A 57,671-nucleotide genomic window follows, 5' to 3' on the forward strand; every position below is an offset into this window, starting at 1 on the left:
GCGGGGAGCACCCGAGGTCTCGACGGGATCGCGCTCAACCCGACAGGACAACAGGACGGGCAACTGTGCTGCCGTCAGGGCGGGTTGTTCAGGTAGCGCCGTAAACGCCGGGATGTCATGCGCGGGGCGGGGGCCCCGAGGGGAGGAACAGCGCGGCACGGGGGGCGGGGGCGTCTCCCGGGCGAGAAGACAGTGTTGGGCGAACTCTGTCGAACCACTGGCGACCTGGGGGGTCCCGTGCAACAGGGGGAATTAGTAGACCCGTTTTCGTCGGCGCGCGGGCGTCTGGCGAACGGGGCGATGTCCCGGCCCGCGAGCGACTGGGAGCAGCGCTACCGCCGCTCCGTGATCATCAGCGACACCGTGGCCACCGCCTTCGTGGTGGCGTCGATAGGCAACTTCTTCGGGGCCCGGGACGCGGCCAACTGGCACGAGAAGTGGGGAATCCTCGCCTTCTGCACCGAGCTGCTGGTGCTGGGGGCACTCGCGGTGAGCAGGGCGTGGTCCCCGGCCGTGCTCGGTCAGGGTGCCGAGGAGTTCCGCAGGCTCGGACGCTCCATGTTCACGGCGACCGTCGTGCTCGCGCTCGGCGGGATCGCCCTCACCTCGCGCAACATCAAGCTCTGGATCTTCGTCGCGATCCCCGCGATCGCCCTCGTCACCATGACGACGCGCTATCTGCTCCGCCTTTCGCTGCACAAGCAGCGCAAGGAAGGGAGGTGTCTCAGACCGGTGCTCGCCGCCGGGAGCCCGGCCACCGTACGCGACCTGATCACCCGTACCCGCAAGTTCCCGCACCTCGGCTGGCGCGTGGACGGAGTGTGCACGACGGACGGTCGCGGAATCGACGGCGACCAGCTCGACGGAGTGCCGGTCGTCGGCCGGCTGACGGACGTCGCCAAGTACGTCGAGCACGACGGCTACCGTGTCGTCGCGGTCACACCGGACCCGCACTGGACACCGGACCGGCTGCAGCGGCTGGCCTGGAACCTGGAGGGCAGCGACGCCGAAATGGTCGTGGCCCCCGTGCTGATGGAGGTGGCCGGCCCGCGGCTGCACGTCGACGCCGTGCTCGGGATACCGCTGCTGCGGGTCAGCATGCCGACCTTCACCGGGGGGCGCCGGGCGATCAAGGTGGTCGTCGACCGGGTGGGCGCGGCGTTCCTGCTGCTGCTGTTCGCGCCGCTGATGGCACTCGTCGGGCTGCTCGTGGTGGCGGACAGCCGGGGCGGGGTCTTCTACCGCCAGCGCAGGGTCGGCAAGGGCGGCCGCGAGTTCACCATCCTCAAGTTCCGCACCATGGTCGTCGGGGCGCACAAGGCACGCGCCGAGCTGGCCGACCGCAACGAGGGTGCGGGGCTGCTGTTCAAGCTCCGCCGGGATCCGCGGGTGACCCGGGTGGGAGCGGTGCTGCGCCGGTACTCGCTCGACGAGCTCCCGCAGCTCTTCAACGTGCTCACCGGATCGATGTCGCTCGTCGGGCCGCGGCCGCCGCTGCCGGAGGAGTCCGCCGCGTACGGCCCGGACATCCGGCGGCGGCTGCTGGTCAAGCCCGGACTCACCGGACTGTGGCAGATAAGCGGACGCAGCGACCTGCCGTGGGAGGAGGCGGTCCGCCTCGACCTGCGGTACGTGGAGGACTGGTCGCTGGCCCTGGACACGGTGATCTTGTGGAAGACGCTGCGGGCGGTGCTCTACGGCCAGGGGGCCTACTGATGCGCGGGGACAGCCGTCCGGCCGGCGCGGGGACAGCAGGCCACAAGGGCCTGCCTGGGGGGAGGAACGGGACATGAGAGTCAGCGTTTTCGGGCTCGGCTACGTGGGCTGTGTGTCGGCCGCGTGCCTGGCCGCCATGGGCCACGAGGTCATCGGGGTGGACGTGAACCAGGTGAAGGTCGACCTGGTCAACGACGGCAAGGCCCCGGTGGTCGAGGAGCGGATCGGCGAGCTCATCGCCGACGTCGTACGGACCGGGGCGTTACGCGCCACGGTCGACGTCCGTGAGGCGATCATGGACAGCGAGGTGTCGCTGGTCTGCGTGGGCACTCCGTCGGAGCCCAACGGCAGCCTGTGCACCACCTACTTGGAGCGGGTCACCGAGCAGATCGGCGCGGCGCTGGCCGAACGGGGCGGGCGGCACACCGTCGTGTTCCGCAGCACCATGCTCCCGGGCACCTGCCTGAACCTGCTGGTGCCGATCCTGGAGAAGTCCGTCGGCGGTACGGCCGGCGTGGACATCGGGGTCGCGGTCAACCCGGAGTTCCTGCGCGAGGGCACCAGCGTGAAGGACTTCTTCGACCCGCCCAAGACCGTCGTCGGCGAGCTCGACACGGCGAGCGGCGACGTGGTGCTGGCGCTGTACGACGGCCTGCCCGGCGAGGTGTTCCGGGTGCCGATCCCGACGGCCGAGGCGATCAAGTACGCGGACAACGCCTTCCACGGCCTGAAGATCGGCTTCGCGAACGAACTGGGCGCGGTGTGCCAGGCGCTCGGGGTGGACTCGCACCAGGTGATGGACGTGTTCCTGGCCGACCGCAAGCTGAACATAAGCCCCGCCTATCTGCGGCCCGGCTTCGCCTTCGGCGGGTCCTGCCTGCCCAAGGACCTGCGCAGCCTGGTCCACGCGGCACAGCGGGCCGACGTCTCGGTGCCCATCCTCTCCCATGTGCTGCCCTCCAACTCCGACCATCTGCAACGCGCGGTGGAGCTGGTCGAGCGCACCGGCAAACGCCGGATCGGCATGTTCGGGCTGTCCTTCAAACCCGGCACCGACGACCTCCGCGAGAGCCCGCTGGTCGAGCTGGCGGAGCGGCTCCACGGCAAGGGGTACGACCTGCGGATCCATGACGCCAACGTGAGCCTGTCCCGGCTGCTCGGCGCGAACCGCGAGTACATCGAGACCCGGCTGCCGCACCTCGCGCAGCTGCTCGCCGACTCCGTCGACGAGGTGCTCGAACACGCCGAGGTGTGCCTGGTCGGGACCAAGGACCCGGCCGTCCTCACCGCGCTGCCCCATGGCGGCGGCCCGGTGATCGTCGACCTCATCCACCTCCCCGACGCCGACGCGCGCCGGGCCGAACCGGGGTACATGGGCCTTGCTTGGTAACGCAGTCAGTGGTGACGGGTCGGGCCGGCGTGCGCTGATCCTGGTGGAGAACCTGTCGGTGCCGTTCGACCGGCGGGTGTGGCAGGAGTGCACGACGCTGCGCGACGCGGGCTGGGAGGTGCACGTCATCTGCCCGCGGGGGGAGAAGCGGGACACGGAGCCGGAGGCGTTGATCGACGGGGTGCGGATCCACCGCTACCCGTTGCGCGCGGCCACCGGCGGACCGGCCGGCTACCTGCGGGAGTACGGATCGGCGCTGTGGCACACGGCTCGGCTGGCCCGCAAGGTCGGCCCGGTCCACGTGGTCCACGCCTGCAACCCGCCCGACCTGCTGTTCCTGGCGGCACGGTGGCTCAGGCGGCGTGGCGCGCGGTTCGTCTTCGACCAGCACGACCTGGTGCCCGAGCTGTACCTCTCCCGGTTCGGCCGCGGCAAGGACCTGCTCTACCGCGCCGTGTGCGCGCTGGAACGGCGGACCTACCGGGCCGCCGACATCGTGCTCGCCACGAACGAGAGCTACCGGGACGTCGCGATACGCCGGGGCGGCCGACGCCCCGAGGACGTCTTCGTGGTGCGCAGCGCGCCCCAGACCGACCGGTTCCAACCGGTGCCGCCCGAGCCGGAGTTGAAGCGCGGCAAGCCTCATCTGCTGTGCTACCTGGGCGTCATGGGACCCCAGGACGGTGTCGACTACGCCCTGCGGGCCCTCGCGAAGCTGCGCGACGAGGTGGGGCGGACCGACTGGCACGCGGTGTTCGTCGGCGCGGGCGACGCCTTCGACGCGATGGTGGAACTGTCCCGGCAGCTCGGGCTCACGGACCAGGTGCAGTTCACCGGGCGCGTATCGGACGCCGACCTGGTGCGCTACCTGTCCACCGCTGACGTGTGCCTGTCCCCCGACCCGCGCAATCCGCTCAACGACGTGTCGACGATGAACAAGGTCCTGGAGTACATGGCGATGGGCCGGCCGATCGTCTCGTTCGACCTGAAGGAGGCGCGCGTCTCAGCCGGTGACGCCGCCGTCTACGCGCCCGCCGACGACGAGGCCCAATTCGCCGGCCTCATCGCGGCGCTGCTGGACGACCCGGACCGACGGGTCCGGATGGGCAAGGTCGGCCAGGAGCGGATCACCGGCCGGCTGTCCTGGGAGAACTCGCAGGCGTCACTGCTCGCGGCCTACGCCGCCGCGTGCCGTGACCGCACTCAGGTGTCGGCGGGCGGCCCGGTCCGCACAGGGAAGAGGCAACGGCGTTGAGCGAAGACACGATCCGCCTGGTCACCGTCGGGCGGATACTCCGGCGCAGGTGGCGGCTTCTCGCCGTCCTCGCCGTGGCGGGCGCACTCGTCGGCTACGGCACCTCGCTGGTGTTCCCACCGCGTTACACGGCTTCGGCATCGGTACTGCTGCCGGGGCAGTGGGAGGAGCGCGAGCTGCTGACCCAGGTCGACATCGCCACCAGTTCGACCGTGGTCGACCGCGCGGCAACCGACCTCGGCTGGACCGGCCTCAGCAGCGACGAGCTGCGGGACCGGGTGAGCGCCAAGGCATCCGACGGAAACATCGTCAAGATCTCCGGTACGGCCGACACCCCGAAGCACGCGCAGCAGCTCTCGGACCGGGTCGCCCAGCAGTTCGTCGCGTTCGCCGAGCGGATCGCGGGCGGCGGCACGGACTCCGAGGCGGCCACGGGACCCGAGGCGCTGCGGGAGCAGGTGAAGGAGACCAACCGCCGTATCAGCGACCTCGCCGACGCGGTGGATCCGGGGCGGACCGTGGAGGGCGTGCAGGCCCGCACCATGCTCGAGAAACTGCGCACCTCGCTGGAAGAGGCCATGACGAAGCTCGACGAGGCCGACCCGGCGAACAACAGGACCGGCCTGGTCGTCATGGGCCCGGCCGCCCGGCCGACCGGCGAGGCCCCGCCGACGAGGGTGCAGCTCGTCGTCGCCGGGGCGGTGCTGTTCTTCCTGCTCGCGGTCGTCGGCCATCTCGTCGGCGCCCGGACGAACCGCCGGCTGCGCACCGAGCAGGAGATCGCCGCGACGCTGGGCTCGGCGCTGCTCGGCACCGTCGACGTGCCCGACGACCGGAACACCCGGCGGCCGGAAGGCGCAGGCTCCGCAAGCCGGATCCGAAGGCTCCTCGGCACCGACACCCGATGGGACCTGCCGGCCCCGCGGAGGTCCGGCGACGAGAGCGGCCGGCGGATCCGCTACGGCCGTGTCTGCGCCCGTGTCCGGGAGCTGCTGCCGGCTCCCCGGCTGCTGCTGGTCGTCGTACCGGACGACGACGAGATCGCCCGCCTGGCCGCCGGGCAGCTCGTCGCCGAGGCCAAGGGCGATCCGCTGCTGCGGGTGGTGGAGGTCTCGGTGGACCGGCCGATGGTGCCGGACCGCGACAGCGAGTCCGGTGCCCTGGTGGTGCTCGGCGCGGGCAGCCGGACCGCGGAGGAACTGGCCGGCATCGCCGAGGCGTGCGCGGACGGCCGGCACGAGGTCGTCGGCGTCGTCGTCGCCGACCCGGTGGCGGCCCGCCCCGCGCGATCCGCCGCCCGTCCGCCGGACGACGCCGCCCCGGCGCTCGCGGTGCGCGGCCACGCAACAGGAGGTTCCGCATGACGACTGGCACGACTTCGGAGTCGTCGGCGGCCGGTCCGCTCATCGACCTGCAAGGGCTGGTGGTGGCGGTGCGCAGGCGCCGCCGCCTGTGGTGCACCATGGCGCTCCTCGGCCTGCTGGCCGGGGCGGCGGTGGCGGTCCTGATGCCGCCGCCCCCGAGCGCGGTGACCAAGGTGCTGGTCGCGCACGAGGACGACCAGCCCAACGACACCGGCACGCTGATCCGCACCGACGTGGCGCTGCTGCAGACCACAAGGGTCGCCGACATGGCCCTGCGGTCCCTCGAGTCCTCCGAGAAGACGGAGGACTTCATGCGGGACTACCGGGGTACCGGCCTGACCAACAACCTGCTCCAGATCGATGTGAGCGCGGACAGCGACGCGGAGGCGGTGGCCCGGGCCAAGGCGCTGGCCGAGGCGTTCGTGACGGACCACGTGCGGCGGATGCGGCAGTCCGCGCAGGCCGAGGCCAAGGCCCTCACCGACCAGCGCGACCGCATGCGGGACGAGCTCGACGAGGTCAACAAGGCGATCGGCGACCGCTCCCCGGAGAGCGACCCGAGAGCGTCCGCGAGCATCGAGTCGCTCTTCGCGCGCCGCGCCGAACTCAACTCGCGAATAGCCGACTTCGACCAGCGCGCCGCGGACGCGCGCACCGGCACACCCAAGGTCGTCGCCGGCACGCAGATCGTGGACGCACCGCGCGCGGTGCGGCACTCCCTGCCCAAGGCGGTCGCCACCGACTCCGCGATCGGGATCGTGCTCGGACTCGTCCTCGGGCTCGCGCTGGCCGCGGTCGGCACGGTGGTGGCGGACCGCCCCGTGCTGCGCCGGGACATCGCGGCGAACCTGGGTGCCTCGGTCATCGCGGAGCTGCCCCGCCGCTCGGGCAGGCTGTGGCAGCGCCGCCGGACCCGGGCGGCACGCGAACGGCTCACCGGGACCCTGGCCCGCACGGTACGCGGCTCCACGGAACCGCTGTCGCTGCTGGAACTGGGCTGCGCGCGCGGCACGGGCGTGCTCGCCCTGAACGTCGCGAAGGCACTGGCGGAAGAGGGGCCGGTGGTCGTCGTCGACGGTCTGCCCGGCCCGCAGCTCGCCGGGCGCCGTCCGAAGCCGGGAGATCCCACGGTGGTCAGCGGAGAGCGTGCCGCGGCCGCCTCGCCGCAGGAGCGCCGGATCGGCGTCGGGTCGGTCGCGCCCGGCACGGCGTGGACCGACCTCCAGTACCTCGGCACCCGGACCGTGCTCGTCGTGCGTGCCGGGCACGGCAGCGCCGCATGGCTGCACACCGTGGCGCGGCAGCTCGCGGACCAGCACATTCCGGTGATCGGCGTGGTGCTCATCGACCCGGATCCGCGGGACCGGACCGACGGCACGCTGTGGGACGGGCTGCACATCGCGCTGCGCGGCCGGAACGAGCGGCTCGCCCGGCAGAGCGGTGGGGGTACCTCCCACGCCGTTCAGACGGTGGGAGAGGGCCGGCCGCGGACGGATCGGCAGCCGATGTGGGCGACACGGGTCCCGGACAGCAACCAGGAGGCGCGGTAGTACATGTGTGGCATCGCAGGCACCTACCGGTGGCCGGACGGGAAGGTCGTGACCGACCGGCTCACCGAGACCCTCGCCCACCGCGGACCCGACGGGGCGGGCCGGTACAGCCACCCCGTCGGTGACGGCGAAGTGCACCTCGGACACCGCCGGCTGGCCATCATCGACCTGTCCGGGACCGGCGCCCAGCCGATGGTCTCGGACGGCCTCGTCCTGACGTACAACGGCGAGCTGTACAACGCGCCGGAGCTGCGTGCCGAGCTGGCAGCCGCCGGCGTGCGCTTCCGCGGCACCTCCGACACCGAGGTGCTCCTTGAGGCGTGGCGGCGCTGGGGCACGGACTGTCTGCCCCGGCTGCGCGGCATGTTCGCGTTCGGGATCTTCGACGAACGCACCGGTGAACTGGTGCTCGTCCGCGACCAGTTGGGCATCAAGCCGCTGTTCCTGCTGCGGCGCGGCGCGGGCCTGGTGTTCGCCTCCGAGCTCAAGGCGCTCGCCGCAGCCACCGGCGGAACGCTGGAGGTGGACCATGCGGCGCTGGTGGCCTCGCTCCTCTACTACTGGGTGCCGGACTCACGGTGCGCGTTCCGCGAGGCGGAGAAGCTGCCGCCGGGGAGCTGGCTGCGGTGCCGGCCCGACGGCCGGGTGGAGCGCGGCACGTTCTGGAACCTGAAGGACGTCGCCGCCGAGGGCCGGGAGCGGGCCCGCGGCGGCGAGCTGCCGGACCTGAACGCCGTCGTCGAGGAGTCGACCCGACGCCACCTGCTCTCCGACGTACCCGTGGCGACGTTCCTCTCGGGCGGTCTCGACTCCAGCTACCTGACCGCCCTCGCGGCCCGCCATCAGCCCGGGATCTCCGCCTACACGATCGGCTTCCGTGCCGAGGACGCCAAGTTCGAGGCGATGCCGGACGACCTGCGCTACGCCCGGCAGGTCGCCGAGCGGTTCGGTGTCGACCTGCACGAGATCGAGATCGCGCCGAACGTGCTCGACCTGCTGCCGCAGATGACGTACTCCCTGGACGAGCCGATCGGCGACCCCGCCGCCATCAACACCTTCCTGATCTGCTCGGCCGCCCGCCAGGCCGGGGTCAAGGTGATGCTCTCGGGGATGGGCGCCGACGAGCTGTTCGCCGGGTACCGCAAGCACCTGGCCAACCTGCTCGCGCTGCGCTACCAGCGCGTCCCGCGGCCCCTGCGGCGCGGGGTGTCGGGGCTCGTGGACCGGCTGCCGGTGGCCACGAGCCGCCGGGGGTACCGGTCGGTGCGCTTCGCGAAGCGGTTCCTGTCCTTCGCCGATCTGCCGGAGGAGACCGCGTTCCGGCGCAGCTACACCATGTACGACCAGGACGAGCTGCTCGACCTGGTCGATCCGGACCTGGCCGGGACGGTCGAGGACGTGCTGACCGAGCACGCGGACGTCTACCGGGACAACGACCTCGACGACTTCGTCAACCGCATGTGCCTGACCGACGCCCGGATGTTCCTGCCGGGCCTGAACCTGACGTACACGGACCGCTCCAGCATGGCCGCGTCGACCGAGGTGCGGGTGCCGTACGTGGACGTCGAGGTGGTCAGGGCGGCGTTCGCCTTCCCCGGCGATCGCAAGATCGCCGGGCGGCAGGGCAAGGCCGTCCTCAAGGAGGCGGCCACCTCGATCCTGCCCCGGGAGATCGTGTACCGGCCCAAGGGCCTGTTCAGCGCGCCGCTGCGGGCCTGGATGAGCCGGGATCTGGCACCGCTGGTGCGTGAGGTGATCCACGACGGCGAGCTGGTCAGGTCAGGGCTGCTGCGCCGCGACGCGCTGGCGCGGATGGCCGCCGAGGACGCCGCCGGGCAGCGGGACTTCTCCAAGCATCTGTGGCATGTGCTGACCCTCGAGTACTGGTATCGCGACGCGACCTCTGGGTCCGGCCAGAGCACTCGGTTAACGGCTTAGGAATCAGAGGAGTTCGGGTGAAGCAGGTTGTACAGAACTACAAGAGCGGCGAGCTGGCGGTGCTCGACGTGCCGGTGCCGGGGTGCAAGCCGGGCGGTGTGCTGGTCCGCACCGGGTACTCGCTGATATCCACCGGGACCGAGATGATGAAGGTGTCCGAGGCCGGCATGTCGATGCTGGGCAAGGCCCGCTCCCGCCCGGACCAGGTGGCCAAGGTCATGCAGAGCGTGGCCACCAACGGGGTGCCCGCCACCTACCGCAAGGTGATGGGCAAGCTGGACTCCTACACGCCGCTGGGCTACTCGCTGTGCGGTGTGGTCGAGCAGGTCGGCGCCGGGATCGACGACGTGAAGGTCGGCGACCTCGTGGCCTGCGCCGGCAACGAGCACGCGCTGCACGCCGAGCTGAACTGGGTGCCGAAGAACCTCTACACCCCGGTGCCGGACGGCCTGGCGCCGCGGCACGCGGCCTTCGGCACCGTCGGCTCGATCGCGATGCAGGGCGTCCGCCAGGGCGAGCCGCAGCTCGGCGAAGTGGCCCTGGTCATCGGCCTCGGGCTGATCGGGCAGCTGGTGGTGCAGCTCCTGACGGCCTCGGGGGTCCGTGTCGTCGGCGTCGACCCCGACCCGGCGCGCTGCGAGCTGGCCGAGCGGTTGGGCGCCGCGGCCTGCGGCGATCCCGACTCCGCGGCCGTGGAGGCCGCCGTCGCCGAACTCACCGACGGGCACGGCGTGGACCAGGTGTATCTGGCCGCCGGCGGCGGCAGCAACCAGCCCGTCGAGCTGGCCGCGCGGCTCTGCCGGGACCGCGGCCGGGTCGTCGACATCGGCAAGTGCCGCCTGGACCTGCCGTGGAACGCGTACTACGAGAAGGAGCTCGACGTCCGGTTCTCCCGCAGCTACGGGCCCGGACGCTACGACCCGGAGTACGAGCTTCAGGGGCGGGACTACCCGATCGGTTATGTGCGCTGGACCGAGCGCCGCAACCTCGCCTGCTTCCTCGACCTGGTCGCCCGTGGCCGCGTCGACGTGGAGCCGCTGATCTCGCACATCGCCGACTTCGACGACGCCGTGGAGACGTACCGGAGTCTGCAGGACGGCGACCTGAAGGCCGTGGCCGTGCTGTTCCGCTACCCCGAGCACGTGGATCGTTCGCAGGCCCCGGCCGTGGCGGTGCCCGCGGTGAACGTGAAGCCGAATCCGTCCCGGGCCGTGAGCAGGCCGGTGCGCCTCGCGTTCGTCGGCGCGGGCAACTACGCGACGTCGATGCTGCTGCCGCACCTGGCCCGGCGCGACGGCGTCGAGCTGTCCACGGTCGTCACCACGACGGCGCTGTCCGGGGCCAACGCGCAACGGAAGTTCGGCTTCGCCGAGGCGACCACCGATCTCGACGCGGTGCTCGGCGACACGTCCGTCGACGCGGTGTTCGTGGTCACCCGCCACAGCTCGCACGCCGACCTGACCCGCAAGGCGCTGCTGGCCGGCAAGGCGGTGTTCGTGGAGAAGCCGCTGGCGCTCACCGAGGACGACCTGGCGGGAGTGCTCGCGGCGGTGGAGGAGTCCGGCAACGACCGGCTCCAGGTCGGCTTCAACCGCCGGTTCGCGCCCCTGCTGACCCAGGCGAAGGAGCGGTTCGGCACCCGGACGGGTCCCGCGAGCCTGCGCTACCTGGTCAACGCGGGCCGGCTCCAGGACGGCAGCTGGTACCTCCAGCAGGGCACCGAGGGCTCGCGGTTCGAAGGCGAGGGCGGACACTTCATCGACACGGCGAGCTGGCTCCTGGAAGCCGACCCGGTGTCGGTGTACGCGGTCGCCCCGGCCGGCAACGAGGACCTCCAGGTCGTGCTGCGCTACCCGGACGACTCCACCGCCACCATCAGCTACGTCACCAGCGGCGCGCCCGGCTTCCCCAAGGAGACGCTGGACCTGGTCGCGGACGGCAAGGTGCTGCGGCTCGACGACTTCGTCCGCGCCTCGGTCCACGGCCGCAAGCGGTGGGTCAGTTCGCGGCTGCCCAAGGCCCGGGACAAGGGTCAGAACGCCGAACTGGCCGCGTTCGTCAAGGCCGTGCGGACCGGCGGGCCGATGCCGGTGCCGCTTCAGTCGCTGGTCGCGACCACGTCGGCCACCCTCGCCGTGCAGGCCGGCCTGGCCGCCGGTGCGCCGGTGACGTTGGCGAGGGCCCAGTGAGCATGAGCGCGGGCTGGTACCTGCGGCGCCTGTCCCGGATGGGGCCGCGGGAGATCGGCGGCCGGGCGGGCGACGCGGTGCGCAGACGGCGGTGGCGCTCGTCGCTGCCGGACAGTCCGGGCGTGACCGGCGCCCGGTTCACGGCGGTACTGCCCGCCGGGACGACGGCCGCGGTGCCGCCGGACGCCGCGAAACGTCTCCTCGCCGAGGCGGACCGGCTGATGGCGGGGCACGCCGAGTTCTTCGGGGTGGGCCGCGACGACATGGTCGACCCCGACTGGTGTCACGACCCGAAGACCGGGCGCCGGGCCCCGTGGGGCTACGCCTTCGACGTGCCGTACCGCAGCGAGGACACGGTCGGGGACATCAAGCAGATCTGGGAGCCGTCCCGGCATCAGTACCTCACCGTGCTCGCCGCGGCCTACGCGGTCACCGGGGACGAGCGGTACGCCGAGCGTGTCGCCGAGCATCTGCGGTCGTGGTGGGCGGCGAACACCCCGCTGCGCGGAGTGCACTGGATCAGCGGCATCGAGCTGGGGATACGGCTGCTGTCCTGGGTGTGGATCCGCCGGCTCCTCGACGGCTGGCCGGGCGCGGCCGGGCTGTTCGAGGACGACCCGGTGGCGCTGAACCAGATCTGGCACCACCAGCGCTGGCTGGCCGCCTTCCCCAGCCGGGGGTCGTCGGCGAACAACCACGTCGTCGCCGAGGCCGCCGGGCAGTTCGCCGCGGCCTGCGCGTTCGACTGGTTCCCCTCCTCGGCGCGTTGGCGGGCCGACGCCCTGAGGTCGCTGGAGCGCCATCTGCGCGCCAACACCTTCGGATCCGGCCTCAACCGCGAGCTGGCCACCGAATACCACGGACTGGTGCTGGAGCTCGGCCTGGCCGCGGTCGCCGAGGCCGATGCCGCGGGCGTGCCGGTCCCGGCATCCCTCCGGCTGGTCCTGCTGCGGATGACCGACGCGCTCGCGGCCGTCGTCGACAGCCGGTTGCGGCCCCCGCGCCAGGGCGACGCGGACGACGGTCACGGTCTGATCGTGGACGGCGCGGGCACCGACCGCTGGGCTTCCCTGCTGGCCACCGGCGACGCCGTGTTCGGCCGGCTCGGGTGGTGGCCGGAGCTGACCGGCACCGATGTGCGCACCCCGCTGCTGGCCGCGCTGATACGACCCGATGCCATCGAGGTGACGCGCCCGGCGAGCAGGCCGGCTCATTTCGCCGACGCGGGCATGACCATCCTGCGCGGGCCGGAGGAGATCTGGTGCCGCTGCGACGGGGGCCCGCACGGCTTCCTGTCCATCGCCGCCCACGCCCACGCGGACGCACTGTCCGTGGAGGTCCGGCACGACGGGGTCGACGTACTCGCCGACCCGGGGACGTACTGCTACCACGGGCAGCCCGAGTGGCGGCGGTACTTCCGCTCCACCCTCGGCCACAACACCCTGCAGCTGGACGGCGACGACCAGTCCGTCTCCGGCGGCCCGTTCCTGTGGACCCGGCATGCCCGCAGCCGTGTCCTGGCCGCGGACACGTCCGACGGGAACGTGGCCCGCTGGAGTGCCCAACACGACGGCTATCAGGGCTCCGTACACCGCCGCCGGGTGGAACTGACGGCCGCGAGCCGGGAGTTGAGGATCGTCGACGAGGTGCGGGGCCCGAACCGGTCCGTACGGCTGGCGTTCCACCTCGGCCCGGCGATCACCGCGGACCTGGCGGGCAACCGGGCCGTGCTCACCTGGACCCGGGACGGCGAGGCGCGCTCCGCGGTGCTCGACCTGCCCGGGGAGCTGAGCTGGCGGGCGCATCGCGGCGAGAGCGACCCGCCGCTGGGCTGGTACTCCGCCGGGTTCGGGCGCAAGGAACCCGCCACCACGCTGGTCGGCACCGGCTCCACCGACGGCACGGAGGACTTCGTCACCGTGCTCGGGTTCGGCGGTCAGGGGTGCGCGTGAGGATCATCAGGCGGCACTGGGCGTCGGTGGCGGCACCGGCGGCCCTCGCCCTGCTGGCGGTGACCGGCTGCGACAGCACGTCGGACGCCGGGGCGAAGCCGGCCGCCACGCCGTCGCCCACGCCCGTGGCCCGGGTGTGCGCGCAACCCGCGGCCGGGCCGGCGAAGGCGCCGGCGGGCGCGGTGACCGTCGACCCCGCGGTCGTCGGCGACCTGGCGGCGAAGACCAAGAGCAACCCCCCGAACACCACGTTCTGGCTCCGGCCGGGCAGGCACAGGCTCGACCCGGACCGCTACGCCCAGGTCGTCCCCAAGGAGGGGAACCGCTATGTCGGCGCGCCGGGCGCGGTGCTCGACGGCCGCAAGAAGAACCAGTACGCGTTCGGCGGCGGCGCCCGCCACGTCACCATCAGCCATCTGACGGTGCAGCGCTTCGTCGCGCCGCCGGACGAGGGCGTGGTCAACCACGACTCGGCCGACGGCTGGGTGATCGAGCACGCCACGATCCAGGACAACTCCGGGGCCGGGCTGATGGCCGGCGCCCACCAGCAGGTCCGCGCCAGCTGTCTGCGCGGCAACGGCCAGTACGGCATGAACGCGTACAAGGGCGGCGGCCGTATCAGCGGCCTGGTGGTCGAGGGCAACGAGATCGTCGGCAACAACACCGCCGACTGGGAGCGGCGCAGGGAGGGCTGCGGCTGCACCGGAGGCATCAAGTTCTGGGCCGTCGACGGCGCCGACGTGCGCGGCAACTGGGTGCACGACAACCGCGGAACGGGGCTGTGGGCGGACACCAACAACAACGACTTCCGCATCGAGAACAACGTGCTGGAGGACAACGACGGTGCCGCCCTGATCTACGAGACCAGCTACAACGCGGTCATCCGGGGCAACACGATCCGGCGCAACAACTGGGTCGAGGGCCGCAGGCAGGCCGACCGCGGGGACAACTTCCCCTTCGCGACCGTCTACCTGTCCGAGTCCGGCGGCGAACCACGGATCAAGGCCCGCACCGACAAGATCGAGATCTACCGGAACGTACTGGAGAACAACTGGTCCGGGATCACCCTGTGGGAGAACGCCGACCGGTTCTGCAACAGCCCGGCCAACACCTCTTCCGGTGACTGCACGTTGCTGGTCAAGGACACCGACCGCTGCGTGGAGCCGGCGATCGCCAAGGCACCGCTGTACGCCGACTGCCGGTGGAAGACCCAGCGCGTGGACATCCACGACAACCGCTTCGTGCTGGACAAGTCCGTCGTCAAGTGCACGGCGAAGTGCGACCGCATGGCCGTCCTCGCCAACTACGGCACCTATCCGGACTGGTCGCCGTACCAGGGCGAGCGGGTCTCCGAGGCGATCACCCGCAAGCAGCACAACCGCTGGCACGACAACGTCTACCTCGGACCGTGGACGTTCGTCGCCCACGACCCGAGCCAGGTGCTCGACTTCGGGCGCTGGCAGGCCACGCCGTACCGGCAGGACGAGGGCAGCACTTTCCGCCCACGGGACGGTGGTTGAGATGGGCGCAGTGCACACGCCGAAGATCGTCGGAACGGTCTGGGGGTTGCTGGTCCTCAACACGCTCGGCTCCGCCGGGGCGAAGACCATCGTCCCGCTGCCCCGCTCCCTCATCCAGATGGTCACCATGGGCGCGCTGGTCGTCGCGTTCACGCTGGCGCTCACCGTCAATCTCCGGCTGCGCATCCGGGCCAGTGCGTACGTGTCCCTGCTCACCCTGCTCCTGGTGGCGAGCGTGATCTCCAGCGCCGACCTGGAGTCCGGGTTCGGTGCGCTGTTCCGGTGCGCCCGGCTCGCCCTCTTCGTCGGCACGCTGTGGCTGCTCAGCCGCTGGTGGGACGGCAGCACGACGTTCGTACGGCACCACATCCGGATGTACTTCGCGGTGCTCGGGCTGGTGGCCGCCGGCCTGGTCATCTCACCGGGCGCGGCCCTGCCCGACCTGTACGGCGGGCGGCTGGTCGGCGCGCTGTGGCCGCTCACCCCGCCGCAGATCGGGCAGTACGCCGCGGTGATCATCGGGCTCACCGTGCTGCTCCTGCTGGGCCGCCGCACCGACCGGGCGAGCGCGGCGGTGGTCATCGTGCCCGCGCTCGTCCTGCTCGCGCTGACCCACACCCGCACGGCCACGCTCGGCCTCGTCATCGGGCTGACCTTGGCGATCGGGTCGCTCATCCTGACCAGCGCCGCCGCCCGCCGGTTCTTCACCTGGGCGGTGGTGTGCGCCACGGTGGCCGCGGTGGGGTTCGCCTCCGTGCTGCAGGCGTGGTTCCTGCGCGGGCAGAGCAAGGAGAACTTCTCCAGTCTGACCGGCCGGGCCAAGGTCTGGGACGCCCTGCTGGCCGAACCCCGCACGACCGGGGAGACGTTGTTCGGCATGGGCCTGGGCGACAAGTCGTTCGGCGGGCTGCCGATCGACAACAGCTGGCTCGCCGTCTACCAGGAACAGGGGCTGATCGGCCTCGGTCTGGTGACGGCGATCATCATCGTCCTCGGCGGCATCGCGTTGCTGCGGCCGCCCTCGCTGGAGAGGGCCTGCGCGATCTTCCTGATCAGCTACTGCGCGATGGCGTCGTACACCGAGGCCGGCCTGGGCGACGCCTCGCCGTATCTGCTGCATCTGGCGCTGGCCGCCTCACTGCTCGCGGCGCCCGCCGTGAAGGCACCTGCCGCGGACGCACCTCTCGCGGACGCACCTCTCGCGACACCCGAAGCCCCTCGACGACGCGTCCCGCAATGGGCCCGGCGAACGGAGGTGATCTGAGCATGCACGTTCTCGTGGTGCACAACCGCTACGCCTCGGCACAGCCGAGCGGAGAGAACAAGGTCGTCGACCAGGAGGTGGAACTGCTGCGCACGGCCGGCCACCGGGTCGAGCTGTTCGAGCGGCGCAGCGACGACATCGCCGCCCGTTCCCTGCTCGGCAAGGCCGCGTTACCGTTCCTCGTGCCGTGGAACCCGGCGGTCCGCACCGAGCTGGCTGCCCGGCTCCGGACCGAGCGGCCGGACGTGGTCCACGTCCACAACGTCTTCCCGCTCCTGTCGCCCGCGGTGCTGGCCGCCTGCGCCGACGCCGGCGTGCCCGCGGTCGCCACGCTGCACAACTACACCCAGGTCTGCCCGCCCGGAACGCTCCAGCGGGACGGCCGACCGTGCACCGAGTGCGTCGGTTCCGCGGCGCCGCTGCCCGCCGTCCGGCACGGCTGCTACCGCAACTCGCGCCTTGCGACGGTGCCGCTCGCGGTCAGTCTGTCGGTCAACCGGCGGCGTTGGTGGTCCGGCGTGGAGCGGTTCCTGTGCATCTCCGCGGCGCAGCGCGACGTGCTGGTGCGGTCCGGAATGCCGGCCGAACGGCTGGTGGTGAAGCACAACTTCGTGCCCGACCCGGACGACCGCCGCTCGGGCGCCGGCGAGCACGTGCTCTACCTCGGCCGGCTCGCGCAGGCCAAGGGCGTCCGGCTGCTCATGACCGCGTGGGACGAGGTGGCCGCGGCCGGCGGGGTGGGCGTGCCGCTCGTGATCGCCGGCACGGGACCGCTGGAGCAGGAGGTGACGGCGTGGGCGGCGGGCCGGGACGACGTGCGGTTCGTCGGCCTGTACGACACGGCGGAGTGCCGGAAGGCCATCGCGCGGTCGGTGGCCGTGGTGGCCCCCTCGACGTGGCTGGAGGCGTTCGGCCTGGTGGTGGTCGAGGCGATGGCGGCCGGGGTCCCGGTCGTCGCCGCCGGTCACGGCGCCTTCGTCGAACTCGTCGAGGACGGTGTGACCGGGCTGCTGCACCGGCCGGGCGAGCCCGGCTCGCTCGCGTCCTGCATACGCCGGATCGCGTCCGGAGGGGACCGCAACCAGGAGATGGGCCGGGCGGCCCGACGCCGGTACGAGCGGGGCTTCAGCCCGGCCGTCGGCCTCGAACGCCTGGTGGAGGAGTACCGCACCGCGATCGCGGGACGGTCAGCGCAGGCTCGCGACGGGGACACCCGCGCGAGCAGGGGGGATGGGGACAGTAGATGACACGATGCCGACTCTGCGGCTCGGAAGCGATGGCGAGCGTGGTCGACCTCGGGGCGACGCCACCATGTGAGAGTTTCCTCGCCGCGGACCAACTGGACAAGCCGGAGCCGGCGTACCCGCTGCACCTGCGGGTCTGCACCGACTGCTGGCTGGCACAGATACCTCCGCTGATCACGCCGGAGGAGACGTTCAGCGAGTACGCGTACTTCTCCTCCTTCTCGACCTCATGGGTGGAGCACGCGCGTACGTACGTCGACGGCGCCGTGCGGCGGTTGGGTCTCGGCACCGACTCCTTCGTGGTCGAGGTGGCGAGCAACGACGGGTACCTGCTGAAGCACGTGGTGGACCGCGGGATCCGCTGCCTGGGCATCGAGCCGTCGGTGAACGTCGGCGCGGCCGCCCGGGACGCGGGCGTGCCCACGCTCACGGAGTTCCTGTCCCCCGAGACGGGCTCGGGTGTCCGCGCCGAGCACGGCCCGGCGGATCTGGTCGTGGCCAACAACGTGTACGCGCACATCCCCGACGTGGTCGGGTTCACCCAGGGGCTGCGCGCCCTGGTCGCCGACGACGGCTGGGTCTCCGTCGAGGTGCAGCACCTGCTGACCCTGATCGAGGACAACCAGTACGACACGATCTACCACGAGCACTTCCAGTACTACACGGTCGCCTCCGCGATCCGGGCCCTGGCGAGCGGCGGACTCGCGCTCGTGGACGTCGAGTTGCTGCCCACGCACGGCGGCTCCATCCGGCTGTGGGCCCGGCCCGCCGAGGTGGCCGGCGAGCCGACGCAGCAAGTGACCGACGTGCTGGCCCGGGAGAAGGCCGCCGGGCTCCAGGAGCTGTCCGGATACACCGAGTTCTCCGCCCGGGTGGCCAAGGTGCGCCGGGACCTGTTGAAGTTCCTCATCACAGCGGCCGAGCGCGGCGAGACGGTCGTCGGCTACGGCGCCCCCGGCAAGGGCAACACCCTGCTCAACCACTGCGGCATCCGGCCCGACCTGCTGCCGTACACGGTCGACCGCAACCCCTACAAGCACGGCAGGTACACCCCGGGCACCCGCATCCCGATCCTGGCGCCCGATCAGATCGCCGCCGACCGGCCGGACTACGTCCTGATCCTCCCGTGGAACCTGCGGCCGGAGCTGACCGAGCAACTGTCCTTCGTGGGCGACTGGGGCGGCCGGCTGGTCTTTCCCATCCCGGAACTGAGCATTGTCGAGGTAAAGCGATGAAGGTCGTCCTGTTCTGCGGCGGTTACGGGATGCGGATGCGCAGCGGCGCCGCGGACGACGTGCCCAAGCCGATGGCGATGGTCGGCCCCCGGCCGCTGATCTGGCACGTCATGCGCTACTACGCGCACTTCGGGCACACGGATTTCATCCTGTGCCTCGGGTACGGCGCACACCACATCAAGGACTTCTTCCTCAGCTACGAGGAGACGACGTCCAACGACTTCGTGCTGCGCGGCGGACGGACCGAGCTGCTGTCCACCGACATCTCGGACTGGACGATCACGTTCGCGCAGACCGGCATCGAGTCGCCCATCGGGGAGCGGCTGCGCCGGGTGCGGCACCACCTGGACGGCGACGAGATGTTCCTCGCCAACTACGCCGACGTGCTCACCGACGCCCCGCTGGACGAGATGATCGACCGGTTCGCCGCGCGTGACGCCGGGGCGTCGATGATGGTGGTGCCGCCGCAGTCCTCGTTCCACTGCGTGGAGCTGGGCGAGGACGGTCTGGTGGGGGGCATCACCGCGGTGAGCGACATGCCGCTGTGGGAGAACGGCGGCTACTTCGTGCTCCGCCAGGAGGTCTTCGACCACCTACCGGAGAACGGGGACCTGGTCGCCGACGGCTGCGCCCAGCTGGCCAAGCGCGGACGGCTGGTGGCGCACCAGCACCGCGGTTTCTGGAAGCCGACCGACACCGTCAAGGAGCGGGCCGCGCTGGACGCCGCCTACGCCAGGGGCGACCGTCCGTGGGCCGTGTGGGAGCGGGCCGGCGCCGGAGCGCGGGCGTGATCCGGCTGGGCGCCGGGCGCCTGGAGAGGATCGCCGCCGTCGGCGCGCACTGCGACGACATCGCCATCGGCGCCGGCGGCACCCTGCTGACGATGTGCCTGGCGCAGCCCGGCATCCGCGTCGACGCCCTGGTGCTGTCCGGCGGTGGCAGCGACCGGGAGCAGGAGGAGCGGGCCGCGCTCGCCGCCTTCTGCCCCGGCGCCGACCTGCGGCTGACCGTGCTCAAGCTGCCGGACGGGCGGATGCCCGTGCACTGGGACGAGGCCAAGGCCGCCGTGGAGGAACTGCGCGCGCAGACCGCCCCGGACCTGATCCTGGCCCCGCGCGCCGACGACGCGCACCAGGACCACCGCGGCCTGGCTCAGCTGATACCGACCGCGTTCCGCGACCACACGGTCCTCGGCTACGAGATCGTCAAGTGGGACGGCGACCTCGGCCGTATGGCGGCCTACCAGCCGCTGTCGACGGAGATCGCCGAGGAGAAGGTACGGCTGCTGCAGGAGCACTACGCCTCGCAGCGCCACCGCCCCTGGTACGACCGGGAGGCCTTCCTCGGCCTCGCGCGGATCCGCGGCATCGAATGCCACGAGCGATACGCCGAAGCGTTCGCCGTCACCAAACTCAAGCTCAACCTGGGGGGTTGAACCATGCGCGTACTGCTGACCGGTCACCAGGGATACCTGGGAACCGTCATGGCCCCGGTCCTCGCCGCCGCCGGACACGAGGTCGTCGGCCTCGACGCCGGCCTCTTCGCCGACTGCGTCCTCGGCGAGACCCCGGCGGACCCGCAGGGGCACAAGGTGGACCTGCGCGACGTCACGGCCGAGCACGTGGCCGGCGTCGACGCCGTGATCCACCTGGCCGCGCTCTCCAACGACCCGCTGGGATCGCTGGCGCCGGAGCTGACGTACGACATCAACCACCACGCGTCCGTACGGCTCGCCCGACTCGCCCGCGACGCCGGGGTGGGGCGTTTTCTGTACGCGTCCACCTGCTCGGTCTACGGCGCCGCCGGCGGCGACGAGCTGGTGGCCGAGGACGCCCCGCTGCGCCCGGTGACGCCGTACGCGGAGTCCAAGGTGCGCGTCGAGGACGACCTGCACGCGCTGGCCGACGGCGACTTCACCCCGGTGTACATGCGCAACGCCACCGCCTTCGGCTACTCGCCCCGGCTGCGCGCCGACATCGTGCTGAACAACCTCGTGGGCCACGCGCTGCTTTCCGGCGAGGTGTTGGTTCTCTCCGACGGCACCCCCTGGCGCCCGCTGGTGCACGCCGTCGACATCGCCCGGACCTTCACGGCCGCGCTCACCGCGCCCCGGGAAGCCGTGCACGACCGGGCGTTCAACATCGGCAGCGAGACCAACAACGTCACGGTCGCCGAGATCGCCGAGCAGGTCGCCGAGGCGGTGCCCGGCTCCAAGGTGAACATCACCGGGGAGAACGGCGCCGACCCGCGGTCGTACCGCGTGGACTTCTCCCGCTTCCGCACCGCGATCCCCGGCTTCGACTGCGAGTGGACGGTGAAGCGGGGCGCGCTGGAACTGGCCGACTCCTACCGGAAGTTCGACCTGACCCGGGAGGCCTTCGAGCAGCGCTTCACCCGGCTCGCCGTGCTCCGCTCGGCGTCCGACACCGGCGCCGTCGACGACACCCTGCGGTGGCGCCGATGACCGACGCGGGCGAGGAGATGTACCAGCTGGTGGAGCGGCTGTACCCACTGTGCCGGAGCATCACCGGCGACGGTGTGCGCGCCACCCTGGACATCGTGGGCGAGTACATCCCGCTCCAGACGTACGAGGTGCCGACCGGGACCCAGGTGCTCGACTGGACGGTGCCGCAGGAGTGGAACATCCGGGACGCGTACATCGCCGACGCCGAAGGCAAGCGGGTCGTCGACTTCCGCGAGTCCAGCCTGCACGTGCTCGGCTACAGCGTGCCGGTGTCGGCGACCATGCCGCTGTCCGAGCTGCGCGCGCACCTGCACACGCTTCCGGAACACCCGGCCTGGGTGCCGTACCGCACCAGCTACTACAAACCGGATTGGGGGTTCTGCCTGGCCCAGGAGACCCTGGACGCGCTGCCGGACGGCGAGTACGAGGTGCGCATCGACTCCACCCTCGCCGACGGCCACCTCACCTACGCCGAGTACGTGGTCCCGGGACAGGTCCCCGACGAGGTGATCGTCTCCTGTCACGTCTGCCACCCGTCGCTGGCCAACGACAACCTGGCCGGCATCGCGGTGGCGACGTTCCTGGCCCGGGAGCTGGCGCAGGAGACGCCGTACTACACCTACCGGTTCGTCTACGCGCCCGGCACCATCGGGGCGATCACCTGGCTGGCCCGCAACGCGGAGCGGGTGGACCGCGTCAAGCACGGGCTGGTGCTGGCCTGCGCCGGTGACCCGGGCTCGCTGACGTACAAGCGGAGCAGGCGCGGCGACGCGGAGATCGACCGGGTGATGGGGCATGTGCTGGCCGCATCCGAACGCCCGCACCAGGTCAACGAGTTCACCCCGTACGGCTACGACGAGCGGCAGTACTGCTCGCCCGGGTTCAACCTCGGCGTGGGCTCGCTCAGCCGGACCCCGTACGCCGGCTACCCCGAATACCACACCTCGGCGGACAACCTGGACTTCGTCTCCCCGGAGGCGATGGCGGACACGCTCGCCGTCTGCCGCGAGGCGTTCGGCGTCCTCGACCGCAACCGGAGGTACCTCAACCTCAGCCCCTACGGCGAACCGCAGCTGGGCCGGCGCGGGCTGTACGACGCGCTCGGCGGCCGCAGCGACACCAAGCAGGCCCAGATGGCCATGCTCTGGGTGCTCAGTCTCTCCGACGGCGAGCACAGTCTGCTGGACGTCACCGAGCGGTCCGGGCTGCCGTTCGACACCGTCGCCACCGCGGCCGACGCCCTGCACGGCGCCGGTCTGATCAAGGCATGACGCGGATGACCACCGAGGAGGAGAAGGCGACGGCACCGGCGGGATCCACCCGCCGGGCCTTCGCCGGCCGGCTGTCCTGGGGGCTGGCCGACCAGGCGGCCTCCAGCATCAGCAACTTCGCGGTGGGGATCTACGTGGCCCGCTCGCTGGGGGTGACCGCGTTCGGCGTGTTCAGCCTCGCCTGGGTGACCTACGGCGTGGTGCTCAACGTCTCCCGGGGCCTGGCCACCGACCCGCTCGTGGTGCGCTTCAGCGGCGTGTCGGACTCGGCCTGGCGCGGGGCGGTGGCCCGGTCGTCGGGCACCGCGCTCGGCGTCGGTGCCGCGATCGGCGCGGGGTGTCTGGCCGCCGGCCTCGCCCTCGGCGGCCAGGTCGGGCCGGCGTTCGCCTGTCTCGGTGTCATGCTGCCGGGGCTGCTGCTCCAGGACGCCTGGCGGTACTCGTTCTTCGCCGCGGGCACCGGGAAGAAGGCGTTCGTCAACGACCTCGTGTGGGGTGTCGCGCTCGTCCCGGCCATGGTGCTGGCGGCCCGCGTGGACAGCGTGGCCGCCTTCGTGCTCGCCTGGGGCGCGTCCGCCACGGTGGCCGCGGGATACGGCTACGTCCAGTCCGGCATCCTGCCGCGCACGGCCCGGGCACGCGCGTGGCTCCGCGAGCAGCGCGACCTCGGCTACCGGTACCTGGTCGAGAACGTCAGCCTCAGCGGCGCGAGCCAGTTGCGTGCGTACGGGCTCGGCGCGATCGTCGGCGTCGGCGCGGTGGGCGCGGTCCGGGGCGCCGAGCTGCTGCTCGGCCCGTTCCTCGCCGTGCTGATGGGCCTGTCGCTGGTCACCGTCGCGGAGGCGGCACGGGTCCTGCGGCGGGCCCCGGACCGCCTGGGCCGGTTCTGCCTCCTGCTGGGCGGCGGGCAGGCCGTCGCCGCGCTGTGCTGGGGCGGGGCGCTGCTGCTCATGCCGGACCGGCTCGGCGAGCTCGTGCTCGGCGACGTCTGGCACTCCGCCGCGCAGCTCGTCGTGCCGGTCACCCTCGGCGTCGCGGGCGCCGGCCTCGGCACCGGCGCGGCGGCCGGGCTGCGCGCGCTCGCCGCGGCCCGGCGCAGCCTGCGCTGCCAGCTGTTCGCGTCCGCCTGCTACGTGGCGGGCGGCCTCGGCGGCGCGGCCCTCGCCGGCACGGTCGGCTCGGCCTGGGGCGTCGCCACCGCGACCCTCGCCGCCTCCGCCGTGTGGTGGCTCCAGCTGCGCTCCGCCCTGCGCGAGCACCACCAGAACTCCATTCCCGAAGTGAGGACGCCATGACCGCCCGACCCAGGCTGAGCATCGGCCTGCCCGTGTACAACGGCGAGGAGTACCTCGCCGAGTCGCTCGACGCCCTCCTCGGCCAGACCTACGAGGATTTCGAGCTGGTCGTCTCCGACAACGCCTCGACCGACGGGACCGAGGAGATCTGCCGCAAGTACGCCGCGCAGGACTCGCGCATCCGCTACCTGCGGCTGCCCCGGAACGTCGGCGCCGCACCGAACCACAACTACGTGTTCACCCAGTGCCGCGGTGAGTTGTTCAAGTGGGCCTCGCACGACGACCTCTACGCCCGGGACCTGCTGCGCCGCTGTGTACAGGCGCTGGACGAGCGGCCGGAGATCGTCCTCGCGCACTCCGACCAGGCGGTCATCGACGGCGACGGACAGGTGAAGGTCCCCTACGAGTACGGGCTCGCCACCGCCTCGCCCGACGCGCCGGAGCGCTTCCGCAGTTTCCTGTTCGAGCCCGGTGGCGACGACTTCTACGGGGTGATGCGCGCCGACATGCTGCGCCGGGTGCGGCCGCACGACAGTTATCACCACGCGGACCGCACGTTCGTCGCCCAGATCGTCCTCCAGGGGCCCTTCCACCAGGTGCCGGAGCTGCTGTACTTCCGCCGCGACCACCCCACCCGCGCCGAGCGCGCGAACCCGAGCAAGCGTTCCCGGTGCGTCAACCTGGACCCGCGCCGGGCGGGCCCGCTGCACCCGACTCCCCGGCTGCTCGCCGAGTACGTCCTGGGCTTCGTCTCGGCGATCCGGCGGGCTCCGCTGTCCGGGGCGGACCGGCGCGCCTGCTACCGCCACCTGGCCGAGTGGATGACGAGCCGGGTCCGGCCGGGCGCCGGCGAGCGGGTCGAGGACCGTGCCCCGGTCGACCCGGACAGGCTGACCGTCTCCGTCGACGACCTCGTCGCGGGACGTGAGGGGCGGCGGACATGAAACGCCCCGTACGCGTCGGGGTGTTCGGCCTGCTCGGCTCCGGCAACCTCGGCAACGACGGGTCGCTGGAGGCCGTGCTCGGGTACTTGCGCGCCGAGCACCCCGAGGCGTCCGTGGACGCGCTGTGCGGCGGACCCGAGGTCGTCACGGCCCGGTACGGGATTCCCGCGACGCGGCTGCACTGGTACCGCGGGGAGTACCGGACCGCGTCACGTGCGGGCGCGATCGCGGGCAAGGGGCTGGGCAAACTCGTCGACGCCTTCCGTACCGCCGCCTGGGTGCGCCGGCACGACGTGGTGATCGTGCCGGGCATGGGCGTCCTGGAGGCCACGCTGCCGCTGCGGCCCTGGGGCTTCCCGTACGCGCTGTTCCTGCTCTGCGCGTCCGGCCGGCTGTTCGGCACCAAGGTCGCGCTGGTCGGCGTCGGCGCCGGACCCATCGGCAACCGGCTGACCCGGAGCCTGGTGCGCCGGTCGGCGCGGCTGGCCGCCTACCGGTCGTACCGGGACGCCCAGTCCCGTGACGCGCTGCGGGAGATGGGTGTGGACACCGCGCGCGACGAGGTCCACCCGGACCTCGCGTTCGCCCTGCCGGCATCGCGCTCCGGCACACCCCCGGGCCCGCCGGGTGTGGTCTGCGTCGGTGTCATGGACTTCCACGGCGGCGACGACGACCGCGCCCGGGCGGAGGAGATCCACCGGCGCTACCTCGACGGGACGACCCGGTTCGTCCGCGCGCTGGTCGAGGACGGCAGGCCGGTCCGGCTGCTCACCGGCGACGAGTGCGACCGGTCCGTGGTCGCCGCGATCCTCGAAGCGGTGGACTCGCCGCTGGTCACCGCCGCCGAGGCGGCCTCGCTGGCCGACCTGATGAAGGAGACCGCGGCCGCCGACACCGTGGTGGCGACCCGGTACCACAACCTCATCTGCGCACTGAAGGCCGGCACCCCGACGCTCGCGCTGAGCTACGCGGCGAAGAGCGACGCGCTCATGGACCGGATGGGCCTTGCCGCGTACTGCCATCCGGCTCGCGAGGTGGACGCCGACCGGCTGCTGGAGCAGTTCCGGGCGCTGGAGAAGCGATCGGCGGAACTGCGGCGGACTCTGGCCGAGCGCAACCTGGTCGCCACCCGGCAACTCCAGGACCAGTTCACCGCCCTGACGACAACTCTGTTCCCGGCAACCGACCAAGCGCAGGCCCGCACCCGGCAGGAGACTCCATGAAGGCCGTCGAAGTCCCGGCGATCGCCGGCGCGTACCTCTTCGAGCCGACCCCGTACGCCGACGAACGCGGCTTCTTCTGCCGCACCTTCGACGCCGACGTGGTCCGCTCGGTGGGCATCGATCCGGACGCCTTCGTCCAGGACAGCGTGTCCCGCTCGGTCCGGGGTGTGCTGCGCGGCCTGCACCTGCGCTCCGGCGCCGGCGAGGCCAAGCTGGTGCGGTGCTCCTACGGGCAGATCTTCGACGTCGTCGTGGACCTGCGGCCCGAGTCGCCGACCTACCGCAACGTGGCGACCTTCGAGCTGTCCGGCGAGACCCAGACGACCCTGTACATCCCGGCGGGATGCGCGCACGGCTTCCAGGCGCTGACCGGGACCGCCGACACCTCGTACCGGATCGACCGCCCGCACGATCCGGCGGAGGACGTGACGATCGCCTTCGACGACCCGGAACTCGCGATCCGCTGGCCGCTGCCGGCCACATCGATGTCCCAGCGGGACCGGGAGGCGCCCCGCCTCGCCGAGGTCCTGAAGCAGAGAGAGAGCTGAAGTCAGCGTGGACACTGAGGAGTTCTTCCTGCCCCGGTCGCGGGCGGCGAACGAGCGGCTGCACGCCCTGGTCCCCGGGGGTGCGCACACCTACGCCAAGGGCGACGACCAGTACCCCGAGAACCTGGCCCCGGTCATCAGCCACGGCCGCGGCGCCCACGTGTGGGACGTCGACGGCAACCGCTACGTCGAGTACGGCTCCGGCCTGCGGTCGGTCAGCCTCGGTCACGCCCACCCGCGTGTGACCGAGGCGGTGCGACGGGAACTCGACCGCGGCAGCAACTTCGTGCGGCCGTCCGTCATGGAACTCGAAGCCGCGGAACGCTTCCTGGCCACGGTGCCGACCGCCGAGATGGTGAAGTTCACGAAGAACGGCTCCGACGCCACCACCGCCGCGGTGCGCCTCGCCCGCGCCGTCACCGGGCGCCCGCGGGTGGCGATCTGCGGCGACCATCCCTTCTTCTCCGTCGACGACTGGTTCATCGGCACCACACCGATGTCCGCCGGCATCCCGGCGGCGACCACCGAGCTCACCGTGGCTTTCCCGTACGGCGACCTGACCGCCACCGAGGAACTGCTCACCCGGCACCAGGACGAGATCGCCTGCCTGATCCTCGAACCCGCCGGCCACACCGAGCCGCCGCCCGGCTACCTCGCGGGCCTGCGCGAACTGGCCGACCGGCACGGCTGCGTACTGGTCTTCGACGAGATGATCACCGGCTTCCGCTGGTCCGAGGCGGGCGCCCAGGGCCTGTACGGCGTCGTCCCCGACCTCTCCACGTTCGGCAAGGCGCTGGGCAACGGGTTCGCCGTCTCCGCGCTGGCCGGGCGCCGCGAGCTGATGGAACGGGGCGGGCTGCGTCACTCGGGCGACCGGGTGTTCCTGCTGTCGACCACGCACGGTGCCGAGACGCACTCCCTGGCCGCCGCGACGGCCGTGCAGGCCACGTATGCGGAGGAGGGCATCACCGATCAACTGCACGCCCTGGGCGAGCGGTTGGCAGCGGGGGTCCGGGACGCCGCAGCGAGCATGGGCGTCGCCGACCACGTCGTCGTCCGGGGCCGGGCCAGCAACCTGGTCTTCGCCACCCTCGACGAGAAGGGCCGGCCCTCACAGCCGTACCGCACGCTGTTCCTGCGCCAACTCCTCGCGGGCGGGGTGCTGGCTCCGTCGTTCGTGGTGAGCAGCGCGCTCGACGACGCCGACATCGAGCACACCGTCGACGTGGTGGCGCAGGCGTGTGCGGTGTACCGGAAGGCACTCGACGCCGGCGACCCCACGCCGTGGCTGGGCGGACGCCCGGTGAAGCCGGTGTTCCGCCGCCTGGCCTGACGTGTGACGTGACGTCAGCGCAGCTCGCGCCGACCGGCGTCGGTCGCCCTGCCGGCCGGCCGGTCGGCCGTCCGGTCGACCACCCACGCGGTCGCCGGTATCACCGCCAGCGCGGTGCACCAGCCGCCGAGGACGTCGGTCGGGTAGTGCGCGCCCAGGGCGACCTGCGCCCAGCCCATGGCGGCGCCGGCAACCAGCGCCGCTCCGAGCACGGTCAGCGTGCCGGCCGTCCTCCCGAGGCCGAGCCGACCGGTCACGAGCAGCGCCACCACAAGGGCGAGCGAGGTGAGGAAGGCGGTGTGCCCGCTCGGATACGACAGGTTGTCCGCACCGTGGATGGTGCGCCCCACCACCAACTTGAGCAGCGTCGCCGTCACCACGGCGATTCCCGGACCGGCGACGACGAACAGCGCCGACCGAGGGCTGCGCAGCAGCAGGCAGCCCGTCACGACGGCCCCGACCAGCATGGCCGCCCCCACCGGCTCCCCCAGGAAGTCGACGGCCAGAGCGACACCCCGCCACGGCGGACCCACACTGTCCGCCGTCGGATCGACGACCCACCGGTCCACCCGACCCGGCTCGTGGTGCCCGGAGTACGCGACCCCGAGCCCGACGACCACCAGCGCGGCGAGACCGGCGACCAGCCCGAGCCACGCCCGCAGCGACGGCGGTAACGCCGTCGTCCGCCCGCTCACGCGCCCACCGCGCCGGGTCGCCCTGCGGCGCTTCGCCGTGACCGATGGACGGCCTTCCGGGCCTTGACCACTTGAGGCGGGGTGAGAGCACGACGCGTCATAACCCCATCCTGCCGAATCGGTCAGCGGCGGCGCCGGTCGGCCCGCGGTTCGAAGTCGCCGGCGGGCCGGGGTGGCCAAGCAGACGATCCACCGCTGGTGGAAGTCGAAGGTCGGCATCCTCCTGGACACCCTGGCCGACGACGCCCGTGAGGCCCTGGCGTGGGACGAGAGCGGGGCCCGCGCGGAGGAGGACCTCAAGGCCCATCTGCGATGCACAGCGCGTTCCACTCCACAGCGACCCGGAAACAGGTCGAACGGGGTGTTGCATCCGGAGTAACGGCAGGTCAGGAGCCCTTTGCCGTCGGTTCGAGGATCGCCACGCACTCCACATGGTGCGTCATCGGGAAGATATCGTCCGGACGAGACACAGAAAAGACCAGTTCAGAGCAGGGTTCTCGGCTCGGTGTTCCGCTTGCGGGCGCCCAGAGCGTCAAACGAGCGTCATGACCCGATGAAGGCTCGCGCCCCATGACCAGCACCGCTTCTCCGGCCGCCATAATGGCGTCATGCCCTCCAGCTCACAGCACGCCGCCCCCAGGCCGAGCGACCCCTCAGACGCGGTCGCCGAGGACCTCGCGCTGTACCGGGAGAAGTTCCGGCGGCGTCTGCCGGAGTCGCTGGCCGAGCTGCACGGGCCGACCCACGGTGTCGTGGATCTGCCGCTGCACATGGCCTGGTCCGGCATGACCTCATACGACCTGGGCAAGCCGCGTCAGCGAATGGGCCTGTACCGCACCGTCCTGCATGAGGGCCTCCACGACGACCTGCCCCGCTACCTCAATCAGGATCTGCTCCTGCAGCTGTGGCCGGTGCTGCGCACCCTCGTCGGCCGTACCGTGCGCGCCGTATGGGAAGACGCCTTCCCTCAGCTCGCCTGCCGCGGCCGGGCAACCGCGTGACGGACATGCCGGAGCTGCACACGCGGCTCCTGGCGGATGTGATCGCGCTCGGCTCGCCGTACCCACTGGTCCTCACCGGTGGATACGCCGTGCGGGCCCACCACCTCGTGAACCGGCCCAGCCAGGACCTCGACGTCGCCACCGAGAACCCGGCGCCCATGGCCGACATCGCCGCCACGCTCCGCGCCGGCCTGGAAGCCCGCGGCTGGAAGGTGCATGCGCTGGAGACTGCCCCGCTATCCGCCCGCTTCACCGTGTCCGACCCGGCCACCGGGCAGGAATGCGAGGTCGACATCCTCAAGGAGATCTTCTGGCGACCCGTCGCCCAGAGCCCGTACGGACCCGTCCTCGCGGAGGAGGACGTGATCGGGACCAAGGTCCGCGCCCTCGCCGACCGCGGAGCGCCCCGCGACCTGATCGACGTGTTCGCGGCCTCCCGCCGCTGGAGCAATGGCGAACTCGAGGAGTTCGGCCGCCGCCATGCCCGCGGCCGCTTCGAGCGCGACGACCTGCAGGCGAACCTCATGGGCGCCGAGTGGACCGACGACGAAGCCTTCGCCGCCTACGACCTCGATGACGCCACCATCACCGCGCTTCGGGCTTGGGCTGTGGAGTGGGCCGACGACCTCGCGGCTCGCCTCCTCGAAGAGACCGATGATCCGCAAATCTACTGATCACGTCCGGATGAGGGCTCACGGTGAGAACACGATGTGTTCCTCCGACGCCTTGGCGAGAGCTTCGAAAGTGGGCACGGCGTCCGTTCCCAGAGGAGGGATCTCGCTCCAGGCGTCGAATGTGGCCGCCTGTCCGCTCCCGTCCTTCGAGAGGTTCAGGTACTTGTTCTTCCAGTAGTCCCGGTCCTGAGGCAGGGCTTCAGCGGTGGCGGCATCGTCTCGAGCCTTGTCGCGTTCCCCCACGCAGCTCCGTGCCGTGTCCTCCCAGGATGTGGCGTCCTCTTCGAGCTGCCGGACACGTGGTCCCCACCTGATCTGACGGGGAGAACGAGATGGCCGTTGACACCCACCCGGCTACTGACTTCCGACCCCCGGGAACTGAGCTGCCCGGTGTGATCCCGAGATACCGAGATCACCCCGGATGTCTCAGTAACGCCCAGACCCCCGAAGCGAGCGTCAGTCGAGCGTCAAGATTCCTCGAAAGGAACCCATGATTGCGCCGCCAAAACGACCGTCTACCTCAATGCGTCGCAGGTCAGGAAAACCTTCAAGGGTCGATCCATCCATTCGACCCGCTGCATGGCGAGGAACAGGTCGGCCGCCCCGCCTGCGCCACAAAGCCGCAGGTCAAGTGTCCTTTCTGGCAGGCTCAAGGATAGCCACAGACTCCACGTTCGACGTCATCAGAATCACGTCACGGGCGGCGTGACGAGTCGGCTCCCGACGGTGCCGTCGGGAGCTGGCGTGATCCGACAAGAAACGCCCGCATCGGCGCCGTACGGTTTCAATATGCACACAGAACCTGCCCTGACCGGTATTCCCGTGGACACGACTGCCCCCGTCCTGGTGACCGGCGCAACGGGATACGTCGCCGGATGGATCGTCAAGGGGCTCCTCGACGCAGGTGTCACGGTGCGAGCCGCGGTGCGCGATCCGCGCAACACCGCCAAGATCCAGCACCTCGTGGACTTCGCTGAGAAGTCCCCCGGCGCCATCGAGTTCTTCGCCGCGGACCTGCTCACCGAGGGCTCCTACACCGAGGCGATGGCGGGCTGCCGCATCGTCTTCCACACCGCGTCGCCGTTCACCACCCAGGTCGACGATCCGCAGCGGGAGCTGGTGGACCCGGCCGTACAGGGCACGCGCAGTGTCCTGGAGAGCGCCGACGCGACCCCCTCGGTGCAGCGCGTCGTGCTGACCTCGTCCTGCGCCGCGATCTACACCGACGCCGCCGACTGCGCGGCCGCCCAGAACGGACGGCTCACCGAGGACGTCTGGAACACGACCGCCTCGCTGGACTATCAGCCCTACAGCTACTCCAAGCTGCTGGCTGAGAAGGCCGCCTGGGAGATCGCCGGCTCGCAGAGTCGCTGGCGGCTCGTGGTCGTCAACCCTTCCCTGGTCATCGGGCCAGCGGTCAACGCCCAGCCCACGTCCGAGAGCTTCTCGATCGTCCGGCAGCTGGGCGACGGCACCTTGCGCTGGGGCGCCCCCCGGGCCGGGCTGGGCGTGGTCGACGTACGGGACCTGGCCCGCGCTCACCTCGCGGCGGCGTACCTTCCCGACGCCCACGGCCGCCATATCGTCTCCGGACACGACACGAACGTCCTCGAACTGGGCCGGGCGCTGCTGCCCCGCTTCGGGGACCGCTTCCCCCTCCCCCGGCGCGCGCTGCCCAAGCCCCTGGTCTGGCTGGCGGCACCGAGCGCGGGGCTCACCCGCACCTTCGTCAGCAGGAACGTCGGCGTGGAATGGCACGCGGACAACGGCAAGAGCCGCCGGGAGCTGGGCATGGTCTACCGGCCGCTCCAGGAGTCGATGGAGGACATGTTCGAGCAGCTCGTCGAGCGGGGAGCGGTCGCCGCCCGCGCATGACGACATGACGACCTACTCGCTCGCACCTGGATGGCCCCGGGTCCTGGCCGCTCTCGGCCTGGACCCGGAGGCCGTAGCGCGGCACGCCCGCCTGCCCGCGGACCTGCAGCGGTACCCCGGGGCGCGGATCGGCGCCGAGGACTTCTTCGCGCTGTGGGAGGCGGCCGAAGCCCTGTACCAGGGGCCCGACCTCGCGGTGGCGATCGCCTCGGCGGTGTCGGCCGATCATTTCGAAGCCGCCGTCTTCGCCGGGCTGGCCAGCCGTGACCTGGCGCAGGCGGCGGAACGCATCGCCCTCTACAAGCGCCTCATCTACCCGGTGACCCTGGACGTACGGACCGACACGGGCCTTCGGATCGCTCTGCGTCCACGAGCCCCTTTCACACCGCCCGCGGTGCTGGAGCGGTTCGAGCTGCTCTTCTGGGTGGCCTTCGCGCGGCTGGCCACCAGAGCCCGGATCCGGCCCGTGCGGATCACGGTCCCCAACCCGCCCGACGATCAGACTGCCGTGGCGGACTTCCTCGACGGTGCCGTCCTCGCCCAGGGGCGCGCCGCGGTGGTCTTCTCCCCGTCCGACATGCACCGGCCGTTCGACACCGACGTGCACGCCGGTATGTGGGAGCACCTGGAATCCGATCTGCGTTGGCGCCTGCACGATCTCGAGCAGTCCGCGACCTGGGCGGACCGCACGCAAGAGGCTCTGCTCACCTGTCTGCCGGCCGGGCGGCGCACGCTCGCCGAAGTGGCTCTGCAACTGGCGACGAGCCCGCGCACCCTGCAGCGCCGCCTGGAGGCGGAGGGCACGTCCTTCCAGGAGGTGCTCGCACAGACCCGGGAACGACTGGCCCGGGCGTACCTGCGGCGTTCCACTCTCTCCAGCACCGAGATCGCGTTCCTCATCGGATACGGCGAACTGACGTCCTTCCACCGCGCCCTGCGGCAGTGGACGGGCGAGACACCACGCAGCCTGCGCTCCGTATGAGGGGGCTGCGGTCCGAGGTCTTCCGTCAGCGATCGGTGCCGGCCTGCGACGGCTCAGTCCCGTCCAGGAGTGGAACGCCCGGTAGAAGGAATTGGGGTCCGCGTAGTCGAGCAGGAAGGCGATGTCACGGACCGCCATGCCCGAGTCCCGCAGGTGGTGGCGCGCCAGGGACTCCCGGGTGTCGCTGAGGATGTCCTGGTAGGTGACACCTTCGGCACACAGGTGCCGTTGCAGGGTGCGCGGGCTGACCCTGAGATGCCGCGCCACGACGGCCATGCCGAAGTTCCCGGTCGGCAGGAGTGCGAGCAGCGTCGCCCGGACGCGTTCCGCCACGGAGCATCCGGCCTGGAGCTCGGAGAGCCGTCGGCGCAGTTCCGGCTCGAAGGCGGTCCACATGCGCCGGTCGGCTGTGAGGAAGGGTCGAGCCGCATCCTCGGGACCGAACGCCAGTTCCTGCCGGACGAGGTCACCCGGCCCGCCTCCAGGACGTAGTAGTGCTGTGCGGCCCGCATGGCGTAGCCGACGTGTTGTTCGACGAGGAGTACGGACAGGCCGTCGCGCCGGGTCGGGGCGAGGATCGTCTCCTCGTTCTCGGCGACGACCGAGGGCTGGATGGCCTCGGTGGGTTCGTCCAGGAGGAGCAGCTTCGGGCGGGTGATCAGGGCGCGGGCGATGGCGAGTTGCTGCCGCTGCCCCGCGGAGAGCAGACCGGCACGGCGCCCCGACAGCTCCCGCAGGACCGGAAAGAGGGCCAGCGCGTCGGCGACGGCCTCCTTGCCGTCGGTCCGGTTGTCCGCGACGAGTTGGAGGTTCTCGGCCGTCTTCAGATGCGGGAATGACTGCTGTCCTTGTGGAACGTAGGCCATGCTGCGGGCCACTCGCTGCTGCGGGGCGAGGCGGGTGATGTCCTCACCGTCGAGCAGGGCGGTGCCGCTCCTGGGTTTGATCAGGCCCATGACGGTGCGCAGCAGAGCGCTCCCCCGCCCCGGCGCCGTTGTGGCCGAGGACGGTGACGACGCCGTCCTTCTGGACCGGGACCGTCACGCCGTGCAACACCGTGGTGCGGTCGTAGCCGGCATGAACGGAACTGATCTCCAGCATGGTCACGACTCCTCGGCGACGGCCACGGGCGTGGCTGCGGGGGTCGGATGCGGGCTCCCCTGTCGTCGGCTCCGAGGAGCGGCCCAGGTAGACCTCCTGGACCTCCGTCCCTCCGGCAGCACCTCAGCACCCGGACCAATGGAACCCGGCTCCACCCCGAGGCAACACTCGGACCTTCGGCCTGCACGCCCTCAGCCCACGGCATACAAACGGTCCACCGACTCCGTCGGCGGACCGTCATGAAACCTCGAGGCCAACGCGCTGCTCGTCGGGTTGCGTCCGACAAGTCGACTGACCCGCGCCATCTGATCCGGGACGACCACCTCACGCTCCGTCAGAAGCAGCGTCGAACGAGCGTCAAGACATCTCCCGAACCCATTCATCAGGGAGTAGAGGCAGAGCGTCCTCGACCACGCCCCGCTACGAAACCGCACGTGAGACACGTGGCGGGAACCTGCAGCACGCTCCACGCGGTGGACCGAAGGAAACATGTCGGCACGACCCGCCCGCAACCCAGCGAATCAGAGAATCAGCCGGTCAGACGCCCTTTGCTGCGGGCTCAAGAACAGCCACGCACTCCACATGGTGCGTCATCGGAAACAGATCGAACGCCCGCAGAGTCCGCACCCGGTACCCCCCGTCCCGGAAGTACCCCAAGTCCCGTGCCAGCGCCGCCGGATCGCACGCCACGTATGCGATCCTCCGGGCGCCCAGCGAAGCGAGGTGCTCGACCGTCCTGCGGCCAGCTCCCGCCCGGGGCGGGTCCAGGACGATCAGGTCGACCTCGGAGATGCCCGTGCGCGGCAGGACCGACTCGACCTTGCCCTGCTCGATGCGGACGCGCTCGAAGTCGGCCAGATTGTGCCGGGCGTCCTCCACCGCGCGCTTGCCGGACTCGATGCCGAGGACCGCGCCCTTGTCGCCGAGGCGGTCGGCCAGGGCGCCGGCGAAGAGCCCGACGCCGCAGTACAGGTCCAGCGCCATCTCGCCCTTGCGTGGCAGCAGGCCCTGCATGACCGCCGTCACCAGGGTGTCCGCGGCCTTCGGGTGGACCTGCCAGAAGCCGCCGCTGCCGACCCGGTGGGTGCGGCCGTCCGCGCGCTCGCGGACGAAGGGGCGGCCGTGGACGCGGTGGATGCCGCCGTCCTTCTCGCCGACCCGCATCACCGACACCGGGCGGTCCAGTTCGACGATCGGAAGGCGCGCCCCCGGCTTCGGCGTCAGGATCACCTGCCGGTCCTGCGAACCGGTCGCCGCGATGGCCTCCACCGAGGCCATGCCCGTCCAGTCCCGCTTCTCGATGCCCAGTTCGCTGACGCCCTCGGCGGCGATCATGCAGTGGTCGACCGGCTCCACCTCGTGCGAGCGGTGCCGGCGCAGTCCGGCGTGGCCGTCGGCGTCGACGGCGTACTGCACGCGTGTGCGCCACTGCGGCACCTGCCCTGCGGGCAGCTTGTCGCCCTCGGCCGGCATCACCGTGCCGTCCCAGCCGACGTCCTCCGGCGTCAGGCCCGCGAGCCGCTGCAGCTGCTCGGCGACGACCTCGCCCTTCAGCCGGCGCTGCGCCCCCGGCTTCGCGTGCTGCCAGTCGCAGCCTCCGCAGCGACCGGGGCCGGCGAAGGGACAGGGCGCCTCGATGCGGTCCTTGGAGGCCGTGAGGATCTCGACGGCGTCCGCGCGCAGGAAGCGGTCGCCCTCCTCGCCCTCGGTCACCCGGGCCACGACCCGCTCGCCGGGCAGGGTGTGCCGGACGAACAGCACCTGGCCGGCGTCGGTGCGGGCGATGCAGTGCCCGCCGTGGGCGACGGGGCCGATCTCGACCTCGTATTCCTCCCCCACCAGCGACTTCTTCTCTTCTGCCTGCATGGTGGGGTGACTCCAGATCGAGAGGGGGGCACGGCCCTCTCCAGAGGTCTCCTGAGGGCCTGACAACAGCCCACCAGTCTACGTGCTCCCGGCCCCCGTCAGTTCCGGGCTTCGGTCTCCTTGGCCCGCTCCTGCGCCGGCCCCCGTCGCACCGCACCCGGCGCGTTCCACTCCCCGCGCTTGCGGGCACGGACCTTCGCGGCTTCGGAGGACTGGAGCTGGTAGGGCACCGAGGTGACCATGATGCCCGGCGTGAACAGCAGCCGGCCCTTCAGCCGCAGTGCGCTCTGGTTGTGCAGCAGGTGCTCGTACCAGTGGCCGACGACGTACTCGGGGATGATCACGGACACCGCGTCGCGCGGCGACTCCTTGCGCAGCCCCTTCACGTACTCGATGATCGGGCGCGTGATCTCGCGGTAGGGCGAGTCGAGGACCTTCAGCGGTACGTCGATGCCGCGCCGCTCCCACTCCTCGCGCAGCGCCTTGGTCTCCGCCGGGTCGACGTTGACGCTGAGCGCCTCCAGCGTGTCCGAGCGCAGCAGCTTGGCGTAGGCCAGGGCGCGCAGGGCGGGCCGGTGGATCTTGGAGACCAGGACGACGGAGTGCACCCGGGAGGGGCGGACGCTGTCGTCGCTGGGGCCCTCGGGGGCGGAGAGTTCCTCGGAGACGTGGTCGTAGTGGCGGCGGATGGCCGTCATCGTCACGTAGAAGATCACCATGCCGAGCAGGGCGACCCAGGCGCCGTGCGTGAACTTGGTGACCAGGACGACGACCAGGACGAGCCCGGTGAAGAAGGCGCCGAAGGTGTTGATCGCGCGGGAGCGGACCATGTGGCGGCGCTTGGCCTGGTCCTTCTCCGTGGCCAGCAGGCGGTTCCAGTGCCGGACCATGCCGATCTGGCTGAGCGTGAAGGACACGAACACGCCGACGATGTACAGCTGGATCAGACGCGTGGAGTCGGCGCCGTAGACCCACACCAGCAGCGCGGCCGCGCCCGCCAGCAGCACGATGCCGTTGGAGAAGGCGAGCCGGTCGCCGCGGGTGTGCAGCTGGCGCGGCAGATAGCGGTCCTGGGCGAGGATCGAGCCGAGCACCGGGAAGCCGTTGTAGGCGGTGTTGGCCGCGAGGAAGAGCACCAGCGCGGTGGCCGCGGCGAGCACGACGAAGAAGAAGCTGCCCTTGCCGAAGACGGCCTCGGCGACCTGGGTGATGACGGGGTTCTGGACGTAGCCGGAGCCGACCGCGACACCGTCCTTGACCAGGTCGACGGCCGGGTTCTCGGCCATGCGGACCTTGGTCGCCATGGCGAGCCCGATGATGCCGCAGAACATGGTGACGGCCAGCAGGCCCATCATCGCCAGCGTGGTCGCGGCGTTCTTCGACTTGGGCTTGCGGAAGGCCGGGACGCCGTTGGAGATCGCCTCGACGCCGGTGAGCGCGGCACAGCCGGAGGAGAACGCGCGCAGCAGCAGGAAGACCATCGCGAAGCCGGCGAGGCCCTCGTGCTCGGGTTTGATCTCGTACGACGCCGTGGGTGCCCGCATGGTGTCGTCCAGGACCAGCCCGCGGAACGCGCCCCAGGCGATCATGGTGAAGACGCCCGCGACGAAGACGTACGTCGGGATCGCGAAGAGGCTGCCCGACTCCCGGACGCCGCGCAGGTTCATCACCGTCAGCAGCAGGATCACCGCGACCGCGCACTCGACCTTGTGCTCGACGACGAACGGGATCGCGGAGCCCAGGTTCTCGATGCCGGAGGAGATGGACACGGCGACGGTCAGGACGTAGTCGACCAGGAGCGCGCTGGCCACCGTCAGGCCCGCCTTGGGGCCGAGGTTGGTGGTCGCCACCTCGTAGTCGCCGCCGCCGCTCGGGTAGGCGTGCACGTTCTGCCGGTAGGAGGCAACCACGGTGAACATCAGCACGACGACCGCGAGCGCGATCCAGGGGCTGAAGTGGTAGGCCGACACGCCCGCGATGGAGAGGACCAGCAGCACTTCACCGGGCGCGTACGCCACGGAGGACAGCGGGTCGGAGGCGAAGACGGGCAGCGCGATGCGCTTCGGCAGGAGCGTTTCCGCCAGCCGGTCACTGCGCAGTGCGCGCCCGATCAGAATCCGCTTGGGCACGTCGGTCAGTTTGGACACAACAGAGAATCGTAGGCCCCCGGCCTGGGGCGGAGCACATCCGGGTGAAATCGCGCACGGCGCGGGGGTGAATTCCGGGCCGGGCACGCGCCGGGCACGGAGCCGGATGACGTCCGCGTGCCTCCATGACCTGCGTCGGTACGCTCATCACATCCGGGAGACCTCATGTCGCAGACGACCGCTCAGCTCGTCGGAGCTCTCGTCTCGCTCGCCGGACTCGGCGTCCTGGCACTGGCCAGCCTCCGCAGCTTCAACCGCCGCTGAGGACAGCGGCGGACGCCCGGGTGGGCCTGTCGGAGGGGACGGTTACGGTGGGACCGAGGCACGCGCGCGTCCACGATCCGTACCGCGAGGGATCATTCAGGCCATTGCCCGGCATGATGTTGCCCAGCGGTCCGCGACCGGCCCGCGCCCGTTGCCCGGCGAACCGAGAGAAGGTTATGAGCACCACGTTCACGCAAGTCAGACGCCTCACGAGGAGTGCGGGGTAAGCGCCGTGCACATCGTCATCATGGGTTGCGGAAGGGTGGGTTCCGCTCTGGCCCAGACCCTGGAGCAACAAGGGCACACGGTCGCTGTGATCGACCAGGACCCCACCGCGTTCCGCCGGCTGGGCCCCGGGTTCGGCGGCCGCCGCGTCACCGGTGTCGGCTTCGACCAGGACACCCTGCGCGAGGCCGGGATCGAGGAGGCGGGCGCCTTCGCCGCCGTCTCCAGCGGCGACAACTCCAACATCATCTCCGCCCGGGTCGCCCGCGAGATGTTCGGCGTGGAGAACGTCGCGGCCCGGATCTACGACCCCCGCCGTGCCGAGGTCTACCAGCGCCTGGGCATCCCCACCGTGGCCACGGTCCGCTGGACGGCGGACCAGATGCTGCGCCGCCTGCTGCCCTCGGGCGCCGAGCCGCTGTGGCGTGACCCCACCGGCGGTGTCCAGCTCGCCGAGGTGCACGCCTCCGCGGACTGGGTGGGCCACAAGATCAGCCGGCTCCAGGAGGAGACGGGCGTCCGCGTGGCGTTCCTGACCCGCCTCGGCGAGGCGATCCTGCCCTCCTCGCAGACGGTGCTGCAGGAGGGCGACCTGGTGCACGTGATGATGCGCACCGACGAGGTCGACAAGGTCGAGGCGGCGTTCGCCAAGGGTCCCGAAGAGGAGGGCGGTCACTGATGAGGGTCGCCATTGCCGGTGCCGGCGCGGTGGGCCGCTCGATCGCGGGCGAGCTGCTGGAGAACGGCCACGAGATCCTGCTGATCGACAAGGCGCCGACCGCGATCTCGGTCGAGCGGGTCCCGCAGGCGGAGTGGCTGCTGGCCGACGCCTGCGAGATCACGTCGCTGGACGAGGCGGCGCTCCAGCGCTGCAACGTGGTGATCGCGGCCACGGGTGACGACAAGGTCAACCTGGTCGTGTCCCTGCTGGCGAAGACGGAGTACGGCGTTCCGCGCGTCGTCGCCCGGGTGAACAACCCGAAGAACGAGTGGCTGTTCAACGAGTCGTGGGGCGTGGATGTGGCCGTGTCCACGCCGCGTCTGATGTCCGCCCTGGTCGAGGAGGCGGTGAGCGTCGGCGACCTGGTCCGGCTGCTCCGCTTCAGCCACGGCGACGCGAACCTCGTCGAGCTGACCCTTCCCGAGGAGTCGGCGCTGGCCGGCACCCAGGTCGGCGACGTCGAGTGGCCGCAGGACACGTCCCTGGTGACGATCATCCGCGGCACCCGCGTCCTCACCCCGTCCCGCGAGGACTCCCTGGAGGCCGGCGACGAGCTGCTCTTCGTGGCCGCCCAGGCCCGTGAGGAGCAGCTGGAGGACCTGCTGTCGGTCCGCCGCGAGGACACGGCGGGCTAGCCGCTTCGCGTGAGGGATCAGGAAGGGCGCCCCGAAGTCTCGGGGCGCCCTTCCTGCCAGCCCGTCCGGCGTTTGCGGGCGAGGCCGTTCAGGCCGAAGCGGGGGCCTGGGGGCGGTAGCCCCCGGCGACCCGCACACCGGCGCCGAGCACCTACTCGGCCCGCCCGGCGGCGGCCTCCCGCTCGGCCTTCTCGGCCGCCTCCATCTCCGCGAACACGTCGATCGGCGCCGGAGCCTTCGCCAGGAACACCCAGGTCAGCCACACGGCCAGCAGGAACGGCGGGATCTTCAGGGCGACCAGCACCCAGCCGAACTGGGTCGTGTCGGCCCACCAGTACAGCGGGAAGAGGACCGCGCACTTGGCGAGCAGGATCAGACCCCAGGCGTAACTTGCCTTGGCGTACGCCTTCTTGCGGCCGGGGTTGCGGGTGCGCCAGGAGAGGTTCTCCTTGAACACCGGACCGAGGATCAGGCCGATCAGCGGCACACCGCACAGGGTCGTGATGATGTACGCGAGCGCCAGCCCCAGCGTGTAGAGCATGCCGGGCAGGTAGAAGTCCTTGGCGTTGCCGGTCATCATCGCGAACACGACACCGAAGGCGACGCCGAAGACGCCGCTGAAGGCGTGCTTGATGGTGTCCCGCATCACCAGGCGCACGACCACGAGCACCACGGACACCGCGAGCGCGGCGATGGCCGACAGGTGCAGGTCCTTGTTGATCGTGTAGATGGTGACGAAGAGCAGGCCGGGCAGGACCGTCTCGATCATGCCGCGCATGCCGCCGAAAGCCTCGAACAGCGCGGCCTCGGTCACCGCCCGGGAGTCGTGCTCGGCGTCTGCGGTGGTGTCTTCGGTCGGCTTGTCGAGCGACGTCACCGGCTACTCCCGTCCGAGGGGTCTCAGTTCGTATTTCGGGTTGAACAGCACACGGCGGCCCCGGCTCATGGAGATCCGGCCGGATGCGATCAGCCGGCGCCCGGGCTCTATGCCCACTATGGAGCGCCTGCCGAGCCACACCACGTCCAGGGCGGCGGAGCCGTCGAACAGCTCGGCCTCCAGGGCCGGGACTCCCGCGCGCGGCCGCAGCGTGACCGTGCGCAAGGTACCAGTAACCGTCACTATCTGTCGGTCACGGCAGTCACCGATCTTGGTGCAGCCGGTGGTCTCGGCGTCCTCGCGCAGCTCCTCGGACTCCAGGTCCTCCTGCGACGAGGAGAGCCGGTCGAGCATGCGCCTGAACCGGCCCACCGACTTTTCCGAACGAGGAACAGCACTCATGTCCTGAAGCCTACCGGGGTGCGCCGACACCTACGTACCCCTGGTGCCACGGCCCGAACCCGCCCCGTCCCGACCTGCGGACGAGGCCCACGGCTCACTTCTCGAAGCGGTACCCCATCCCGGGCTCGGTGACGAAGTGCTTGGGGTGCGAGGGGTCCGCCTCCAGCTTTCGGCGCAACTGGGCCATGTACACCCGCAGATAGTTCGTCTCCGTCCCGTACGACGGCCCCCACACCTCCTGGAGCAGCTGTTTCTGGCTCACCAGCCGCCCCGTGTTGCGCACCAGCACCTCCAGCAGATGCCACTCCGTGGGGGTGAGCCGTACGTCCTTCCCGCCCCGGTTGACCTTCTTCGCGGCCAGGTCGACGGTGAACTGCTCGGTCTCCACCATCACGTCGTCCTCGCCGCCCCCGGTGGGCTCGGCCCGGCGGACGGCGGCCCGCAGCCGGGCCAGCAGCTCGTCCATGCCGAAGGGCTTGGTGACGTAGTCGTCGGCGCCCGCGTCGAGAGCCTCCACCTTCTCGTCGGAGGAGTGCCGGGCGGACAGCACCAGGATGGGCACCCGGGTCCAGCCGCGCAGTCCACGGATCACCTCGACGCCGTCCATGTCGGGCAGACCGAGGTCGAGGACGACCACGTCGGGGTGGCGGGTGGCGGCGAGTTCGAGGGCGGTGGCCCCGTCGTGGGCGGCGTCGACCTCGTACTTGCGGGCCTTGAGGTTGATCACGAGGGCGCGCACGATCTGCGGCTCGTCGTCGATCACCAGCACCCGGGTCATGTGGTCTGCCTTTCGGGTCGTACGGAGTGAACGGGCTCGTCGGAGCGGGGGTGCCCCGCGCTGTGCGAGGCGCGAGGGTGCCCCGTGGCGTGAGAGGGCTCTCCGGGGCCGGGCGGTTCCCCGGTCCGAGCTCCCGCCGCCCTGAGGGTCAGCACCATGGAGAGGCCGCCGCCGGGCGTGTCCTCCGCGTTGAGGGTGCCGCCCATGGCCTCGGCGAAGCCGCGGGCGACGGCGAGGCCGAGCCCGACTCCGGCTCCCCGCGGGGCGTCGCCGTAGCGCTGGAAGGGGGCGAAGATGCGTTCCTTAGCCTCGTCGGGGACGCCGGGCCCGCGGTCGACCACCCGGACCTCGACCCGGTCGGCGATGGCACTCGCGGACACCAGGACCCTGCTGTCGTCCGAGCTGTACTTGACGGCGTTCTCGACCAGGTTGGCCACCGACCGCTCCAGCAGCCCGGGGTCCACGGCGACCATCGGCAGCGTCTCCGGGATGTCCAGGTCGACGCTGCCCTCGGGCACCCCGCCCAGCGCCATCGGCACCACCTCGTCCAGGTCGATCTCGCGGATCAGCGGGGTGACGGTGCCGGTCTGGAGGCGGGACATGTCGAGCAGGTTCCCGACCAGGTGGTCGAGCCGGTCGGCGCCCTCCTCGATGCCTTCGAGCAGCTCGGCCTCGTCCTCCTCGGACCAGGCGACGTCGTCGGAGCGCAGGGAGGAGACGGCGGCCTTGATGCCCGCGAGGGGCGTACGCAGGTCGTGGCTGACCGCTGCCAGCAGTGCCGTACGGATCCGGTTGCCCTCGGCCAGGTCCTTGGCCTGGTCCGCCTCGCGCTGGAGGCGCTGGCGGTCCAGCACGACCGCGGCCTGGGCGGCGAAGGCGGCGAGGACGCGACGGTCCTCGGCGGGCAGCACCCGGCCGGTCAGCGCGAGCGCCATGTGGTCGCCGACCGGCACGTCGACGTCGGCGCCCTCGGGCCGCACCGGTGCCGCCCCTGCGCCGACCCGGCCCGCGCAGGTCCACGGCTCGACGTCGCTCTCCCGCTCCAGCAGGGCCGCCGACTCCATGCCGAAGGTCTCGCGGACCCGCTCCAGCAGCTCCGTCAGACCGGTCTCGCCGCGCAGCACGTTGCCGGCGAGGAAGGACAGGATCTCCGACTCGGCGCGCAGCCGGGACGCCTGATGGGTGCGGCGGGCCGCCAGGTCGACCACGGAGGCGACGGCCACCGCCACGAAGACGAAGATCACCAACGCGAGCAGGTTCTTCGGATCGGCGATCGTGATGCGGTGCAGGGGCGGGGTGAAGAACCAGTTCAGCAGCAACGAGCCGACCGCGGCCGAGGCGAGTGCGGGGTAGAGCCCGCCGAGCAGGGCCGCCGCCACGGTCAGGGTCAGGAACAGCAGCATGTCGTTCGCGAGCCCGAGGGTGGCGTCGACGTGGGTCAGCAGCAGGGTGAGCAGGAGCGGTCCGCCGACGCCGACGAGCCGGCCCGCGAGGATCCGGGGCCGGCCGAGGCGCGCCCCGCGGGCGACAGGCAGTCCGCGCCCCTTGGCGATCTCCTCGTGCGTGACGATGTGCACGTCGAGGTCGGGGCCCGACTCCCGGGCCACGGTGACGCCCACGCCCGGTCCGAAGACGTACTGCCAGCTCTTGCGGCGCGAGGAGCCGAGCACTATCTGGGTGGCGTTCGCCCCGCGCGCGAAGGCCAGCAGGGCCGCCGGGATGTCGTCGCCGACGACGTGGTGGAAGGTGCCGCCGAGGTCCTCGACGAGCGTGCGCTGGAGAGCCAGTGCCTTCGGCGAGGCGGACGTCAGCCCGTCGCTGCGGGCGATGTAGACGGCGAGCACCTCGCCGCCGGCGCCCTTCTCGGCGAGCCGCGCGGCCCGTCGGATCAGGGTGCGGCCCTCGGGTCCGCCGGTCAGCCCGACGACGATCCGCTCCCGGGAACCCCAGATCCGCGACACCCGGTGATCGCTGCGGTACTGCTTCAGGTACTCGTCGACCCGGTCGGCCACCCACAGCAGCGCCAGTTCCCGCAGGGCGGTCAGGTTGCCGGGCCGGAAGTAGTTCGACAGGGCCGCGTCGACCTTGTCGGGCTGGTAGACGTTGCCGTGCGCCATACGGCGCCGCAGTGCCTGGGGCGACATGTCGACCAGCTCGATCTGGTCGGCCCGGCGCACCACCTCGTCCGGCACCGTCTCCTGCTGGCGGACGCCGGTGATGGACTCCACGACGTCCCCGAGGGACTCCAGGTGCTGGATGTTGACGGTCGTGATGACGTCGATGCCGGCCGCGAGCAGTTCCTGGACGTCCTGCCAGCGCTTGGCGTTGCGGGAGCCGGGGATGTTGGTGTGGGCGAGCTCGTCGACCAGGGCGACCTGCGGGTGCCGGGCCAGGACGGCGTCCACGTCCATCTCGGTGAAGGCGCTCCCCCGGTACTCCAGCCGCCGGCGCCGGATCTGCTCCAGGCCGTGCAGCATCACCTCGGTGCGGGGCCGGTCGTGGTGCTCGACGAACGCGACCACGCAGTCGGTGCCCCGCTCCACACGCCGGTGCGCCTCGGAGAGCATGGCGTACGTCTTGCCGACGCCCGGTGCCGCACCGAGGTAGATCCGAAGCTTGCCGCGTCCCATGGTCCCCATTGTGTTCCGGTCGTAGCCGCCTACGCAGCGTCGACCTTACGGCCAACAATCGAGACAAATGGGGCCGGGTGCCGCGGCGGGGGCGTCTTTGACGCAACTCTGACGCCCCCGCCACGAGTACCCGCCTCAGCCGGGGTTGTCGCCGTGGGTGAGGGTCTCCCACGCCACGAACAGGTTGTTGCTGCCGGCCGGGCGGCCGCGCTCGGTGAGCGTCCGGGTGTTGCTCATCGCGATGCCGAGGCGGTTGTGCAGGGCGTTGTATCCCACCTCGGTGATCGGGCCGAGGCCCAGCTTCAGGGAGCCGCCGCACAGCCAGCTCGGGGCGGCCGCACCGAGCTGGTACTTGGCATGGAACCCGAGCGCGTGCCGCAGCCGCTCGCCGACGTCGGTGCCGTACAGGTCCCGGCCCTGGATCCGGCTGGTCTCGGCGATGTGCGAGATCGCGGAGATGCCGTACCCGGTGTGGGTGAAGTCGCGGCAGGTCTCCTGGGTGAGGCCGGTGACGAAGGTGGACTGCTTCTGCCAGTAGTTGACGATCTTCTCGCGGGTGTCGAGGTTCTGGCTCGGCACGGTCTTGGGCAGATCGCCGTCGGAGGACAGGTAGACGTAGGCGGCGGTGCGGGTGCGGAACTTCGCCATGGCCTTGTCGTACGACGCCTTGTCCTCCAGGAAGACGGAGATGCCGACGGCGGCCTCCATCATCGACAGCTCCCAGTTCCCGTTGGAGTTGGAGCCGTTGATGATCTCGGGCAGGTAGACGTTGCGGAGCATGGTGGCGAACCGTCCGGAGTTCGCCCAGCTCCCGGTGTACGTGTGCTTGATGATCTCGGCGGCCTTGGGCCAGGAGGAGCCGGCCCAGCCCGTCTGCAGCGGCGCGTTGCTGTTGGTGTGGTCCTTGAGCACCGCGGACCAGGCGTCCATCAGCTCGATCGCCTTGCGCGCGTACCGCTCGTCCCGGGTGATGTACCAGGCGAGGGCGTCGGTGTAGGCCGCCATCGCGTCCTCGCGCTCGTCGGTGCAGCCGTGGTTCGGGTTCGAGTACGAGCCGCACTCGACGACCGCGCGGGGCTTGGGGGTGCGGTTCGGATCGGCGTACTTGCTCGCCGTCATCTGGTCGAAGGCGCCCTTCCAGGGCTGGGCGCCGGCGTTGACCCTGGTGCGCACGAAGTCCAGCTGGGACTTGGAGACGGTGACTCCGGGATGGACGAAGGTGGCGGGCGCCGCGTCGGCACGCTCGGCCTGCGGCCGCAGCAGCAGGGTGGCCACCAGCGCGGTGGTCAGTGCCGCGAACAGGGCGGTGCGACGGAATCTGCGGCGGTGACGTGCGGGAGCAGGCGACATGTGGGGGGCCATCCGTTCTCGTACGTGAACAATGAGCGTCCCTTTGAACACTCGCGATGGCCGCAGACGATAGGTACAGACCAATAAGCCGTCAAGGGTTCACGCACGAGAAAGGGCCGCGCCCCGGACGGGGTACGGCCCTTGTGTCCTTACGGTGCTCAGCGCACCTCGGTGATCTCCGGCCCGCGCTGGAGCTGGCCCATGCCACCGGAGAAGCGGGATCCCGCCTCCTCCTGCTGCACGCCCTCGGGAACCATCTGGGCGTCGTTGGGCAGCTGCAGGACGATCGGGTCGCGCGGGGCCATCGGACCCTCGCCGCGGACCACGACCGTGTCCCGGAAGATCTGCTCGAGCAGACCGGCCGCCTGCGGCTGCACCGCGCCCTGGCCCGAGATCACACCGCGCAGGAACCAGCGGGGACCGTCCACACCGACGAACCGCACGACCTGGAAACCACCCGTGCCGTCCGGCAGTTGCACCGGAACCTGAGCCCGCAGCTCCCAGCCGAGCGGCCCCTCGACCTCGTCGATGATGCCACCCTGCTGGGTGATGCCGGAGCCGATCTCCTCGCGTACCTCGCCCCAGATGCCCTCGCGCTTGGGGGCGGCGAAGGCCTGGAGCTGGATGGCGCTGTCGCGCAGCACGACCGTCGCCGCGACGATCGCGTCACCCGCGACCTCGACGCGCAGTTCCATGCCGTCGACGCCCGGCACGAGCATGCCGCCCAGGTCCACCCGGCCCTCGGCGGGGTCACGGACCTCGGAGCTGTCCCAGGGCCCGTCGGGCCGGGGTTCCGGTTCGAGCCGCACACGCTCGCGCGTGCCCTCGTCGTCCGCCTCAGAGTCGATGTCGACGACCTGCTCGGGCTCGCCGGCCGCGTCCTCGGCGGCACCCTTCTTGTTGCGACGTCCGAACACGTCACTGTCCTTCCCGGTCGGATACGACCGAAGCGTATCGATTCCCACCCGTAGTGCCGCCGTCGGCGGCCTGACCGCTTTTATCGCTTTTGTCGCCCACCGCGGCATGGCCGCCGGTGGACCCGAAGCCCCCCTCGGCCCTTGCCGAGTCGGGAAGTTCCGCGACCTCCTGGAAGCGAACCCTCTCGACCTGCTGGACAACCAGTTGGGCAATCCGGTCGAAGCGCTCGAACCGCACGGGCTCGTGCGGGTCGAGATTCACCACGATCACCTTGATCTCCCCACGGTACCCGGCATCAACCGTCCCCGGGGCATTCACGAGGGCGACACCGAGACGGGCGGCGAGACCCGAGCGCGGATGCACGAACGCCGCGTACCCCTCGGGGAGGGCGATCGACACCCCGGTGGGCAGGACGGCCCGCTCCCCTGGCTTCAGTTCCCGGCTCTCGGTCGTCCGCAGATCGGCCCCCGCGTCACCGGGGTGCGAGTACGTCGGAAGCGGTACGTCCGCATCGACGCGCCGGATCAGCACGTTCAGGGGCTCACGGCTCACGGGTTCACCTCGAAGGCGCGGGACCGCCGCACCTGGTCCGGGTCGTTCATGGCGGCCCGGATCTCCTCCGGGCGGCCGTTGTCGATGAAGTGGTCGACCTTCACCTCGATGAAGAGCGCGTCGGCGCGTACCGCGAGGGGCCCGTCGGGGCCGCCGATCCGCCCGGTGGCGGTGGAGTAGATCTTGCGGCCCGCGACCGCCGTCACCTCGGCCTCCAGGTGCAGCACCGTGCCGACCGGCACCGGCCGCACGAAGTCGGTCTCCAGCCGCCCGGTCACGGCGATGGTCCGCAGCAGCCAGTTCAGCGAGCCGAGGGTCTCGTCGAGGGCGGTGGCGAGGACACCGCCGTGCGCGAGCCCGGGCGCCCCCTGGTGGGCGGCCTGCACGGTGAACTCGGCGGTGATCCGCACGCCGTCCCCGGCCCGTGCCTCCAGGTGCAGCCCGTGGGGCTGCTCGCCGCCACAGCCGAAACACTCGCCGTAGTGCGCGCCGAGGAGCTCCCCGGGCGCGGGCGCGTCCGGATGACGCACCGGTTTCACGGCGTCGGCCGGCGGCTCAAGAGCTGCTGAAGTACCTCTCACAGCCGCAGACCTTACCCGCGCGTCGTCCGCGATCGGACACCGTGCCAAGCTTGCCTCCATGCAGCTCTCCGCCGCCCCGTACGAAGAACGCCTCACCGCCCCCCGGTCCTGGTGGCTGATCTCGTTCCTGGTCGGGCTCTCGCTGGCCCTGATCCTGCTGCCGTTCGGCACGCTTCCCATGCTCGCGGGCCTGGCGGGCGGCACCGCGGCGGCGGCGGTCGTGGCGAGTTCGTACGGCTCCGTCCGCATCCGCGTGGTGGGCGACTCGCTGATCGCGGGCGAGGCGAAGCTTCCGGTACGGGTACTGGGCGAGGCGCACGTCATGGACTCGGAGGAGGCGCGGGCCTGGCGCACCCACAAGGCCGACACCCGGGCCTTCCTGCTGCTGCGCGCGTACATCCCGACGGCGCTGCGCGTGGAGGTCGTCGACCCCGAGGACCCGACGCCGTACCTGTACCTGTCGACGCGTGAGCCCGAGCGGCTGGCGGAGGCGATCAGGGCGGCCAAGGCCGCGGCCTAGCACACCAGATCGGGCCGTCGACCGGCTCGGTCAAGGTTTCCTCTGCCCGTCGCAAAAACCTGTCCGTCGCGAAAACCTGCCCGTCGCGAAAACCTGCCCGTCGCGAAAACCTGCCCGCGACGCCGGCCGGTCAGCCGTGCCCGAGATCCTTGCGCCACTGGGCGCTTGCGTCGTCCCCCATCGGCAGTGGCTTCGCCGGGCGCTCCAGCGGCGGCAGTTCGGGCAGCTCCTCCCACGGCACCTGCGCCTTCCGCAGGTCCGTCCGGATCCGTGCCGCGAGCTTCTTCGTGTCCCGGCGGTTCATGACCGCGCCCACAGCGGCACCGACCATGAAGGGCATCAGGTTCGGCAGATTGCGCACCATGCGCTTCATGATCTGTTGACGCAGCTCGCGCTTCATCTGCCCGCCGAGCGCGACGTTGATCGTCGTGGGCTTCATCGGGTCGATGCCGCGTTCCTCGGACCACGAGGAGAGATACGCGGTGCTGCGGTCCTTGAGACCGCCGGGCGGGCGTACGCCGTACACCTCGTGCAGTTCGGCGATCAGCTTCAGCTCGATCGCGGCCACACCGGTGATCTCGGCGGCCAGCTCGGTCGGCATCGCGGGCGGCACCGGCAGCATCGCCGCCGCGCCCACGCCGGCTCCGACCGTCGAGCTCGCGTTGGCCGCGCCCGCCACCAGCTTGTCGGCGATCTGCTCGGGCCCCAGGCCCGGGAAGTGCCGCCGCAGCGTCGCGAGGTCACGTACGGGGATACGCGGGGCGATCTCGATGATCCGGTCGGCCAGGTACCCGAGGCCCGCTCTGGCCCGGCTGCCGCCCCTGCGGACGCCTTCCCGGGCCTTTTCCCGGATGACCGCGACCCGCCGCCGGGCGACGGGCGCGGGAATCTCGGCCGACGCCGGGAGGTCAGCCCCGGACATCGGTTCGAGCGAGGCTCCCGTACCGGATGAGCCCCGCTCGTCGTCACGCGCGCCGTACGGGCCGTCGGACGGCCCTTGGTCCGCTCCCCGCCTGAGGAAGCGGCGCTTCCGAGGAGGGGTCGAGCCAGTCATGCCCGACCCGGCCTCAGTCGCAGTCGCGGCAGATCGGCTGACCGTTCTTCTCCCGGGCCAGCTGGCTGCGGTGGTGCACCAGGAAGCAGCTCATGCAGGTGAACTCGTCCTGCTGCTTCGGCAGCACCCGGACGGCCAGCTCCTCGTTCGAGAGGTCCGCGCCGGGCAGCTCCAGGCCCTCGGCGGCCTCGAACTCGTCGACGTCCACAGCGGAGGTCGACTTGTCGTTCCGCCGCGCCTTCAGCTCTTCAAGGCTGTCCGAGTCAACGTCGTCGTCGGTCTTGCGTGGGGTGTCGTAATCCGTTGCCATGTCGCTCTCCCCCTCTGGGTGTCTGCGGTGTCTCCAGCGCACGTAACGCGTGAGAGGCCGGACTTGTGCCCGACCCGAGGCGGAGATTTTGCCTCACATCAAGGTCTGTTACTCAATCGACACCCAACCGGACCCCTCAAGAGTGATCGGCTTGGATGGCGAACGGGACCGTACACGGTCCTAATGCCGCAGTTCAAAGGCGTCTCACCGTGTACTTCCCGTGATCAAGACCCCCGAAAACCCGGATTTTCCTGGCTTTCCGACCGGTCGCATGATCACGGAGAGTAGATGGCCTGAAATTCGTGCTTGTGATCGATCACACACGGTTCCGCCCGCCGAGTGCCCAGAAAATTCCGCGCAAAGCGAACATCCCCGTGCCGGCGGCGTGTGTCGGCGCACATGGTCTCAGACCGCCAGGGTGACTCGCATCACGAGCCCGCCTCCTTCACGCGGCTGGGCCGAGATGTGGCCGCCGTGGGCCCGCACCACCGACCGCACGATGGAGAGGCCGAGGCCCACACCCTTGTCACTGCCCGTGCGTTCCGTCCTGAGCCGCCTGAACGGCTCGAAGAGGTTGTCGATCTCGTACGCCGGCACCACCGGCCCGGTGTTCGACACGACCAGGACCGCCTGCCCGTGCTGGACCTCGGTGGTGACCTCGACCCAGCCGTCCTCCGGGACGTTGTACCGGACGGCGTTCTGCACCAGGTTCAGGGCGATGCGCTCCAGCAGGACGCCATTGCCCTGGACCACCGCGGTCTTCTGTTCGCCGCGGATCACCACGCCCTTGGCCTCCGCCTCGGCGTGCACCTGGTCGACGGCCTGCTCGGCGACCTCGGCGAGGTCGACCGGCTTGCGCTCGACGATCTGATTGTCGCTGCGGGCGAGCAGCAGCAGGCCCTCCACGAGCTGCTCACTGCGCTCGTTGGTGGCCAGCAGTGTCTTGCCCAGTTGCTGGAGCTCCACCGGTGCGTTCGGGTCGGAGAGGTGCACCTCGAGCAGCGTGCGGTTGATCGCCAGTGGCGTGCGCAGCTCGTGCGAGGCGTTCCCGACGAAGCGCTGCTGGGCGGTGAAGGCCCGTTGCAGCCGCTCCAGCATGTCGTCGAAGGTGTCGGCCAGCTCCTTCAGCTCGTCGTCCGGACCGTCCAGTTCGATACGGCGGGACAGGTCCGAGCCGGCCACCGCGCGGGCGGTACGGGTGATGCGGCCCAGCGGCGACAGGACCCGGCCGGCCATCGCGTAGCCGAAGGCGAAGGCGATGATCGCGAGGCCGAGCAGGGCCAGCAGGGACCGGCTGAGCAGATCGTCGAGGGCGACCCGGCGCTGATCGTCGATACAGGCGCTGACCGCGTCGTTGAACTGCGGGTAGGTGAGGTTGGAGGCGTTGTTGATCGCCGGGCAGTTGTCGCTGGTGACCTTGAGCTCGGCGCCGCCCACGATCTTGAACAGCGGTTCGTTGCCGGTGTTGATGGCCTGTGCGGCCAGCAGGTAGATGATCGACAGCAGCAGGATGCCGGCGATCAGGAACATCCCGCCGTACAGCAGCGTGAGCCTTATCCGGATCGTCGGGCGCAGCCACGGGAAGGGCGGCTCCGACCTGCGGGGGTCCCAGGTGGGCTTCGGGGGCGCCTGGGGAGGCGCGGGAGTGGCGGCCATCGCGGATCAGATCCGGTAGCCGGAACCCGGGACGGTCACGATGACCGGCGGCTCGCCCAGCTTGCGGCGCAGCGTCATGACGGTCACCCGCACGACGTTCGTGAACGGGTCGGTGTTCTCGTCCCACGCCTTCTCCAGGAGCTGCTCGGCGGAGACGACCGCGCCCTCGCTGCGCATCAATACCTCCAGCACGGCGAACTCCTTCGGCGCGAGCTGCACCTCCTTGCCGTCGCGGAAGACCTCACGGCGGTTGGGGTCCAGCTTGATGCCGGCCCGCTCCAGGACGGGCGGCAGCGGCACGCTGGTGCGGCGGCCGAGGGCACGCACGCGTGCCGTCAGCTCGCTGAAGGCGAAGGGCTTGGGAAGGTAGTCGTCGGCGCCGATCTCCAGTCCCTCGACCCGGTCGCTGACATCGCCGGAGGCCGTGAGCATCAGCACGCGGGTGGGCATGCCGAGTTCGACGATCTTGCGGCAGACGTCGTCGCCGTGCACCAGCGGGAGGTCGCGGTCAAGGACGACCACGTCGTAGTCGTTGACGCCGATGCGCTCCAGGGCGGCCGCACCGTCGTACACGACGTCGACGGCCATGGCCTCCCGGCGCAGTCCGGTGGCCACCGCATCGGCGAGCAGCTGCTCGTCCTCGACGACGAGTACGCGCACGTCGCTTGTCCTTCCTGTGTCCACCCGCGTAGCGGTTGTGCCGCGCGCGGGCAGGTGTGTTTGTCGGGTCTCCTGGCCTCCATCCTGCCCTTTTCGGCCATAAGTCGGCGGTAAGACGGGTGAGTGGAGCATGCAGGACAGGTGTGAGGCCCGGGAATGCGAGATTTTCTCTTCCGGTTGAGGTTTCCGTGGGAGGGACCGCGGGGAGGACGGCATGTACACCCCGCGATCACGCTCTGCTTGTGCCGCACCACCTTGCGGTACGAGGGGATCCGCTTTCCGCAGAGCGGGTGTGGGTGTCCGGCACCGTCGCCGCCCGGCCTGGGCAGCGCTGGGCACCTACTGGAGACGTGATCGCCCCTTCCGAACGGCACACCCCCGTGCCACCGACCCACGACCCAGGACGAGGGGGCGCAGCATGGACGCATTCACCGCAGGACTTCTGCAGCGCATAAAGACGACCGAGTCCGACCTGACGCGGGCACGTGACGAGGGCGACGACTTCCTCGTCGAGGTGGAGCAGGGCGAGCTCGACGACCTGCGCCGCCTCGCCGCCGAGCATGGTGTGGAAGTCAGCGCGTCTGGCGTCTGATCGGCTTTTCGGTACCACTGCGGCCCCCGGCGAATCCAGCGCCGGGGGCCGCCTTTTTCGTGCGTGTCCGCCCGGTCAGTCGTGCCAGGCGCCGAAGTTCTCCAGCAGCTGCTGAAGGGGTTCGAAGACTCCCGGTGTCGCGGCGACCGTCAGGTCACGGGAGGGGCGTTCCCCGGGCCGGCCGCCGGTCAGGACACCCGCCTCGCGGGCGATGAGGTCGCCCGCGGCGAAGTCCCAGGCGTTCAGGCCGCGCTCGTAGTAGCCGTCCAGGCGGCCGGCCGCCAGGTCACAGAGGTCGATCGCGGCCGAGCCGCCCCGGCGGATGTCGCGCAGGAGGGGGATCAGGCGCCGGGCCACGTCGGCCTGGTGGGTGCGGACCTCGGTGACGTAGTTGAAGCCGGTCGAGACCAGGGCCTGGTCGAGAGGGGCCGTGGGACGGCAGGTGAGCCGGCGCTCGCCCTCCCAGGGGCCCGTCGCCCAGGCGCCCTCGCCCCGCAGCGCGTGGAACGTCTCGCCGCGCATGGGGACCGCCACGACACCGGCCACGGTCTCGCCGTCCTGCTCGACGGCGATGGAGACGGACCAGGTCGGCAGTCCGTAGAGGTAGTTGACCGTGCCGTCCAGGGGGTCGATCACCCATCGGACGCCGCTCGTGCCCTCGGTGGAGGCGCCCTCCTCGCCGAGGAAGCCGTCGTCGGGTCGCTGCTCGGAGATCAGGTTCGTGATCAGCTTCTCGGCCGCGATGTCCATCTCGGTGACGACGTCGATCGGGCTGGACTTGGTAGCGGCCACCGCGAGGTCGGCCGGGCGGCCGTCGCGCAGGAGTTCACCGGCGCGGCGGGCCGCCTCCCGGGCCAGGGTGAGCAGTTCCGTGGGCAGGGCGTCGGTCACGGGGCTCCTCATGCGTAGGGGCTGTCGGCGCCGGCTGCTGCGGGCCTCGGTGCGCGGGACGGGCAGCAGCCGACCGGGCAGAGGTTGTGGCTCGCGCCGAGCGCGCCGAGCGCGCAGGGCGTGACCTCCTCGGCGCGCTCCACAGCGGCGCGCTCCAGGACGAGGTCGCGGACCGCGGCGGCGAAACGCGGGTCGTCGCCGACGGTCGCCGAGCGGCGCATCGGCAGGCCGAGCTCCTCGGCCTTGTCCTTGGCCTCGGTGTCGAGGTCGTAGAGGACCTCCATGTGGTCGGAGACGAAGCCGATGGGCGCGATCACGACCGCCGGGACGCCGGCCGCGTGCCGCTCCTGGAGGTGGTCGCAGATGTCGGGCTCCAGCCAGGGGATGTGCGGGGCGCCGGAGCGGGACTGGTAGACGAGCTGCCAGGGGTGGTCCACGCCCGTGCGCTCACGGACGGCGTCGACGATCAGCCGGGCCACGTCCAGGTGCTCGGCGACGTACGCGCCGCCGTCGCCGTGGTCCTCGACGCGGCCGGAGCTGTCGGCCGCGGCGATCGGGATGGAGTGGGTGGAGAACGCGATGTGCGCGCCGGCCCGGACGTCCTCGGGGAGGTCGGCCAGGGAGCGCAGCACGCCGTCGATCATCGGCTCCAGGAAGCCGGGGTGGTTGAAGTAGTGCCGCAGCTTGTCGATCCTGGGCAGTTCGAGGCCCTCGGCCTCCAGCGCGGCCAGCGAGTCGGCGAGGTTCTCGCGGTACTGACGGCAGCCCGAGTAGGAGGCGTAGGCGCTGGTGGCGAGGACCAGGACGCGGCGGTGGCCGTCGGTGACCATCTCACGCAGCGTGTCCGTCAGATACGGCGCCCAGTTGCGGTTGCCCCAGTAGATCGGCAGATCCGGACCGTGCTCGGCGAAGTCCTTGCGCAGGGCGTCCAGCAGGGCGCGGTTCTGGGCGTTGATGGGGCTGACGCCGCCGAACCGGAAGTAGTGCTCGCCGACTTCCCTCAGGCGTTCGGTGGGGATGCCCCGCCCGCGGGTGACGTTCTCCAGGAACGGGATCACGTCGTCCGGGCCCTCGGGGCCGCCGAAGGAGAGCAGGAGCAAGGCGTCGTAGGGGCTGGCATCGCGCGCGTCTGGCATGGGTCGATCCTGTCATCCGGTACTGACAGCCGGGAAACGGCGGGGTGTCGACCCGGGTTCCCCCTGCGTCCGGACGGGTGCGTTAGGGTCACCTAACTCGTAAGCTGTCTCGGCTGACGACACGCCTTACCGCGCGCTCCAGAGCCTCACCCGTCCACGCATGCTTCCGCCTTGACCGGAGACCCCGTGCCCAGCCCCTACCGCGCCCTGTTCGCCGCCCCCGGCTCCAAGGCCTTCTCCGCCGCGGGTCTTCTCGGCCGGATGCCGCTGTCGATGATGGGCATCGGCGTGGTGACCATGGTGTCGCAGCTGACCGGGCGGTACGGCCTGGCCGGCGCCCTGTCGGCCACGATCGCGCTCGCTGCGGCCGTGGCGGGCCCCCAGGTCTCGCGCATGGTGGACCAGTACGGGCAGGCGCGCGTGCTGCGTCCGGCGACGCTGATCTCGCTCGCCGCGGGAGCCCTGCTGCTGTTCGCGGCGCACTACTCGTGGCCGGACTGGGTGCTGTTCGTGGCATGTGCCGGCATCGGCTGTGTGCCGAGCGTGGGGGCGATGATCCGGGCCCGCTGGGCCGCGCTGTACCGCGGGACGCCCCAGCTGCACACGGCGTACTCCTTCGAGTCCGTGATCGACGAGGTGTGCTTCATCTTCGGGCCGATCATCTCCATCGGGCTGTCGACGGCCTGGTTCCCCGAGGCCGGGCCACTGCTCGCGGGCTGCTTCCTGGCGGTCGGCGTCTTCTGGCTGACCGCGCAGCGCTCCACCGAGCCCGCGCCGCATCCGCGCGAGAAGCAGGGCGGCAGCTCGGCCCTGCGCGCCCCCGGGCTCCAGGTGCTGGTGGCCACCTTCGTGGCGACCGGCGCGATCTTCGGGGCCGTCGACGTGGTCACCGTGGCCTTCGCGGACGAGCAGGGGCACAAGAGCGCCGCGAGCGTGGTCCTGGCGTTGTACGCGGCGGGCTCCTGCGCGGCGGGCCTCGTCTTCGGGCTGCTGCGCTTCAAGGGGGCGCCCGAACGTCGTTGGCTGCTGGGCATATGCGCGATGGCCGTGAGTATGATCCCCCTCCTACTGGTCGGAAACTTGCCGTTTCTGGCCGTGGCGCTGTTCGTCTCGGGCATGGCCGTCGCTCCCACGATGATCACCACCATGTCCCTGATCGAAGAGCACGTACCACGCGCGCAACTGACCGAGGGCATGACCTGGGTGAGCACCGGGCTGGCGGTCGGGGTCGCGCTCGGCTCCTCCATGGCCGGCTGGGTGATCGACGCAGCCGGTGCGGACGCCGGGTACGGGGTTCCGGCGGTGTCCGGGGCCGTCGCGGTCGCGGTCGGTTTCCTGGGGTACCGCCGGCTCAGCAGGCCGGCTCCGCGTCGGGAGGGCACCGTTGAGCAGCACAGCGAGCGGGAAGAACGGCACGTGGCGTAACTGGGGCGGCAATGTCGCCACCCGCCCCGCGCGGGAGGTCGCTCCGGCGTCCGTGGAGGAACTGGCCGCGGCGATACGCCGGGCCGCCGAGGACGGCCTGAAGGTGAAGGCGGTCGGCAGCGGGCACTCCTTCACTTCCATAGCCGCCACCGACGGCGTGCTGGTCCGCCCTCAGCTGCTGACCGGGATCCGCTCCATCGACCGCGAGGCCGGGACCGTCACGGTCGAGGCCGGCACCCCGCTCAAGCGCCTCAACATGGCTCTGGCACGCGAGGGCCTGTCGCTCACGAACATGGGCGACATCATGGAGCAGACGGTCTCCGGCGCCACCAGCACCGGCACGCACGGCACGGGCCGCGACTCGGCCTCGATCGCCGCCCAGATCAAGGCCCTGGAACTGGTCACGGCCGACGGCTCGGTGCTCACCTGCTCCGAGAAGGAGAATCCGGAGGTCTTCGCCGCCGCCCGTATCGGCCTCGGTGCCCTGGGCGTCGTCACCGCGATCACCTTCGCCGTGGAGCCGCTCTTCCTGCTGGCCGCGCGCGAGGAACCGATGCCGTTCGCACGGGTCCTGGCGGAGTTCGACGAACTGTGGACCGAGAACGAGCACTTCGAGTTCTACTGGTTCCCGCACACCGGCAGCACCAACACCAAGCGGAACAACAGAAGCCCGGGACCCGAGAAGCCGGTGGGGCAGCTCGCGGGCTGGTTCGAGGACGAACTGCTCTCCAACGGCGTCTTCCAGGTGGCCCAGTGGGTCGGCCGCGCGGTGCCCGCCACCGTCCCGGCGATAGCCCAGGTCTCCAGCAAGGCCCTCTCCTCGCGGACTTACACGGACATCCCCTACAAGGTCTTCACATCACCGCGCCGGGTGCGCTTCGTGGAGATGGAGTACGCCGTCGCGCGCGAGGCCGTGGTCGAGACGCTGCGCGAACTCAAGGCCATGGTCGAGCGCTCCGGCCTGCGGGTCAGCTTCCCCGTCGAGGTGCGCACCGCCCCGGCCGACGACATCACCCTGTCCACCGCCTCGGGGCGCGACAGCGCGTACATCGCCGTCCACATGGTCAAGGGCACCCCGTTCCAGCGGTACTTCACCGCGGCCGAACGCATCTTCACGGCGCACGAAGGGCGCCCGCACTGGGGCAAGATCCACACGCGCGACGCCGAGTACTTCGCCGGGGTCTACCCGCGCTTCGAGGAGTTCACCGCGCTGCGGGACCGGCTCGACCCCGACCGGCTGTTCCAGAACGACTACCTGCGCAGGGTGTTGGGTGCGTAGCGCCCGGCCCGCGAGCCCGCCCGTCCGGCCAACTGCCCGACAGGGGCGCGTACGGTCGAAAGCATTGGTTCCGTTTCTGACATTTGCGTGAAGTACGCCACGTTCAAGGTCGAAAACCGCCCAACCCACGGCCGAGTCACGCCTCTTGTCAGAAGTTGGGCGGCGTGCCAATCCACGCA

Annotated in this window: 50 protein-coding genes and 2 pseudogenes; 32 read left to right on the forward strand and 20 right to left on the reverse strand. The window is 71.1% G+C overall.

The annotated features are described in order from the left end of the window. Positions 1 to 237: 237 nt before the first annotated feature. From AC3ETA_RS12050 to AC3ETA_RS12150, 21 genes are all read left to right on the forward strand, one after another. Positions 238 to 1,716, forward strand: a complete 1,479-nt coding sequence (locus tag AC3ETA_RS12050) for a sugar transferase (RefSeq protein ID WP_432192840.1) — start codon at positions 238 to 240, stop codon at positions 1,714 to 1,716. Positions 1,717 to 1,789: 73 nt separating this feature from the next. After that, a complete protein-coding gene (locus tag AC3ETA_RS12055; RefSeq protein WP_432192841.1) occupies positions 1,790 to 3,106 on the forward strand; it encodes a nucleotide sugar dehydrogenase in 1,317 nt (438 codons plus the stop codon). Further along, positions 3,096 to 4,361 (forward strand): glycosyltransferase family 4 protein, encoded by a 1,266-nt coding sequence (locus AC3ETA_RS12060; RefSeq protein WP_432192842.1) that lies wholly within the window; start codon positions 3,096 to 3,098, stop codon positions 4,359 to 4,361. The genes AC3ETA_RS12055 and AC3ETA_RS12060 overlap by 11 nt, the downstream gene beginning before the upstream one ends. After that, positions 4,358 to 5,725, forward strand: coding sequence for a Wzz/FepE/Etk N-terminal domain-containing protein (locus AC3ETA_RS12065; protein WP_432192843.1), 1,368 nt, complete (start codon positions 4,358 to 4,360; stop codon positions 5,723 to 5,725). The genes AC3ETA_RS12060 and AC3ETA_RS12065 overlap by 4 nt, the downstream gene beginning before the upstream one ends. Next, on the forward strand, positions 5,722 to 7,275 hold the full coding sequence (locus AC3ETA_RS12070) for a Wzz/FepE/Etk N-terminal domain-containing protein (protein WP_432192844.1): 1,554 nt from the start codon (positions 5,722 to 5,724) through the stop codon (positions 7,273 to 7,275). Before AC3ETA_RS12065 ends, AC3ETA_RS12070 begins: the two co-directional genes overlap by 4 nt. 3 nt (positions 7,276 to 7,278) lie before the next feature. Next, positions 7,279 to 9,213 (forward strand): asparagine synthase (glutamine-hydrolyzing), encoded by a 1,935-nt coding sequence (asnB, locus tag AC3ETA_RS12075; RefSeq protein ID WP_432192845.1) that lies wholly within the window; start codon positions 7,279 to 7,281, stop codon positions 9,211 to 9,213. Positions 9,214 to 9,230: 17 nt separating this feature from the next. Further along, positions 9,231 to 11,402, forward strand: coding sequence for a bi-domain-containing oxidoreductase (locus AC3ETA_RS12080; protein ID WP_432192846.1), 2,172 nt, complete (start codon positions 9,231 to 9,233; stop codon positions 11,400 to 11,402). Between the two features lie 2 nt (positions 11,403 to 11,404). After that, a complete protein-coding gene (locus AC3ETA_RS12085; RefSeq protein WP_432192847.1) occupies positions 11,405 to 13,354 on the forward strand; it encodes a heparinase II/III family protein in 1,950 nt (649 codons plus the stop codon). After that, positions 13,351 to 14,874: a right-handed parallel beta-helix repeat-containing protein gene (locus AC3ETA_RS12090; protein WP_432192848.1), complete on the forward strand. Its 1,524-nt coding sequence runs from the start codon at positions 13,351 to 13,353 to the stop codon at positions 14,872 to 14,874. The genes AC3ETA_RS12085 and AC3ETA_RS12090 overlap by 4 nt, the downstream gene beginning before the upstream one ends. Before the next feature lies 1 nt (position 14,875). After that, complete coding sequence (locus AC3ETA_RS12095) at positions 14,876 to 16,138, forward strand: O-antigen ligase domain-containing protein (RefSeq protein ID WP_432192849.1); 1,263 nt, start codon at positions 14,876 to 14,878, stop codon at positions 16,136 to 16,138. A 2-nt stretch (positions 16,139 to 16,140) separates the two neighbouring features. Then, positions 16,141 to 17,385, forward strand: a complete 1,245-nt coding sequence (locus AC3ETA_RS12100; protein ID WP_432192850.1) for a glycosyltransferase — start codon at positions 16,141 to 16,143, stop codon at positions 17,383 to 17,385. Further along, entirely contained in the window at positions 17,382 to 18,617 is a 1,236-nt protein-coding gene (locus AC3ETA_RS12105; RefSeq protein WP_432192851.1) for a class I SAM-dependent methyltransferase, read from the forward strand. The genes AC3ETA_RS12100 and AC3ETA_RS12105 overlap by 4 nt, the downstream gene beginning before the upstream one ends. Further along, positions 18,614 to 19,408 carry a glycosyltransferase family protein gene (locus AC3ETA_RS12110; protein ID WP_432192852.1) on the forward strand — a complete coding sequence of 265 codons (795 nt, stop codon included), beginning with the start codon at positions 18,614 to 18,616 and terminating at the stop codon, positions 19,406 to 19,408. Before AC3ETA_RS12105 ends, AC3ETA_RS12110 begins: the two co-directional genes overlap by 4 nt. Then, entirely contained in the window at positions 19,405 to 20,052 is a 648-nt protein-coding gene (locus tag AC3ETA_RS12115) for a PIG-L deacetylase family protein (RefSeq protein ID WP_432192853.1), read from the forward strand. Before AC3ETA_RS12110 ends, AC3ETA_RS12115 begins: the two co-directional genes overlap by 4 nt. 3 nt (positions 20,053 to 20,055) lie before the next feature. Further along, on the forward strand, positions 20,056 to 21,081 hold the full coding sequence (locus tag AC3ETA_RS12120) for an NAD-dependent epimerase/dehydratase family protein (RefSeq protein WP_432192854.1): 1,026 nt from the start codon (positions 20,056 to 20,058) through the stop codon (positions 21,079 to 21,081). Next, on the forward strand, positions 21,069 to 22,352 hold the full coding sequence (locus AC3ETA_RS12125) for a DUF4910 domain-containing protein (protein WP_432192855.1): 1,284 nt from the start codon (positions 21,069 to 21,071) through the stop codon (positions 22,350 to 22,352). The genes AC3ETA_RS12120 and AC3ETA_RS12125 overlap by 13 nt, the downstream gene beginning before the upstream one ends. Next, the gene (locus AC3ETA_RS12130) at positions 22,349 to 23,647 is read left to right on the forward strand and encodes an MATE family efflux transporter (protein WP_432192856.1); all 1,299 of its coding nucleotides are present in this window, start codon (positions 22,349 to 22,351) and stop codon (positions 23,645 to 23,647) included. The genes AC3ETA_RS12125 and AC3ETA_RS12130 overlap by 4 nt, the downstream gene beginning before the upstream one ends. Then, positions 23,644 to 24,591, forward strand: coding sequence for a glycosyltransferase family 2 protein (locus AC3ETA_RS12135; protein WP_432192857.1), 948 nt, complete (start codon positions 23,644 to 23,646; stop codon positions 24,589 to 24,591). Before AC3ETA_RS12130 ends, AC3ETA_RS12135 begins: the two co-directional genes overlap by 4 nt. After that, entirely contained in the window at positions 24,588 to 25,814 is a 1,227-nt protein-coding gene (locus tag AC3ETA_RS12140) for a polysaccharide pyruvyl transferase family protein (RefSeq protein WP_432192858.1), read from the forward strand. Before AC3ETA_RS12135 ends, AC3ETA_RS12140 begins: the two co-directional genes overlap by 4 nt. After that, positions 25,811 to 26,362, forward strand: a complete 552-nt coding sequence (gene rfbC, locus AC3ETA_RS12145; RefSeq protein WP_432192859.1) for a dTDP-4-dehydrorhamnose 3,5-epimerase — start codon at positions 25,811 to 25,813, stop codon at positions 26,360 to 26,362. The genes AC3ETA_RS12140 and rfbC overlap by 4 nt, the downstream gene beginning before the upstream one ends. 7 nt (positions 26,363 to 26,369) lie before the next feature. After that, positions 26,370 to 27,695 carry a glutamate-1-semialdehyde 2,1-aminomutase gene (locus AC3ETA_RS12150; RefSeq protein ID WP_432192860.1) on the forward strand — a complete coding sequence of 442 codons (1,326 nt, stop codon included), beginning with the start codon at positions 26,370 to 26,372 and terminating at the stop codon, positions 27,693 to 27,695. Between the two features lie 14 nt (positions 27,696 to 27,709). On the opposite strand, the gene AC3ETA_RS12155 is transcribed toward AC3ETA_RS12150, so the two are convergent. Continuing rightward, positions 27,710 to 28,390 carry a phosphatase PAP2 family protein gene (locus AC3ETA_RS12155; RefSeq protein WP_432192861.1) on the reverse strand — a complete coding sequence of 227 codons (681 nt, stop codon included), beginning with the start codon at positions 28,388 to 28,390 and terminating at the stop codon, positions 27,710 to 27,712. A 172-nt stretch (positions 28,391 to 28,562) separates the two neighbouring features. On the opposite strand from AC3ETA_RS12155, the gene AC3ETA_RS12160 reads away from it, so the two are divergent. From AC3ETA_RS12160 to AC3ETA_RS12170, 3 genes are all read left to right on the forward strand, one after another. Continuing rightward, positions 28,563 to 28,769, forward strand: a complete 207-nt coding sequence (locus AC3ETA_RS12160) for a hypothetical protein (protein WP_432192862.1) — start codon at positions 28,563 to 28,565, stop codon at positions 28,767 to 28,769. Between the two features lie 229 nt (positions 28,770 to 28,998). After that, on the forward strand, positions 28,999 to 29,391 hold the full coding sequence (locus tag AC3ETA_RS12165) for a hypothetical protein (RefSeq protein WP_432192863.1): 393 nt from the start codon (positions 28,999 to 29,001) through the stop codon (positions 29,389 to 29,391). A gap of 5 nt (positions 29,392 to 29,396) precedes the next feature. Next, a complete protein-coding gene (locus AC3ETA_RS12170; RefSeq protein WP_432192864.1) occupies positions 29,397 to 30,065 on the forward strand; it encodes a nucleotidyl transferase AbiEii/AbiGii toxin family protein in 669 nt (222 codons plus the stop codon). Between the two features lie 18 nt (positions 30,066 to 30,083). On the opposite strand, the gene AC3ETA_RS12175 is transcribed toward AC3ETA_RS12170, so the two are convergent. Beyond that, complete coding sequence (locus AC3ETA_RS12175) at positions 30,084 to 30,308, reverse strand: hypothetical protein (protein ID WP_432192865.1); 225 nt, start codon at positions 30,306 to 30,308, stop codon at positions 30,084 to 30,086. Positions 30,309 to 30,854: 546 nt separating this feature from the next. Here AC3ETA_RS12175 and AC3ETA_RS12180 point away from each other — a divergent pair. After that, positions 30,855 to 31,940: an NAD-dependent epimerase/dehydratase family protein gene (locus tag AC3ETA_RS12180; protein ID WP_432192866.1), complete on the forward strand. Its 1,086-nt coding sequence runs from the start codon at positions 30,855 to 30,857 to the stop codon at positions 31,938 to 31,940. 4 nt (positions 31,941 to 31,944) lie between these two features. Continuing rightward, entirely contained in the window at positions 31,945 to 32,922 is a 978-nt protein-coding gene (locus tag AC3ETA_RS12185; protein ID WP_432192867.1) for an AraC family transcriptional regulator ligand-binding domain-containing protein, read from the forward strand. A 111-nt stretch (positions 32,923 to 33,033) separates the two neighbouring features. Here AC3ETA_RS12185 and AC3ETA_RS12190 read toward each other — a convergent pair. The 4 genes and pseudogenes from AC3ETA_RS12190 to AC3ETA_RS12205 all read right to left on the reverse strand — a co-directional run. Then, a pseudogene (locus AC3ETA_RS12190) lies at positions 33,034 to 33,318 on the reverse strand (helix-turn-helix transcriptional regulator); the annotation flags it as partial. A 59-nt stretch (positions 33,319 to 33,377) separates the two neighbouring features. Beyond that, positions 33,378 to 34,023 (reverse strand): annotated as a pseudogene (locus tag AC3ETA_RS12195) (ATP-binding cassette domain-containing protein); the annotation flags it as partial. A gap of 537 nt (positions 34,024 to 34,560) precedes the next feature. Further along, positions 34,561 to 35,889: a class I SAM-dependent RNA methyltransferase gene (locus AC3ETA_RS12200; protein ID WP_432192868.1), complete on the reverse strand. Its 1,329-nt coding sequence runs from the start codon at positions 35,887 to 35,889 to the stop codon at positions 34,561 to 34,563. Positions 35,890 to 35,987: 98 nt separating this feature from the next. Then, a complete protein-coding gene (locus AC3ETA_RS12205) occupies positions 35,988 to 38,036 on the reverse strand; it encodes an APC family permease (protein ID WP_432192869.1) in 2,049 nt (682 codons plus the stop codon). Between the two features lie 496 nt (positions 38,037 to 38,532). Between AC3ETA_RS12205 and AC3ETA_RS12210 the strand changes: the two genes are divergently transcribed. Further along, the gene (locus AC3ETA_RS12210; protein WP_432192870.1) at positions 38,533 to 39,204 is read left to right on the forward strand and encodes a potassium channel family protein; all 672 of its coding nucleotides are present in this window, start codon (positions 38,533 to 38,535) and stop codon (positions 39,202 to 39,204) included. Next, positions 39,204 to 39,881 carry a potassium channel family protein gene (locus tag AC3ETA_RS12215; RefSeq protein WP_147994219.1) on the forward strand — a complete coding sequence of 226 codons (678 nt, stop codon included), beginning with the start codon at positions 39,204 to 39,206 and terminating at the stop codon, positions 39,879 to 39,881. The genes AC3ETA_RS12210 and AC3ETA_RS12215 overlap by 1 nt, the downstream gene beginning before the upstream one ends. Before the next feature lie 151 nt (positions 39,882 to 40,032). Here the strand turns inward: AC3ETA_RS12215 and AC3ETA_RS12220 are convergent, their stop codons facing one another. The 8 genes from AC3ETA_RS12220 to AC3ETA_RS12255 form a co-directional block, all read right to left on the reverse strand. Next, the gene (locus AC3ETA_RS12220) at positions 40,033 to 40,758 is read right to left on the reverse strand and encodes a DUF3159 domain-containing protein (RefSeq protein WP_432192871.1); all 726 of its coding nucleotides are present in this window, start codon (positions 40,756 to 40,758) and stop codon (positions 40,033 to 40,035) included. A gap of 3 nt (positions 40,759 to 40,761) precedes the next feature. Then, positions 40,762 to 41,160 carry an OB-fold nucleic acid binding domain-containing protein gene (locus tag AC3ETA_RS12225; protein WP_330356568.1) on the reverse strand — a complete coding sequence of 133 codons (399 nt, stop codon included), beginning with the start codon at positions 41,158 to 41,160 and terminating at the stop codon, positions 40,762 to 40,764. A 94-nt stretch (positions 41,161 to 41,254) separates the two neighbouring features. Then, positions 41,255 to 41,938 carry a response regulator gene (locus AC3ETA_RS12230; protein WP_432192872.1) on the reverse strand — a complete coding sequence of 228 codons (684 nt, stop codon included), beginning with the start codon at positions 41,936 to 41,938 and terminating at the stop codon, positions 41,255 to 41,257. Continuing rightward, a complete protein-coding gene (locus tag AC3ETA_RS12235; RefSeq protein ID WP_432192873.1) occupies positions 41,935 to 44,568 on the reverse strand; it encodes a DUF4118 domain-containing protein in 2,634 nt (877 codons plus the stop codon). Before AC3ETA_RS12235 ends, AC3ETA_RS12230 begins: the two co-directional genes overlap by 4 nt. 135 nt (positions 44,569 to 44,703) lie before the next feature. Further along, positions 44,704 to 45,918, reverse strand: a complete 1,215-nt coding sequence (locus AC3ETA_RS12240) for an alginate lyase family protein (RefSeq protein ID WP_432192874.1) — start codon at positions 45,916 to 45,918, stop codon at positions 44,704 to 44,706. Between the two features lie 158 nt (positions 45,919 to 46,076). Next, positions 46,077 to 46,835: a DUF3710 domain-containing protein gene (locus AC3ETA_RS12245; protein ID WP_432192875.1), complete on the reverse strand. Its 759-nt coding sequence runs from the start codon at positions 46,833 to 46,835 to the stop codon at positions 46,077 to 46,079. A gap of 1 nt (position 46,836) precedes the next feature. Then, positions 46,837 to 47,388, reverse strand: a complete 552-nt coding sequence (gene dut / locus AC3ETA_RS12250; RefSeq protein WP_432192876.1) for a dUTP diphosphatase — start codon at positions 47,386 to 47,388, stop codon at positions 46,837 to 46,839. Further along, the gene (locus AC3ETA_RS12255) at positions 47,385 to 47,969 is read right to left on the reverse strand and encodes a PaaI family thioesterase (protein ID WP_432192877.1); all 585 of its coding nucleotides are present in this window, start codon (positions 47,967 to 47,969) and stop codon (positions 47,385 to 47,387) included. Before AC3ETA_RS12255 ends, dut begins: the two co-directional genes overlap by 4 nt. Positions 47,970 to 48,027: 58 nt before the next feature. Here AC3ETA_RS12255 and AC3ETA_RS12260 point away from each other — a divergent pair, with 58 nt between their 5' ends. Then, positions 48,028 to 48,489, forward strand: a complete 462-nt coding sequence (locus AC3ETA_RS12260; protein WP_432192878.1) for a DUF3093 domain-containing protein — start codon at positions 48,028 to 48,030, stop codon at positions 48,487 to 48,489. A 130-nt stretch (positions 48,490 to 48,619) separates the two neighbouring features. Here the strand turns inward: AC3ETA_RS12260 and AC3ETA_RS12265 are convergent, their stop codons facing one another. From AC3ETA_RS12265 to AC3ETA_RS12280, 4 genes are all read right to left on the reverse strand, one after another. Continuing rightward, a complete protein-coding gene (locus AC3ETA_RS12265; protein WP_432192879.1) occupies positions 48,620 to 49,543 on the reverse strand; it encodes a hypothetical protein in 924 nt (307 codons plus the stop codon). Positions 49,544 to 49,556: 13 nt separating this feature from the next. Further along, positions 49,557 to 49,853 (reverse strand): DUF4193 domain-containing protein, encoded by a 297-nt coding sequence (locus AC3ETA_RS12270; RefSeq protein WP_005481602.1) that lies wholly within the window; start codon positions 49,851 to 49,853, stop codon positions 49,557 to 49,559. 405 nt (positions 49,854 to 50,258) lie between these two features. Next, positions 50,259 to 51,509, reverse strand: a complete 1,251-nt coding sequence (locus AC3ETA_RS12275) for a sensor histidine kinase (protein WP_432192880.1) — start codon at positions 51,507 to 51,509, stop codon at positions 50,259 to 50,261. Between the two features lie 6 nt (positions 51,510 to 51,515). Then, complete coding sequence (locus tag AC3ETA_RS12280) at positions 51,516 to 52,169, reverse strand: response regulator transcription factor (protein ID WP_007385219.1); 654 nt, start codon at positions 52,167 to 52,169, stop codon at positions 51,516 to 51,518. Positions 52,170 to 52,587: 418 nt separating this feature from the next. Here AC3ETA_RS12280 and AC3ETA_RS12285 point away from each other — a divergent pair, with 418 nt between their 5' ends. Continuing rightward, positions 52,588 to 52,761 (forward strand): hypothetical protein, encoded by a 174-nt coding sequence (locus tag AC3ETA_RS12285; protein ID WP_163017036.1) that lies wholly within the window; start codon positions 52,588 to 52,590, stop codon positions 52,759 to 52,761. 75 nt (positions 52,762 to 52,836) lie between these two features. Here the strand turns inward: AC3ETA_RS12285 and AC3ETA_RS12290 are convergent, their stop codons facing one another. Next, entirely contained in the window at positions 52,837 to 53,652 is an 816-nt protein-coding gene (locus AC3ETA_RS12290) for an inositol monophosphatase family protein (protein WP_432192881.1), read from the reverse strand. A gap of 8 nt (positions 53,653 to 53,660) precedes the next feature. Further along, complete coding sequence (locus tag AC3ETA_RS12295; RefSeq protein WP_432192882.1) at positions 53,661 to 54,788, reverse strand: ferrochelatase; 1,128 nt, start codon at positions 54,786 to 54,788, stop codon at positions 53,661 to 53,663. A 186-nt stretch (positions 54,789 to 54,974) separates the two neighbouring features. Between AC3ETA_RS12295 and AC3ETA_RS12300 the strand changes: the two genes are divergently transcribed. Together AC3ETA_RS12300 and AC3ETA_RS12305 are read left to right on the forward strand one after the other, a co-directional pair. After that, positions 54,975 to 56,213 carry an MFS transporter gene (locus tag AC3ETA_RS12300; protein ID WP_432192927.1) on the forward strand — a complete coding sequence of 413 codons (1,239 nt, stop codon included), beginning with the start codon at positions 54,975 to 54,977 and terminating at the stop codon, positions 56,211 to 56,213. Continuing rightward, complete coding sequence (locus AC3ETA_RS12305) at positions 56,173 to 57,492, forward strand: D-arabinono-1,4-lactone oxidase (RefSeq protein WP_432192883.1); 1,320 nt, start codon at positions 56,173 to 56,175, stop codon at positions 57,490 to 57,492. Before AC3ETA_RS12300 ends, AC3ETA_RS12305 begins: the two co-directional genes overlap by 41 nt. Positions 57,493 to 57,671: the final 179 nt, after the last annotated feature.

Source organism: Streptomyces sp. bgisy027 (assembly GCF_057710365.1).

Coding starts and splice junctions, on each gene's coding strand:
- asnB (WP_432192845.1), top strand. CDS start 7,279: ATGTGTGGCATCGCAGGCACCTACCGGTGGCCGGACGGGAAGGTCGTG.
- AC3ETA_RS12215 (WP_147994219.1), top strand. CDS start 39,204: ATGAGGGTCGCCATTGCCGGTGCCGGCGCGGTGGGCCGCTCGATCGCG.
- AC3ETA_RS12105 (WP_432192851.1), top strand. CDS start 17,382: ATGACACGATGCCGACTCTGCGGCTCGGAAGCGATGGCGAGCGTGGTC.
- AC3ETA_RS12180 (WP_432192866.1), top strand. CDS start 30,855: ATGCACACAGAACCTGCCCTGACCGGTATTCCCGTGGACACGACTGCC.
- AC3ETA_RS12275 (WP_432192880.1), bottom strand. CDS start 51,509: ATGGCCGCCACTCCCGCGCCTCCCCAGGCGCCCCCGAAGCCCACCTGG.
- AC3ETA_RS12235 (WP_432192873.1), bottom strand. CDS start 44,568: ATGGGACGCGGCAAGCTTCGGATCTACCTCGGTGCGGCACCGGGCGTC.
- AC3ETA_RS12225 (WP_330356568.1), bottom strand. CDS start 41,160: ATGAGTGCTGTTCCTCGTTCGGAAAAGTCGGTGGGCCGGTTCAGGCGC.
- AC3ETA_RS12100 (WP_432192850.1), top strand. CDS start 16,141: ATGCACGTTCTCGTGGTGCACAACCGCTACGCCTCGGCACAGCCGAGC.
- rfbC (WP_432192859.1), top strand. CDS start 25,811: ATGAAGGCCGTCGAAGTCCCGGCGATCGCCGGCGCGTACCTCTTCGAG.
- AC3ETA_RS12055 (WP_432192841.1), top strand. CDS start 1,790: ATGAGAGTCAGCGTTTTCGGGCTCGGCTACGTGGGCTGTGTGTCGGCC.
- AC3ETA_RS12185 (WP_432192867.1), top strand. CDS start 31,945: ATGACGACCTACTCGCTCGCACCTGGATGGCCCCGGGTCCTGGCCGCT.
- AC3ETA_RS12110 (WP_432192852.1), top strand. CDS start 18,614: ATGAAGGTCGTCCTGTTCTGCGGCGGTTACGGGATGCGGATGCGCAGC.
- AC3ETA_RS12295 (WP_432192882.1), bottom strand. CDS start 54,788: ATGCCAGACGCGCGCGATGCCAGCCCCTACGACGCCTTGCTCCTGCTC.
- AC3ETA_RS12200 (WP_432192868.1), bottom strand. CDS start 35,889: ATGCAGGCAGAAGAGAAGAAGTCGCTGGTGGGGGAGGAATACGAGGTC.
- AC3ETA_RS12140 (WP_432192858.1), top strand. CDS start 24,588: ATGAAACGCCCCGTACGCGTCGGGGTGTTCGGCCTGCTCGGCTCCGGC.
- AC3ETA_RS12085 (WP_432192847.1), top strand. CDS start 11,405: ATGAGCGCGGGCTGGTACCTGCGGCGCCTGTCCCGGATGGGGCCGCGG.
- AC3ETA_RS12165 (WP_432192863.1), top strand. CDS start 28,999: ATGCCCTCCAGCTCACAGCACGCCGCCCCCAGGCCGAGCGACCCCTCA.
- AC3ETA_RS12260 (WP_432192878.1), top strand. CDS start 48,028: ATGCAGCTCTCCGCCGCCCCGTACGAAGAACGCCTCACCGCCCCCCGG.
- AC3ETA_RS12070 (WP_432192844.1), top strand. CDS start 5,722: ATGACGACTGGCACGACTTCGGAGTCGTCGGCGGCCGGTCCGCTCATC.
- AC3ETA_RS12120 (WP_432192854.1), top strand. CDS start 20,056: ATGCGCGTACTGCTGACCGGTCACCAGGGATACCTGGGAACCGTCATG.
- AC3ETA_RS12285 (WP_163017036.1), top strand. CDS start 52,588: ATGGACGCATTCACCGCAGGACTTCTGCAGCGCATAAAGACGACCGAG.
- AC3ETA_RS12230 (WP_432192872.1), bottom strand. CDS start 41,938: ATGACCCGGGTGCTGGTGATCGACGACGAGCCGCAGATCGTGCGCGCC.
- AC3ETA_RS12240 (WP_432192874.1), bottom strand. CDS start 45,918: ATGTCGCCTGCTCCCGCACGTCACCGCCGCAGATTCCGTCGCACCGCC.
- AC3ETA_RS12130 (WP_432192856.1), top strand. CDS start 22,349: ATGACGCGGATGACCACCGAGGAGGAGAAGGCGACGGCACCGGCGGGA.
- AC3ETA_RS12170 (WP_432192864.1), top strand. CDS start 29,397: ATGCCGGAGCTGCACACGCGGCTCCTGGCGGATGTGATCGCGCTCGGC.
- AC3ETA_RS12265 (WP_432192879.1), bottom strand. CDS start 49,543: ATGACTGGCTCGACCCCTCCTCGGAAGCGCCGCTTCCTCAGGCGGGGA.
- AC3ETA_RS12095 (WP_432192849.1), top strand. CDS start 14,876: ATGGGCGCAGTGCACACGCCGAAGATCGTCGGAACGGTCTGGGGGTTG.
- AC3ETA_RS12270 (WP_005481602.1), bottom strand. CDS start 49,853: ATGGCAACGGATTACGACACCCCACGCAAGACCGACGACGACGTTGAC.
- AC3ETA_RS12135 (WP_432192857.1), top strand. CDS start 23,644: ATGACCGCCCGACCCAGGCTGAGCATCGGCCTGCCCGTGTACAACGGC.